Source organism: Epilithonimonas hispanica (genome assembly GCF_003385395.1).
GTDB lineage: Bacteria > Bacteroidota > Bacteroidia > Flavobacteriales > Weeksellaceae > Epilithonimonas > Epilithonimonas hispanica.
This window is the reverse complement of the sequence record NZ_QNUG01000006.1, coordinates 1-57,671: the sequence shown is the minus strand read 5'-3', so window position 1 is coordinate 57,671 and position 57,671 is coordinate 1. Positions and strand designations below refer to the sequence as shown.

Here is a 57,671-nt window from a genome sequence, read left to right as displayed (position 1 = left end):
CAGCTGTACGTGCATCCTCCTGAAAGTTAGATGGATTACCTAAAACAAATAAAAAGATTGCAATACCAATAGCAAATAAAATTGGTATAATTACCGCAGGATTAAGACCTCCCTTTTTTCTAGCAACTACTTGCTCGTCTGTGTTTGAAACATTCATTTCCATATTAAAACTAAATTATAATTGTTAAATTTTATCGTGTAAAATAAAGTCAATTTTTTGAAAAATGCAAAATTATTTCGGGTTTGACTTCTAATTTTTTTATCTACTAAATTAACTCACTTTAAATATTAATTAAATAAAAGCAGGGTTTTTATGAATTCTTTATCTCTTTTCAAAACATTAAGGAAATATAATTAAAATTACACTTCATTATTTATGATTCTCATTTCAGTATTTTCCAATGCGAAGAATAATAAATTTTCTTAATATCTCTTAAGATTCTCTAAAATCAGATAACAATATTAATGATTTTCCTTGGAACGAAGATGAAATTTTTAACTGATTTATCTCCTAAAAACTTCTTCACGTCATCATTTTCCATCATTAGTTTTTCAACTTCTTCTTTTCCTAGGTCAGACGCCAACTTTATCTTAAATTTCATCTTCCCATTGAAGCTCACTGGATAATCAATCTCATCTTCAATTAGATAGCTTTCATCAAGCATTGGAAATTGTTCAAATTCAATAGATGTGCCGTTTCCTAGCAAATTCCATACCTCTTCGCAAATATGCGGTGCATATGGTGAGATAATAACAACCAAAGGTTGCAAAATATTGCGTTTGTTACATTTTAATTTCTGTAATTCGTTCACTGCAATCATAAAAGACGACACCGAAGTATTGAAAGAAAAATTCTCAATATCGTAAACCACTTTCTTGATTAATGTATGTAGAACTTTATATTCTTCTTTTGTTGGCTCTTCATCAGAAACAGAGAAATTATCTCCGTCAAAGTATAGATTCCAGAATTTTTTCAGGAAACCATAAACTCCACTTAGACCTTGCGTGTTCCAAGGTTTGGATTGCTCTAATGGACCAAGGAACATTTCGTACAATCTTAATCCGTCTGCTCCATATTCATTACAGATGTCATCCGGATTTACTACGTTGTATTTTGATTTGGACATTTTTTCTACTTCACGACCTGTGATGTATTTTCCCTCTTCCAAAATAAATTCTGCATCACCATAATCTGGTCTCCAAGCTTTGAAAGCTTCAGTATCTAATTCATCTGTTGTTCCTTTTAATAAAGAGACATCAACGTGGATTGCTTGAGTTTTATAATCTTTCGCTAAATTTTTAGAAACATATTGATTAGTTCCGTCAATTCTATAAACAAAAGCACTCATTCCCAAAATCATCCCCTGATTAATCAACTTTTGGAAAGGCTCATTTTGTTCAATATATCCTCTGTCATTTAAGAACATATTCCAAAAACGAGAATACAACAAGTGTCCTGTTGCGTGTTCGCTTCCACCGATATACAAATCAACTTGTCCCCAATAATCTGACAATTCTTTTTTACAGAAAACCTCATCATCATTCGGATCCATATATCTTAAGAAGTACCAAGAACTTCCTGCCCAACCTGGCATCGTGGATAATTCTAATGGGAAAACCGTTTTATCATCAATCAAATCCGTATCAACCACTTTTTGATTCGCTTCATCCCAAGCAAATGTTTTGGCATTTCCTAATGGCGGGTCGCCATCTTCGGTTGGCAAATATTTTTCAACCTCGGGAAGTTCCAAAGGCAAAGCAGAATTTGGCAACGTGTAAGGCATTCCTTCCTTATAATATATAGGAACCGGTTCGCCCCAATATCTTTGTCTTGAGAAAATTGCATCACGCTGTCTGTAATTCGTAGTTCCGTGACCAATTCCTTTATTTTCAATTTCAGCAATTATTTTTGCTTTGGCATCATTATAATTAAGACCATTCAAGAAATCAGAATTCACACAAACCGAATCTTTAGAATCATAAGCTTCTTCCTGAACATCCACATCAGATTCTACAACCTTTATAATTTCAAGATTAAATTTCTTCGCAAATCTGTGGTCACGCTCATCGTGTGCAGGAACAGCCATCACAGCTCCAGTTCCGTAACCCATCAACACATAATCCGAAATATAAACCGGAATTTTGTTCCCATTAAAAGGATTAATTGCATAACTTCCCGTAAAAGCACCACTCACATTTTTCACGTCGGCCATTCTATCACGTTCTGTTTTTTTCGAAGTTTCTTCTATATAATTAGCAATTTCCGTTGCTTGTTCTTCGGTTGTTAAATTTTGAACCAAAGGATTTTCTGGCGCCAAAACCATAAAAGTCGCACCGAAAATTGTATCAGGTCTTGTTGTGAAAACTTCGATTATTTCTCCATTTTCAGTAGCAAATCTAACTTGCGCTCCTTGAGATTTTCCAATCCAATATTCCTGAGAATCTTTCAACGGTTGTGGCCAGTCCAAAGTTTTCAACCCTTGCAACAATCTTTCCGAATATGCAGATATTCTCATACTCCACTGCATCATTTTCTTTTGGAAAACAGGGAAACCGCCTCTTTCGGATTTTCCGTCTTTTATTTCGTCATTCGCTAAAACAGTTCCCAATGCAGGACACCAGTTTACAGTTGTTTCCGCACGGAAAGCCAAACGGTAATTTAATAATATCTCTTCTTTTTCAATTTCAGAATAATTTTTCCATTCTTCTGAAGTGAAATTCAATTCGTCATTTTGATTCGCTTCAAGGCCTTCAGTTCCTTTTTCTTCAAGATGTTTTATTAAAGTTTCAATAGATTCTGCCTTGTCTGTATTTTTATTATACCAAGAATGAAACAATTGGATAAAAATCCATTGTGTCCATTTATAATAAGAAGCGTCCGAAGTTCTCACTTCCCTACTCCAGTCGAAAGAGAAACCAATTTTTCTTAATTGTTCCTCATATCTTGTGATATTTTGTTCTGTTGTAATTGCAGGATGCGTTCCTGTCTGGATGGCATATTGTTCTGCCGGAAGACCGAAGCTATCGTAACCAACCGGATGCAAAACATTAAAACCCTGATGTCTTTTGTATCGCGCATAGATATCAGAAGCAATATAACCGAGCGGATGCCCCACGTGAAGTCCAGCTCCAGAAGGATACGGAAACATATCGAGGACGTAAAATTTCGGTTTATCGGTTGAGTTGGAAGTCTTGTAAGTCTGGTTGTCTTCCCAGTATTTCTGCCACTTTTTTTCTATCTGCTGATGGTCGTAAAACATTCTATAAAGTAAGAATTAATAATGAATAATTTTTTTTTAAGATTCACAAAGTTAAGATTTTGAGAGGAAATGACAATTTTAAATTTTTAACGCTATTAAAACTCAAAAATGAAGTCTCTTCTCTTTATTCTTTTATCTTCTTGTCTTTATCTATCTTTGCAAAAAATCGCAAATGCCCGAAATATCAATCATCACGCCGAGTTACAATTCCTCAAAATATCTTCAGGAGACGATTGATTCGGTTTTGAAGCAAACTTTTCAAGATTGGGAATGGTTGATCACGGATGATTGTTCGACAGATAATTCGGTGGAAATTCTGGAAAAACAAACTGATTCAAGAATCAAAGTTTTTAAAACTGAGAAAAATGGCGGTGCCGGACACGCAAGGAATATTTCGCTAGAAAATTCAACAGGAAGATTCATAACATTTCTGGACGCCGATGATTTTTGGGAACCGAATTTCCTAGAGGAAATGATCAATTTTATGAAATCTGAAAATGCTGAATTGGCTTATTCCACTTATTCGCGTTGTGATGAAAATTTGAACCCTACCGAAATTGGAGATTTCGAAGCGGATAAAGTTGTAACATTCAACAATCTTTTGAAAACCTGCAGACTGTCACTTTTAGCATCCATGTACGATTCCAAAAGAGTGGGAAAATTCTATTTTCCAGAAGGCACAAAACGCGAAGACCACGTGATGTGGCTGGAACTTTTGAAGAAAATTCCACAAGGAAAACCTTTGAAAAAAACCTTATCAAAATACAGAATGTTGCCAAACAGCGTTTCCCGAAACAAATCAAACATTATGAAAGACCAATATCTGGTTTACAAAGATTATATGAAATTCTCGACTGTAAAATCGTTGTATTACACAGCGAATTGGGCGTTTAACGGTTTTATCAAATATTCAAAAATCTTCAATTAATGGAATATTCAAAAGAATTCAAGCAGGCTTTGAGCGAATTTTCGCCGGCCGAAAAAGACAAATTGATTTTCCGATTGTTGAAGAAAGACAAATTGCTTTCCAAGAAACTCTATTTCGAATTGATTGACCTAGAAACCGTTGACGACAAACGAGATGCAATGGAAGAAATCATTCATGAAAAAGTTTCGTTGGCTTCAAAATATATTGCAAATCAAAAATATTTTCTCGTTCTCATCAGAAAAATAAGTGCTGAAATCACTGAACACGTGAAAATCACGACGGATAAATTTGGCGACGTTTCCTTGAATTTATTTTTAATCAATGAAATATTAGAACACAACGAAAAACTTGGAACACAAAGATTTGATAATGTTTACAAACTTTACATTTATCTCATTAATAAAATCTTCAAAGCGTTGACTTTAGTCAAAAAATTGAACGAAGATTATTGGATGGAATTTGATGACTTGTTAGAAAATCTCAATGAGAAAATTGATAATAACATTTATTTAAGCAAACTTTGTGTCAATAATGGTTTAGATTTCAATTGGCTGAAATGCGAGAATATTCCTGATCATTTTGAACTGATTGTAAAAAATATCAAAAGTGAAGGTTTTTTGAGATGATGTTTAACCACAAAGACACTACGTTTTCACAAAGAACACAATTAAGTATTCGGAAAAGCAAATAGTGAACCTTGCGCAAAAACCTTGTGAACCTTGTGTTTAAGCCATAATTTTCTTCACAATAATCTCCGTAGAATTCGGTTGAGAGTTGACAAATTCAAAGGCTTTCTCTGACATTTCTTTCAAATAAGATTTTTCTTCGCCTTCGGTTTGGGAATCTTTTTTAATCACTTCTGTAATAAAAGCCGAAGCTACTACAAAATCATCAAAACTTTTTCCGCCTTTCGCTTCAATCAATGCATCAGCTTCAGGATTTTTCTTGTATTGATTCCCAAAAATCACAGGAACGCCATAAACCGCAGCTTCCAAAATATTATGCAATCCTGCAGAATGAAATCCTCCGCCAACAACCGCCAAATCTGCATAAGAATACAATTTGGATAATTTTCCAATTGAATCAATAATTAGAATTTGTGAATTTGCAAAATCGTTAAATTGTGAATTTGTTTCATTTTCAGTTTTACGATTTTGCGTTTTCACGATTCCACTATAAAGAATAGCGTTCGGAAAAAGACTTTTCAAATGCGGAACTCTGTGCAAATCGTGTGGCGCAATTACGATTTTGGTTTCAGGAAGTTTTTTCACCAAAACCTGCGCAATATCTTCTTCTGCCTGCCAACTGCTCCCTAATACAATCAGTTTTTGATTCGCTTTGAATTCTTCTATAAACTCGAGATGGTTGTCTCTATCAAGAAACTGTTTCACTCTATCAAATCTTGTATCTCCGGAAACTGTAGAATTATTTAAACCGAGTTTTTTCGCCAAAGCCTGAGATTTAATCGTCTGATGAAAAAACCAATCGATATTTTTCTGAAGCTGTTTTGCAAACCATTTCCCATAACTTTCAAAGAAAACCTGATGCTCATAAAACAGAGCCGAAATCACATAATTTTTTGTACCTCGATTTTTCAGTTCTTCTAAAAGATTGTACCAGTAATCATATTTCACAGTGAAGAAAATCTCCGTATCAAAAGTGGAAACAAATTCTTTGACATCTTTTTTTCTATCAAAAGGTAAATAACAAACCGCATCGGCAATCTGTTTTCTTTTTTTCACGTTTTCATAACCTGAAGGCGAAAAAAAAGTCACCAGAGTTTTGTGTTCCGGGAATTGTTCTTTTAATTTTTCGAGAACTGGCAGGCCTTGTTCGTACTCGCCCAAACTCGCAGCGTGCATCCAAAGTACTTTTCGTCCTTGGATTTTTTCACGAACGATTTTCAAAGATTCTTTTCTTCCTCGGACCCCTTTTTTTGTTTTGGAATCGAAGAGCGAAAAGACTTTCATCCCGAAAATCATTAGATGGATAGAAAGATTGTATAGCGATTTCATCTTTTATTTTTCTACTGCAAATATAGACTTTCAGAAAAATAGAGAAAGGATGGAAGACTTATAATTGAATATAAACTTTTTATGACAAATCTTGTTTTATGATGAATCTGCAGCCCGACTTGAGCGGAAATCCTTTTTACGCAACAAAGTGGAGTGAAAAGATTGGGAGCGGAAGGCGGATTAAGCTGCCCAAATAACTACCATCTTTGAAAAGTAAAAATTAACATAAAAAAGTTTTTAAATATTTGTCATTCGAAATAATATTTCTATATTTGCAATCTGAAAATTTAATAAAATTACGAACTAAATATATTAGTGATGAGTAAAAGAACATTCCAACCATCTGAAAGAAAAAGAAGAAACAAACACGGTTTCCGTGAAAGAATGTCTACACCAAACGGAAGAAGAGTGTTGGCAGCTAGAAGAGCGAAAGGCAGAAAGAGCTTAACTGTTAGTGCATCTCGCGCTAAGAGATAATTTCTTAAAATTATCATATACAAAAATGTCTGGACAATGTTCAGACATTTTTGTTGTTAAAATTTCCCAAAAGTAAAAGCTTAAAAATAAGTTTTTGCTATTTTTGACTTTCACAAACTTTCAATTTCCGAAATTATGCCACACAGAAATGACCCGGGTATCGATATTATAGATTTGAGCAGCGCAAAAATTGTTCAGAAAAACTTTACCGTCCTGAATAATGTTGACCTTCATATCAAGAAAGGAAAATTCTGTTATTTGATTGGAAAAACAGGTTCTGGAAAAAGTTCTCTTCTGAAAGTTCTTTACGGGCAACTTCCTTTACAAGGCGGAAGCGGACAAGTCGCAGGCTTTGATTTGAAAAAATTAAAACAATCTGATGTTCCTAACTTAAGAAGAAAATTAGGAATTGTTTTCCAAGATTTCCAATTGTTATCTGACAGAAACATTGAGAAAAATCTTCTTTTTGTCCTACAAGCAACCGGCTGGAAAGACAAACACAAAATGGAAACAAGAATTGATGAAGTTTTGTCAAGCGTTGGAATGAAAACCAAAAAGCACAAAATGCCACACCAACTTTCTGGAGGTGAACAACAACGTGCGGCGATTGCAAGAGCACTTCTGAATCATCCAGAATTAATCCTTGCAGATGAGCCAACAGGAAACTTAGACCCAGAAACGTCTAACGACATTATGACGCTTTTGAAAAATCTTGCAGAAGAAAATCATTGCGCGGTTGTAATGGCGACACACGATTATCATATGATTCAGAATTATCCGGGCGAAGCTATCAGATGTGAAAATGGCGAAGTTTCTGTTTTGGATACTGCAGAATTATTCGAATAAAATACAGAAGTTAGAGATTAGAATTTAGATGTTAGATTCAAATTCTAAAACTTTATAAAATACAAATCTCTTTGAAAATTCAGAGAGGTTTTTTGTTGAATAAATGGAAATCTTTTGTCAGCTCAAGATATTCATCGGAATACACTCTTGGCGATTTTTCTATGACAAAATTCTCTATTGTTGTTTCTGATTCTTTTAAAGAATATTCTAAAACTACTCTTTTCGGTTCAGCGTTTTGGATTCCTTTGATGATGATTTTCCTTTGGAGAAATAAATTATCACTAAGACAAATCCGAGTAAATTCCTTCTCGGAATCAATTGGAATAATAACAGAAAACAAACCTGCATCAGAAAGTAATTGTGAAGCTTTTTGAATCAAATCAGAGAAATCTAATTCCAATCTTTGTCTCGCTAGAATATCTTTCTCAGAGCTATTAATTTCAAAATAAGGTGGATTTGAAATAATTAAATCAAACTTCTCATCAGTTTCAAGATTTTTAAAATCTTGGAGTTGACTTTTGATTCTATCAGAAAAAGGAGAATTATAAAAATTATCTTGAGAAATTTGCACTGCTTCAGGATTAATATCAATTCCTAAAATATTAGCCTCAGAATTGCGTTGAGCCAGCATCAAAGCGATAATTCCGGTTCCTGTTCCAACTTCCAGAATTTGTTTTGCATTAATGACATTCGATAAAGCGCCTAGCAAAACCGCATCTGTCCCTACTCGGAAAACATCGGAACTTTGATTAATATCAAATTGTTGAAATCGGAAAGGTTTCATCTACAGATTAGAAGGCATTGAGATTGTGAAAGTCGCACCCTTATCAATTTCGGAAACAACAGTGATTGTTCCGTTATAATCTTCCACCATCCGTTTTACCATTGTTAATCCAATTCCCATTCCACTATTTTTTGAAGTGAAATTCGGGTCAAAGATTTTATTGATTTTATCATCAGAGATTCCTACTCCATTATCCTGAACAGTAATTCTGATTCGCTTTTCAATTTTTTCTAAATCAACATTAATGACAGATTTTCTATCATCCGCTTTCGCTTGACTTGCATTGGTTACAAGATTTGTAATGATTCTTGCCAGATAATCTTTGTCAATCTTCATCTTGATGTTATCGTGATTGGCGTGGATAAAGATATTTTCATCACTGAAAATCGTCAGCACATTTTTCACTTCTTTGTTCAGAGAAATTTCTTCGTCATTCTTTTGAGGTAATTGCGCAAATTCAGAGAAAGCACTTGCAACTCTACTGATGACATCAATCTGACCAATCACAACTTCACTTAGATTTTTAACTTTAGTAGTGATATTCGGGTCATTAGGGTCAAATTTCCTTTCAAAATTCTGCATCATCAGCTTCATTGGCGTGAGCGGATTTTTCACTTCGTGCGCTACTTGTTTTGCCATTTCTTGCCAGGCAGACTGTTTTTCTGTATAACTTAGCCTTTCCCGCTGGTCTGCAATTTCCGAGATCATTTTATTATAAGCTTTCACTAATGCATTCAGCTCATCATTCTTGTAATATTTAATTGGTTGAAGATTTTTATCAAACAAATTGATTCTGCTAATCATTGATGTAAAACGTGTAATCGCATCCGTCAAATTATTCGAAATAATCCAACTTAACCAAATACTGAACAAAACAATCAAAAGATTAATCCCGATGATGTAAGCAAAATAATGCTTGAAAACAGACATATAAGCGCTCTCGTTGTGATAATACGGAAAATAAACATAAGCGATATTTTCCAGCATATTGTTTTTCAGAACCATATAAGAAGAAACAATCGTCGCCTCAAGCTTCTCATCATAAGACTTGTCGTCGTATTGTTTTCCGTTTTTCTTGATTGCCTTTATGACATCGGCAGGCATTTTTTTTTGAGCAACAAGATTCGGTTCTTTGTTAGAAAGGAGATAATTTCCGTTCAGGTCATAGATGATGATGTCGTGTTTGTTGATATCTGCAATCTCGTAAATTTCGTTTTCCAGAACCGCAGGAATATCTTTGGTCTCAACCATAGAATGACTGAGTGCATAATCCAAAGAAGACATCAGCGCTTCGGATTTGTTCTGCATATCGGTTCTGCTTACCATCTTGGCATTATCACGCAAAATCACAAACGATAAAGCCGCCGAAGTCAAAATACTAAGGAAGCAAATCGCCAAAAACCCAACAAAAACCCTGTTTCTTAACCGGTAACCTTTATAATCACTAAATGACATTTTGTTTTTTCAAAAGTTTCGCAACATACTTGCCGATGATATCGAATTCCAGATTCACGACATCACCTTTTTTCAGATGCTTCATATTCGTAAACTCCCAAGTGTAGGGAATTATTGCCACAGAAAACCGATTTTTTCCACTTTCTGCAACCGTTAAACTTGTTCCATTCAAAGTAATCGAACCTTGTGGAACCGTCGTATATTCTGCAGACTCTTCGTAATTAATTGTAATAAAATAACTTCCGTTTTGGTCTTCGATACTTTCCACAGTTCCGGTTTTATCTACGTGCCCTTGAACAACGTGTCCATCCAATCTACCTTCGAATTTCAAACAACGTTCCAAGTTTACTTCCGTTCCAACATTCCAGAACCCAAGATTGGTTTTTTCCAGCGTTTCATTGATGGCAGTTACCTTATAAGTATCATTATTTATTTCCACAACCGTCAGGCAACATCCGTTGTGGGCAAGGCTTTGGTCGATTTTCAATTCGTGTGTGAAAGTACAACTTAAGACAAAATCAATATTACTTTCATTTCTTGTAATTTTCTCAACTTTTCCGGTCGCTTCTATTATTCCTGTAAACATTTTTTTTGATTTAATATTTTTTCAGGAGCTTAATCCCGCTTTCCGTTGCAATCTTTTCCTTTTCAAAGAAAAGAAAAAGGATTTCCACCACAATCGGGGCTAGGGTTTTTGTCATCAATACAACTTTAGTTATAAAATTGAAGCGCTTTCCTACAAAAACCTATCCTAAAAAAACGTAATTTTGTAAAATTCATTTTAAACGTCAAAGATAAGCAAATGAGCTCCAAACACCATAAAATCAGAGTAGGAATTTCCATCGGCGATTTCAACGGAATCGGCCCAGAAATCATCCTAAAGTCTCTGAAAGACAAAAGCATCACAGATTTTTTCACGCCGGTTATATTTGGTTCAGGAAAACTGTTTACTTATCAGAAAAACGTTTTCAAACTGCAAACGAACTTCAATTACATCAATTCGGCAAAAGAAGCTCAAGGTGGAAAAATCAATATGGTAAATCTTACCAAAGAGAACAGTAATGTAGAATTCGGTGTTCCAACAGAAGAATCCACAAAAATGGCGATTGATTCTTTGGAATCTGCAACACAAGCGCTTCTCAACAACGAGATTGATGTTATCGTAACCGCTCCTATTAATAAGGACGAAATGATGAAATACGGTTTCGCTCACGCAGGACACACAGGATATTTCGAAGAAAAAGCGGGCAAAAAAGCGGTAATGTTTATGGTAACTGAAGATTTGAAAGTCGCTGTTTCCACACACCATATTCCGGTTTCTGAGATTGCCAACAACATCAATAAAGAAAAATTAAAAAAACAAATCAAGCAATTAGTCTCAACACTAAAAGAAGATTTCTGCGTAGAAAAACCAAAAATTGCGGTTCTTGGACTTAACCCTCACGCTGGCGATGGTGGTGTAATCGGCAAAGAAGAAATCGAGATTATAGAACCTGCGATAAAAGAACTTTTCAATAATGGAACTTTAGCATTTGGGCCTTATCCTGCTGATAGCTTTTTCCAACCGGGGAAATACAAAGCTTTTGATGCGGTTTTGGCAATGTATCACGACCAAGGATTAGCGCCTTTCAAAACAATCGCTTATGAAGAAGGCGTGAATTATTCAGCCGGACTTCCTTTTGTAAGAACTTCTCCTGACCACGGTGTTGCTTATGACATTGCAGGAAAAAATTTAGCAGATGAAACTTCTTTTTCGGAAGCCATTTTCACAGCAATTAAAATTTTCAAAAACAGAGAAGAATATCACGACCTGATGAGCAATCGCCTCCGTCCGAAGCCAGCACACGCAAATAACGGGATAGACGAAGACCTCCCGAAAGAAAAATAACTAGACAAAAAATTAGTTTTTGGGAAGTAATTTTTTGTAGTTCAAGTATTTCCAAAAAATATTTTGTTATTTAAAAAAAATAAATTATTTTTGCAAACCGTTTTTATGGACAGAATTAGAAACTATGACGTTGCCTTTATAGGCTTAAAACCGGGAAAACACGATTTCGAATTTGAAATCGAACAAGAGTTCTTTGATTTATTTGAGACTGAGCAGGAATTTTTCAATCCAAAAATAGTTGCAGATGTTCTTTTGGACAAGCATACAACGTTTTTGGAATTTCATATTAATGTTTCAGGAACGGTTCAATTGATTTGCGATATCAGCAACGGTGAATTTTCTGAAAACATTGAGAATGATTTAAAAATTCTTGTAAAATTTGGTGAAGAATATGACGATAGTAATGAAGATGTCATTACCATCGACAAAAAAGACAGTGACTTCAACCTTGCTAACCTTATATATGAAACTGTAGTTTTATCGATTCCGATGAAAAAATTAGCACCATCTGTAAGAGACAATGATGAATATCAAAAAATCCTTGACCAATACAGTCCGAAAGAAATTGAAGAGGAAGAAGAAAGCATAGACCCAAGATGGGAAGCTTTGAAGAAATTAAAAGACAACAATTAAGAAATAACAACAATATAATTCGCAAGAATTTTTAAAAAGTACTAACAATGGCACATCCTAAAAGAAGACAGTCGTCTACAAGAAGAGATAAAAGAAGAACTCACTACAAAGCAGTAGTTCCTCAATTGGCAAAAGACGCAACGTCTGGTGAAATGCACTTATACCACAGAGCGCACTGGCACGAAGGAAAACTATACTACAGAGGAAAAGTTGTAGTAGAGAAAACTGTAGAAACAACAGAAGAAAACTAAGAATTATCTTTGATAATCTTATACTTAGCATAAAAAACCACTCGGATTTTATCAATTTGAGTGGTTTTTTATTATATTTGGCGTTCAAAACAATTTAAAAATTTTATGGATATAAAAGACATTCAGAATCTTGTAAGATTTGTAGCAAAAGCAGGAGTTTCCGAGGTAAAATATAAAAATAAAGACTTCGAAATCTATATCAAAACTCCACTAGGAGGCGAGCCTGTAAGCTATGTAACTCCTCAGGTTGCATATCAAGCACCAGTTTCTGCTCCTGTTGCAAATACTGCTAGCCCAGTTGCAAATACAGAAGCAACAAGTTCTGCTGACGATAGTAAATATATCACAATCAAATCTCCAATGATTGGGACATTCTACAGAAAACCATCTCCAGACAAAGAGGCTTTCGCCAACGTAGGCGATTCTGTAACAGAAGGAAAAGTAGTTTGTGTAATCGAAGCAATGAAACTTTTCAACCAGATTGAATCTGAAGTAAGTGGAAAAATCGTGAAAATCTTGGTAGAAGATTCTTCTCCTGTAGAATACGATCAACCACTATTTTTAGTAGATCCTTCTTAATTATAATTGATTAATAATGATTGATAATTGATAATAAAATCAATTTCAAATTTCAAATTTCAAATTTCAAATTATAATAAGATGTTCAAAAAAATATTGATCGCAAACCGTGGCGAGATCGCAATGCGAATCTTGCGAACGGCAAAAGAAATGGGCATAAAAACCGTTGCAGTTTATTCCACAGCGGATAAGGACAGTCTTCACGTTCGTTTTGCGGACGAAGCGGTTTGTATTGGCCCTGCAATGAGCAAAGACTCTTATCTTAAAATCCCTAATATTATTGCGGCAGCGGAAATTACCAACGCAGACGCAATCCACCCAGGTTACGGATTTCTTTCAGAGAATGCAAATTTCTCTAGAATCTGTGCGAAAAATGGAATCAAATTCATTGGTGCAACTCCTGAGCAAATCGAAAAAATGGGAGACAAAGCTACCGCTAAAGCTACTATGAAAGAAGCAGGAATCCCTTGCGTTCCCGGTTCAGACGGCTTGATTGATTCTTACGAAGATGCAAAAGCTATTGCAAAATTGGTTGGTTATCCTGTTATGATCAAGGCTACTGCTGGTGGTGGTGGAAAAGGAATGAGAGCAGTTTGGAAAGAAGAAGATCTAAAAGAACATTGGGATTCTGCAATTCAAGAAGCTGTTGCAGCTTTTGGAAACGGTGGGATGTATATGGAAAAACTAATTGAAGAGCCAAGACATATTGAGATTCAGGTTGCTGGAGATCAATTTGGAAAAGCTTGTCACCTTTCTGAAAGAGATTGTTCTATCCAAAGAAGAAATCAAAAGTTGATTGAAGAAACGCCATCCCCTTTTATGACAGATGAACTGCGTGAAAAGATGGGAGCTGCTGCTGTAAAAGCCGCTGAATTTATTGGATACGAAGGTGTTGGAACGATAGAATTCTTGGTAGATAAACACAGAAATTTCTACTTTATGGAAATGAATACCAGAATCCAAGTAGAGCATCCAATCACCGAGCAAGTTGTAGATTATGACTTGATTCGTGAGCAGATTCTATTAGCTTCTGGAACGCCAATCAGTGGAAAAAATTATTATCCAAAAATGCACGCTATTGAGTGTAGAATCAATGCTGAGGATCCTTATGCTGATTTCCGTCCATCTCCTGGAAAAATTAAAGAACTTAATATTCCTGGTGGACATGGTGTAAGAGTTGATACTCACGTTTATTCTGGATATACAATTCCTTCCAATTATGATTCTATGATTGCAAAATTAATCGTGACGGCTCAGACAAGAGATGAAGCGATTGCAAAAATGAAACGTGCTTTGGAAGAATTTTATATTGAAGGTGTAAAAACTACGATCCCTTTCCACAGACAGCTTTTGGAAAACGAAGATTTCCTTGCCGGAAATTATACCACCAAGTTTATGGAGGATTTTGTAATGGATAAGAATTTTGATAATCATATCTAAATATTATTCTACTTATAGATAAAAATGCCTAACTGAAAAAGTTAGGCATTTTTTGTAGTTATTATTGAATTCAAATTCATTATTTTTACCAAAAATAAAAGATATGTCAACAGCAGTTCAGGAAAAAAACTCTCAATATTTTATTGATCTAGAAAACCAATATGGCGCGCACAATTACCATCCGCTTCCCGTAGTTTTGGAAAAAGGTGAAGGTGTCTTTGTTTGGGACGTAGAAGGTAAAAAGTATTACGACTTCCTTTCCGCTTATTCGGCTGTCAACCAAGGTCATTCGCACCCCAAAATTGTAGACGCATTGGTGAATCAAGCTAAGAAATTAGCTTTAACTTCAAGAGCATTTTACAATTCTAATTTGGGTGAATACGAGAAAAAGATTACAACTCTTTTTGGCTTTGACAAAGTTCTTCCAATGAATTCTGGTGCCGAAGCTGTGGAAACGGCTGTAAAATTAGCCAGAAAATGGAGTTATGAAGTGAAAGGAATTTATGAAAATGCAGCAAAAATAGTTGTCTGCGAAAATAATTTCCACGGAAGAACAACCACAATCGTGTCTTTTTCAAATGATCCTGACGCTAACAAAAATTATGGACCTTTCACTCCTGGATTTATTAAAATTCCTTATAATGACTTGAATGCTTTAGAAGAAGTTTTTAAACAAGACTCTAAAAATATTGCTGCATTTTTGGCAGAACCAATCCAAGGAGAAGCCGGAGTTTATGTTCCGGACGAAGGATTTTTGAAAGGCGCTTCAGACTTATGTAAAAGGTACAACGTTCTTTTCATTGCTGATGAAGTTCAAACCGGAATTGCAAGAACCGGAAAACTGATTGCCTGCCATCATGAGAATGTTCAGCCAGATATTTTGATTCTTGGAAAAGCCCTTTCTGGTGGGATGTATCCTGTTTCTGCAGTTTTAGCGAATGATGAAATAATGAATGTTATCAAACCTGGACAACACGGTTCTACTTTTGGAGGTAACCCAATTGCTTGCGCTGTTGCGGTTGCAGCACTTGATGTTGTTGAGCAAGAAAAACTTTCCGAAAGAGCTGAAGAATTGGGACAACTTTTCCGTTCTGAAATTGAAAAATTAATCGAAAAAACAAATTTGATTACAAAAGTTAGAGGAAAGGGTTTGCTAAATGCAATCATAATTAATGATACACCAGACAGCAAAACCGCATGGAATCTTTGTCTAAAACTGAAAGAAAATGGGCTTCTTGCAAAACCAACTCATGGTAACATTATTAGATTAGCACCGCCTTTGGTCATTACTGAAGAACAACTTCTGGATTGTGTAAAAATTATCGAAAAAACCGTTTTGGAATTCGGTGATCAATAATTGATATGAAAATCCTCGTTATTCAAAGGAAACATATGGGTGATGTTTTGGTATCTTCAACAATTCTTCATCAACTGAAAAAAAAATATCCTGATTCCGAAATTGATTTTCTTGTGGACAACAAACATCAACAGATTCTTTTTGGAAATCCGTTGGTAAAAAACATCATTTTATGGAATGAAGAAAACATTCGTAAAATGATATTGATGACTTGGAAGATCCGCAGAAACAAGTACGATATTATATTAGATTCTTCTTCAAAAGTAAATTCGGGTATTATCACATTTTTTTCTAACGCGAAAAAAAGAATTGGTTTTTTTAAAAAATATACTCAGGTTTTTTATAATGCTCCGGTTAAAAGAAAAAAAGAAACCACATCTAAAAATACAACTTTGAGTATTGAGCATCGTCTACAATTATTGGAACCATTGGACATATCCTTCCAAGAGGTTTTCCCAAAGACTTATATTTTAGACGAAGAATTATCATCAGCTAAACATATTTTATCCAAAAATGGGCTTTCTACAAATGATAATCTTATAATGATTAGCACTTTTGGAAGCAAAGAAGAGAAAACTTACCCAATAGAATACATTGCAAAAATATTGGATTATATTGTTAACTTTCAGAAGGAAGCAAAGCTTCTATGCAATTATTTACCTCATCAGCAAGCACTTTTTTCTCGAGTTTACGATTTGGTGTTGCCAGAAACTCGCAACGCCATTGTAGTAGATTTTGACACTAGAAACTTAAGAGAATTTGCAGCTGTTACAAGTCTTTGCAAATGTTTGATAGGGAACGAAGGAGGCGCAACAAACCTTAGTAAATCTTTAGGTATTCCTACATTTTCAATTTTTGCACCGCATGTTAGTATTTCCGATTGGGGTTGGACCTCTCAACCTGATCGTGATATGTTTTTACATTTATCTGATTTTGTACCTAACTCGTCTAATTATGAAGACTTCAAACCAGAGTTTTTAGAAAAGCATATTAATACTTTTTTAGAAAAAAATATCTGTGCTAATAATGGTTGAAATGAAAGAAACAACAAAATTATCTTTAAAAATAAGTGGTCTTATCATCACTTATAATGAAGAAAAAAATATTGGAGAAGTTCTTAAAAGTTTTGATTTTTGTGATGAAATCATTATTATAGACTCTTTCAGTACAGATAAAACTTTAGAAATAGCCAAAACTTTCCCCAACGTAAAAATCATTCAAAATCAATTTGAAGACTTTACAAAACAAAGAAATTTTGCTTTGGATGCAGCAAATAACGATTGGGTATTATTTTTGGATGGTGATGAGAGAATTACTCCAGAACTGAGAGAAGAAATAATCGTAGAGCTGAACAAAGCAGATAAAAAGGATGCCTATTATTTTTATAGAAAATTCTATTTTGCGGGAAAGCCTATTAATTACTCTGGAACTCAAACAGATAAAAATTTCAGACTTTTCAAAAAGTCAAAAGCTAGATATATTGCAGAAAAAAAGGTGCATGAAACCTTAAATGTTGATGGAAATATTGGTGAATTGAGGAACAAACTTCTTCATTATTCGGTTACTGATTATGAATCTTACAGAAAAAAAATGATTCATTACGGAATTTTGAAAGGTCAAGAACTGGCTCAAAAAGGTAAAAAGTACAATGTTCTAACACAATATGCGAAAACAGGTTTTAGATTTTTTAAAAGTTATGTCCTAAGATTAGGGTTTTTGGATGGTAAAGATGGTTTTATTTTAAATAAATTGCAGGCTCTAAGTGTTTGGGAAACTTACGAAAGTCTAAAGAGAGAGAATAAATAAAGGATGAAGATTTGTTTAATTAGTTTCGATCATTGGCAGTATGATGCTCATATTGTAGATACCTTATTAAAAAAGGGTATAGACGCTTACCATATCAACATTGGTAAATATCAGCATCCCACCAAATTATCTCGTCTAAAAAACACTTTATCAAAAATATTTTTAGGAATCAATCCCAAGTTAGAACTCCGTCAGAAATTCATTATCAGCGAGTTGAAAAAGAGAGGCTTTCAAGATCAGATTCTGGTTATCAACCCAGAACTAATTGATAGAGAATACCATTTAAAAATCAAAAGCTATACAAAAAGATATATTGCTTATTTATATGACAGCTTAGCCAGACATCCAATTGATAATCTGATGGAAGGTGTTTTTGACGACATCTATTCTTTTGACAAAGATGACATCAAGTCATGTCATTTTAAAGAAGCCAATAATTACATCTATCTTGATTATGTAAGACATGAAGATCAACATCCTAATTTTGATGTCTGCTATCTAGCTTCTTTTGATAAACGCATCTCTACAATGAATAGAATTGCAAAAAAACTGGAGCAACTGAAAAAATCTTATCAATTCATCATTGTTGGAAAAAAAACTTGGATTAAGCAGCTTACGAAGATTGGTGATAACAAATCCTCTGTCAAGTACCAGATAAAAAGAGTTGAACATGCTGAGATACTTAATTACTATCTCAATGCAAAAGTCATTTTGGATCTTGTAAGAGACAATCAGTCGGGATTAAGTTTCAGGATTTTTGAAGCAATGGCTTTGGAAAAAAAGATCATTACAGATAACGAAAAAATAAAGTATTATGATTTTTATAACCCAAATAATATTTTGGTGTTAAATTCTGAATATATTGCTATTCCAAAAGATTTTTTTGAAACCAAGTATCAAAAAGTTCCTAAAGATATTTATGATAAATATACTTTGGATAAATGGGTGGAGAGTGTTTTTGAAATATAACTTAATATGGGGATAAAAAGGAAATTAAAAGATTATTTCAACAAAAGAGAAAAGCTTAAAATTTTAAAAACCAATGACATCGTTAATATTGAGGAATACTATGTAAATAATAAAACGATTGTTTTTATATCAAAAGTCTTTCCAACCCATGATAAAGATTCCGGATCTAATAGGATTAAGGAAATAATTCTTCAATATAGAAAGCTGGGATTTAATTGTATAATCTGCGTAGAAAAAATTTTTGAAGATAATCTTTATGTACAATTTTATAAAAAAAATAATTGCATCGTATATGTAGAATCTCCCAAATACAAAAGTGTATTTCAATTTTTGCAGAATCTCCCAAAAGTAGATTTTTATTGGTATAATGGTGCCGAAACTTTTGATGAATATTTTTCAAAAACAAAAAAAATAAATCCGACTTCTACCACTATCTATGATATGGTTGATATTCATTTTCTTCGGATAAAACGTGCTATAGAACTCCAACCAACATCTGTTCAACTTCAAAAAGAATACAAAAAATTTTACGAAATAGAAACTCAAAAATCCAAACAAGCGGATAAAATAATTGCAATTTCTGAAAATGAAAAATTGATGATGAGTGAATTTTTAGACGATTCTAAAATTGTTGTTATTTCTAACATTCATTATCCTAAAATTAAAATAGAAGAAAGACAAAGTTTTGAAAATAGTAAGGATATAATTTTTATTGGTTCAGTTCATGAACCTAATATAGATGCAGTTGATTTTTTATATAAAGAAGTAATGCCGAAAGTGTGGAATTATCTACCGGAAATAAAAGTCAATATAATTGGTAATGTGATAGAAAAACTTGACATTTCTATGTACCCAAAATTTAATTTCCTCGGATTTGTAGAAAATATTGACAGTTATTTTAAAGAAAATAAAATTATGGTTGCGCCCCTTCGTTATGGTGCGGGTGTAAAGGGCAAAATAGGACAAGCATTCGAATTTCACCTTCCTGTTGTTACGACAGAAATAGGTGCGGAAGGAATGAATTTGGTCAATAATCAAAATGCTTTAATTGAGAATAATGCGAATGATTTCGCAGATGCTATTATAAAACTGAATAATGATAAAAGACTCTGGGAAACTCTAAGCCAAAATGCAGAAGGAAGTTTAAAACCATTTCTTTTGGCAAATGTTTCTGAGAAGATAAAAACCCTATAATTCTGCACGAAAATGACTTCCAGAATAAATTATCATGGCTACTTTGACGGCAACTTTGGAATTGCCGAAGCAACCAGACTTAATGTGTTAGCGTTAGAAAAAAGTGGTTTATTTATTAATAAGATTAATTATTCCATAGAACAGAACCATCAACGTTTAACAGAAAATGTTCCTGATTGTGATATAAATATTTTTCATGTTAACATTAATGTGATCACACTTTTTTTTGCCAGCAACAAAGATTTGAATCTTGTGGGGAAATATAACATTGTTTATTGGGCTTGGGAATTCCCTGAAGTTGATAGAGAGAAAATTGAAGCGCTAAATGCTTTTAATGAACTTTGGGTTCCAAGTGATTTTTGTGTGAATATTTTTACAAAATACACCCAAAATCCGGTTATAAAAATTCCGCACGCAATCGAGATTCAAAACCATTCCAAAGAATTCAGCCGCGAAGAATATCATATTCCAAAGAATTCCAAAATCTATCTAACCATTTTTGATTCATTAAGCTCAACAGCAAGGAAAAATCCACAAGCAACTATTGAATCCTTTTTGAATACACACTCAGAAGACCTTGGAACCTGCTTAGTAGTTAAGACTTTTAATGCAGAGAAAAGCCCAAATACTCAGCAATTAATCAATACCTTTAAAAATTATTCTAATGTGGTTTTTATTTCTGAGCATTTTTCTAAACAAAAATTATTTTCATTAATTCAGCAATGTGATGTGTTAATCTCTTTGCACGGATCAGAAGGATTCGGGCTGACAATGGCAGAAGCAATGGCTTATGGTAAGATTGTGATTGGAACCGGCTATTCCGGGAATTTGGAGTTTATGAATGTCAACAATAGTTTTTTAGTAAAATATGATCTAATAACTATTCCCGATTTTGTTTATGGGTCTGATGAAACTCTCACTCTTGCAAAACCAAATACAAAAGATGCTTCAGAAAAGCTTTCATACATCAAAAACAATTTTGACGATTTAAAAAAAATTCAACAAAATGCGAATATAGAAATCACTCAAAATTTCTCTTTAGAAAACATTGGAAACCTTATGAAGCGTCGGTTAGAATTTGTAATGACTATGAAATCAGAATATAAAGCTTCTTCACAAAAAGCTCAAAATATATTTTACATTAACGAAATCAAAGTATTAAAGGCAAGGATAAATTATTTGGAAAAGACTATTTATAACAAAATCAGAAAGCAGATTAATAGTTTTTTTAAAACACTAAGAAATAAAAAATAATGGATAATCAATTTGCTGGAAAAACAATACTTATAGGAATCGCAAATTATGTTGGTCTTCCAGAAAGATTCCAAGAAAATCTTGAGTTCTTGGGATTCAAAGTCATTGTATTGAAACATGATACAAGCAGAGTTCCTATTCCCTTAAAAGACTCTATCATTCATATCTATAAAAAATTCATATTAAATGATAAAACACACAAGCAGTCAACAAGAAACAAAATAAAAGAGACTATACAATTAGATTTTTTAGAGAGAATTAATGAAAAAATAGACTATGCTTTATTTACTCGACCTGATTTATTTAGCATCGAAGTTATAAAAAAAGTTAATCAATTATCTGGCAAATCGATTGCCTATCAATGGGATGGAATTGACCGTTACCCAACTGTTAAAAAATATTTCAATCTGTTTGATAAATTCTTTGTTTTTGATATCAATGACACAAACAAAAATCCAAATTTAATTTTTACTACCAATTTTTATTTTGACGATTTAATCTCAACAAAACATAGCATAGAAAAAAAATCTGTCTTTTTTGTTGGATCTGCCATGAAAGACCGCTTTAAAACACTGAACGATATTGCTTTAAAATTAAAGCAACTACATCTAATTCCTAATTTTTTTATTTATAATTATGGAAAGAAAAAAATTGATAAAAATAAAAATTACAATTTTTCATTATTAATAGAACCTCTTTCTTTTAAAAGCAGTATTATCGAGATACAAAAATCAGATTTTTTACTCGATTTACATAATCCTGCTCACAATGGGCTCTCATTTCGAACATTTGAAAGTTTAGGATATAAAAAAAAATTGATTACTAATAATTCCTTAGTCAAAGATTATGATTTCTACAACCCTAATAATATTTTTATTTTTCAAGGAAATGATTTCTCTGGAATAGAAGATTTTATGAAATCTCCATATGAATTATATAACGACAACATTTACAAAAAATATAGTTTTACTAATTGGATAGACAATATTTTAAAATGAAAATGAGCTGAAGTTACAGCTCATTTTTTTTTTACTCTCTATCATACTCATCCTCCAACCTCACAATATCATCTTCACCAAAGTAAGTTCCAGTCTGAACTTCTATGAAAACAACAGGCTTATCCGTAAGATTCATGATTCTGTGTTTAGCACCTAGTGGAATAAAGATGCTTTGTCCATAAGCCAAAGGAATTTCCTCACCATCCAAAACTATTGTCGCATTACCTTCGATGATTGTCCATTGTTCTTGTCTTTTGTAATGAAACTGATAGGATAATTTCTGTCCAGGATTCACTTCAATTCTTTTTAATTTATAGTTTGGTTCATCTGCCAAAACATAATATTTTCCCCAAGGTCTTTCTCCTATTTCTAACATAGCTTATATTTTTAATCGTCAAAAATACTATTTCGTAAAAGATTAACCAAATTCAAAATGCAAAACGTTCAAAATTTATTAATTTTGCACCACATTTTTTTAGACATAAGATTATTTATAAATAATCTTAAAAAAATAATTATCTGAATATGAAAAAAGTAAGAGTGCGTTTTGCACCAAGTCCAACAGGAGCTTTACACTTAGGAGGCGTTCGAACTGCTTTATATGATTACCTTTTTGCCAAAAATCAAGGCGGAGAATTTGTTCTTAGAATAGAGGATACAGACACTGCAAGATATGTAGAGGGAGCTGAAGATTATATCATGAACTCTTTGGAATGGTGCGGAATTATTCCTGACGAAAGCCCAAGAGTTGGCGGACCTTATGCGCCTTACAGACAATCTGAGAGAAGAGACATCTACGACAGATATAAAGAGCAGATTCTAAAGACAGATTACGCTTATCTTGCTTTTGACACGCCTGAAGAATTGGATGCAATCCGTAAAGACTTTGAAGCTAGGGGCGATGTTTTCGCATACAACCATCAGACAAGACAGCAATTGAGAAACAGCATTTCTCTTTCATCAGAAGAAGTTCAGAAATTATTGGATTCAAATGTTCCTTATGTGGTTCGTTTCAAAATGCCAATTGACAGAGTTCTCAACCTTCAAGATATCATCCGAGGAAATTTTTCAGTAAATACCAATACGCTAGATGATAAAGTTCTAATCAAAAACGATGGAATGCCAACTTATCATTTCGCCAATGTTGTGGATGATTTTGAAATGAAAATTTCTCACGTTATCCGTGGTGAAGAGTGGTTACCATCTATGCCTTTACACGTTTTACTATACGAGGCAATGGGATGGGAAGCGCCAGAATTTGCGCATCTTTCTTTAATTCTAAAACCAGAAGGCAAAGGAAAACTCAGCAAAAGAGACGGCGCAAAATTTGGTTTCCCAGTTTTCCCAATGGATTTTAAAGATCCGGAAAGCGACGAAATCTGGAAAGGCTACAAAGAATCCGGTTATTTCCCAGAAGCTTTTATCAATATGACTGCGCTTTTAGGCTGGACACCAGCAAACGACAAAGAAATTGTTTCTATAGACGAAATGATTGCAGAATTTGACCTTCATAAAGTTCATAAAGCTGGCGCACGATTCGATCCTCAAAAAGCAAAATGGTTTAATCAAGAATATCTTAAACTAAAGTCTAACGAAGAAGTTTTAGTTTTATTAAAAGAAGTTGAAGAAGTAAAAGCTTTGAATCTTTCTGATGAAAAATTATTGAACGTAGTTTCATTAATGAAAGAAAGAGCAACTTTCGTTATTGACATTTATAACGATGGAAAATTCTTTTTTGAATCACCAACTTCCTACGATGAAAAAGCATTGAAAAAAGCATGGAACGACACAACTTCTGCTATTTTGAAAGATTTTTCTTCTAAACTAGAAACTTCAGAATTCGATTCTGAAACATTGAAAGAAGCCATTCATCATTTTGCAGAAGAACATTCTTTGGGAATGGGAAAAGTGATGATGCCTCTACGTCTGGCTCTTGTAGGAGAATTGAAAGGTCCTGATGTTCCAGATATTATGAACATTATCGGAAAAGAAGAAACGTTGTTGAGAATAGAAAGAGCTATTAGTTTAAACTAATTAATTTGTCAGTCTGAGGCTCTCGAAGACTTTTATTAATATTAGAAATCCATTTAAAAAAAATAGATTAATTTTGAACGGTTTAATCCAAACAAAATATGGAGTATTTAGAATTTGAACAACCTGTAAAAGAACTGATCGAGCAGTACGAAAAATGTGTACAACTAGGTACAGAAAGCGGAATTGACGTAGATGAATCCTGCAAAAAGATCAAGACTAAAATAGAGGAAACTAAGAAAAAAATATACGGAAATCTTACACCTTGGCAAAAAGTTCAGCTTTCCAGACATCCGGACAGACCTTACACACTTGATTATATCAATGGTTTGGCGGATGCAGGAAGTTTTGTAGAACTTCACGGTGATAGAAACTTTGGTGACGATCCTGCAATGGTTGGCGGAATTGCCAGTATCAGTGGAAATACCGTAATGATTATTGGAACTCAGAAAGGTAGAACTACCAAAGAACGTCAACACAGACGTTTTGGAATGTCTAATCCGGAAGGCTATAGAAAAGCGCTTAGATTGATGAAATTGGCTGAGAAATTCGGGATTCCTGTGGTCACATTGGTTGACACACCTGGAGCTTATCCTGGTCTTGAAGCTGAGGAACGTGGACAAGGTGAAGCGATTGCCAGAAATATCTTTGAAATGTGTTCTCTTAAAACACCAATTATCACAATTATTATTGGAGAAGGTGCAAGTGGTGGTGCATTAGGAATTGGCGTTGGAAATAAGGTTTATATGATGGAGAATACTTGGTATTCTGTTATCTCACCAGAAAACTGTTCCGCAATCCTTTGGAGAAGCTGGGAATACAAAGAAACTGCAGCAACCACAATGAAACTAACAGCAGAAGATATGCTGAAACAAAAATTGATTGACGCTATCATACCAGAACCGCTTGGAGGTGCTCATTATGATCTTAAAGCAACTTTTGAAAATGTGAAAAAGGTTTTATTAAAAGACATCAAAACACTTTCAAAAGAACCTGCTGAGAAATTGGTAAATGACCGTCAAGAGAAATTCATTGCGATGGGAGAATTCAAAGGGTAATTATTTTTCTTTGATTATATAAAATAAAACCTTTCAGAGTTTGAAACTTTGAAAGGTTTTTTATTTCTATTGATTGACAGATGTTGATTGGAAGCCGAATCTGCGCCCCGACTTGAGCAGAAATCCTTTTTTGCTTGTACTGCGAGTTCTATTTAATCTGAAATCTTCCTGCAAAAAAGATTGGGAGCGGAAGGCGGATAAAGGCGCCCAAATAATTCATAAAAAAAGCGATTCAAATAATTGAACCGCTTTTATTTTATAGAAAATCTATTGATTATTCAGCATCGAAATCAGCATCTGCTTCTGCAGAAACTTTTTCGCCTTCTTCTTTAGATTTTTCTTTATCTGCTTTTCTTTGAGACAAACCTTCTTTGATAGAAGCTGAAACTACGCTCAACAACATATCAATAGATTTAGAAGCATCATCATTTCCTGGGATTACGAAATCCACTTTTCTTGGATCTGAGTTAGTATCTACGATACCGAAAACTGGTATACCCAATTTTTTTGCTTCGGTTACTGCGATGTGCTCTCTCATGATGTCAACTACGAAAATAGCTGAAGGAAGACGAACCATGTCAGAGATAGAACCTAAGTTTTTCTCAAGATTAGCTCTTTGACGATCAACTTGAAGTCTTTCTTTTTTAGATAAAGTTTCGAAAGTACCATCTTTCTTCATTTTATCGATAGAGTTCATTTTCTTAACTGCTTTTCTGATAGTTACAAAGTTTGTAAGCATACCACCTGGCCATCTTTCTGTGATGTAAGGCATGTTAAGTTCAGCAGCGTGTTTTGCTACTACTTCTTTCGCTTGCTTCTTAGTAGCTACGAAAAGAACTTTTTTACCAGCAGAAGTTAATTTTTCCAAAGCCGTACAAGCTTCGTCCAATTTAACAGCTGTTTTATGTAAATCTACGATGTGAATACCGTTTTTCTCCATGAAAATGTATGGAGCCATATTTGGATTCCACTTACGAGTCATGTGACCGAAGTGTACGCCAGCCTCTAAAAGGTCTTTTACATTTGCTTTTGCCATGTTTTCTTGTTTTTGTTAGTTTACTTTCCGCTTTTCCGCAATCAACTTTACTTTAGATGGGAGTAAAGTTTGGATGCTAAACGTAACGGGCAATATTTTAATTTAGATTAATAGATTTTAGATAAAAGATAATTGACCAAAAAAAGTCTGAAATCCAATATCTGCAATCCGATGTCTGAAAAAAATTAACGTTTTGAGAATTGGAATCTCTTTCTCGCTTTTTTCTGACCTGGTTTCTTTCTCTCTACCATTCTTGCATCTCTAGTCAACAATCCATGAGGCTTAAGAGCCAATCTGAATTCTTCGTTGATTTCGCATAGTGCTCTAGAAACACCTAGTCTGATAGCTTCTGCCTGACCAGTAATCCCTCCTCCAAAAACATTAACAGTTAAGTCATATTGACCTAGAGTTTCTGTTAATAAAAATGGTTGATTCACTTTATAAACCAAAACATCCGTACAGAAATAAGTTTTAGCATCTTTACCGTTTATAGTGATATTACCAGTTCCTGGCTTCACATAAACTCTTGCAACAGAAGTTTTTCTTCTTCCGATTTTGTGTACTATAGACATATCAATTATTTGAATTCGTTAACATTGATTACTTTTGGCTGCTGCGCTTCGTGTTTGTGCTCAGTTCCTTCATATAGATAAAGGTTTTTGAATAAAGCAGAACCTAATCTTGTTTTAGGAAGCATTCCTTTAACAGATTTTTCCAATACTTTAAGAGCATCTTTTTTCTTAAGCTCCTCAGCAGTCATAAACTTCTGTCCACCTGGATATCCAGTGTGCCAGATGTAAGTTTTGTCTGCCCACTTGTTTCCGGAAAGTGTAACTTTCCCAGCGTTCAAAACGATTACGTTGTCTCCACAATCTACGTGTGGCGTGTAATTCGTTTTGTGCTTACCTCTCAAAATCTTTGCAACGGTAGAAGCTAGTCTTCCCAACGGTTGCTCAGCAGCATCTACAACAACCCATTCTTTATTTGCTGTAGCCTTGTTTGCCGATACTGTTTTGTAACTTAATGTATTCACAATTTATCGTTTACGATTAAACATAATTTTCCCTCAAAGGGTGTGCAAAGGTATGAATTTTTTCTCGGATGAAAAATTTTCCTCAGAAAAATATTTTAATTTTCTAAAAATTAATACGTTAACCAATCATTAATGGACTAAAAACTTTCTGAAATTTGTCAAAATAGACTTTATTTATAATTCGGGATTTTTATATTTTTGAGGAAAATTCTATAAAATGAGCCACGGAAAACTGAGAGAAGAAAAAGATTGCCTTAATTGCGGACACATTGTTGAGGAACATTATTGCCCACATTGCGGCCAACAAAACATTGAAACCAGACAACCTTTCCATTATTTGTTCACTCATTTTGTAGAAGACTTCACCCATTATGACGGGCAATTTTGGGGAACTCTCAAAAATCTTCTTTTCAAACCCGGTAAATTAACCAATACTTATCTGGAAGGTAAAAGACAAAAATTTGTTCCACCGGTTAAGCTTTACATTTTCATCAGTTTTATTACATTTTTCCTGTTTGCTGTATTTCCACCTTTCAATATTAATTTCGAAGGTGAAAAAGAATCGCAGACTGAAAAGCAATACAAAGCCAATCAAGTTGAAGATGCCCGTAAAATGCTGGACAGCATCAAGGCTGAAGGTTCTTTTCGTGGTAAAGATTCTGTGGCCATCAATAAAGTGAATGCCATATTAAAAGATTCCGCGCAAATTGATGACTTAAAAAATAGCTTTGATATGAGTAAAAAACTGGATGATGATTTCGAATTTAATGGTTACACAAATAGAAAATCATATGATTCTGGAAAAGTGAAAAATCCTTCGTTTTACGATTTCATCAATGTTCCTGTTGCTCATAAATTTTTTGAACTAAAAGAAAAAGGCGTGACAAAAGGAGAAATTGTGAAAAAACTAACAGAAACATCATTTCATAATCTCCCGAAAGCACTTTTCATCTACTTACCGATTTTTGCATTTTTCCTGTGGATTTTCCATAACAAGAAAAAATGGTGGTATTTTGACCACGGGATTTTCACACTGCATTATTTCAGTTTCTTATTGCTGACCATTTTATTATTTTCTTTTTTATATAAATTATCAAATGTCACACCTACTTCAATCAGTGTAATTATTTACTTACTGATGAATGTTGTATTTTTCTATAGTATAATTTATTTCTTCATAGCTCACTACAAAGTTTATCACACGCACGGCGTCATCAGTTTCATTATTGGTAGCATTCTGTTTATGTTCAACTTCTTTGCATTTATGTTTTTGGTTATTGGACTTGGAACTGTAAGCTTCCTGATGATTCATTAAAAAATAAAAAGCCGGACTTCTTTCGAAATCTGGCTTTTAAATTATATCTCTAAATCATTTTCTTTACCCCAACCCTAAAGAGTGAAAAATAATTTTAATACCTCAACGATTTGCTTTCTCGGAAGCTTGCAATCATATAATAAGCTACGAAAACTGTAGAGAACTTAATAATAGACGGAACTGCAGTTTCGAAATCAAAGAAGATTAACCCAACAGCAACCAAGAAAACAATTCCAATCAAGGAAATTCCCATTTTCTTTGGCAAAGACCATTCCGGATGGTCAACGAAATAAGCCAATCCCCAGCCAATCCCAAACGCAGCAGCCACATAAAGCTCTACCCAAAAATCTGCCTGCTCTCCTGTAAAACGTCTCAGGAAAAAACTAATTAAAGTTCCTACTACAAAATACATCAGCGCTTTTACCATTTCAAAAAATTTTGACAAAAGTAAGAATTGTAATTTATACAAATCTAGAGTTTGCTCCAAAACCACAAAAGTCACAAAAGCCATTTGTTCTTTTTTGGTTGATCAAAAGTTCAAAAAAGATGATGTTTAATGCATTTTCCTTTTTTGAACTTTTGCTGTTAAAGTTTTTAATGATTAAAATCAATCAGAATCAAAACTCTCCTCAACAAAATTCCTTAGATTTGTGTAAATGATATTTTTATGCGCGAGGTAAGGCTCAATTCTATTCTGGATAATGACTTCTACAAAATCACAATGCAAAATGCAGTCGTGAAATTATTCACGAACGAAATTGTAAGATACGAATTCATCAACCGTGGGAAACATCAATTTCCGGAAGGTTTTGCAGAAGAACTCAGAAAGTCTGTCAACGCAATGGCAGAACTAAAACTTACCAAAGACGAAAAAAAATATCTGAAAGTCACTTGTCCTTATCTTGCTCTACCCTATCTCGATTTTTTAGAAGGTTTTCATTATGACCCTTCTGAAGTAAAAATCGAACAAAACGGAAACGAACTAAAAGTTTCGGTTGAAGGTCTTTGGTACAGAACCATTCTTTGGGAAGTTCCTCTCCTATCTCTTATCAGCGAACTTCATTACGAGATGAATCATATGGAGCGTCAAACCAACGAGGAAGTCATTAATAAAACCGTTGAAAAAGCGGTTCATCTTACAGAACTCGGAGTTCCGTTTGCTGAGTTTGGAACTAGGAGAAGACATTCTTACAAAGTTCATAGATTGGTAATGGACGCTTTAATTCAAGATAAAAAATCGACTTTTACGGGAACTTCCAATGTTCATTTGGCTATGCTTTACAATGTAAAACCAATTGGAACACACGCTCACGAATGGTTTATGTTTCACGCTGCGGAATTTGGTTTCAAAATGGCGAATTCTATTGCATTGGAAAATTGGGTGGATGTTTACCGTGGCGATTTAGGCGTTGCTCTTTCTGACACTTATACGACCGAAGTTTTTTTTCAGCAGTTTGATAAGAAATTTGCAAAGTTGTTTGACGGCGTTCGTCACGACAGCGGTGACCCTTTAGAATTTGCTGATAAAACGATTGCACATTATCAAAAGCAAGGTATCAATCCGTTATTCAAATATATTATTTTCTCCGACGGTTTGAATCTTGAAAAAGTGGAAGAAATCACCAATTATTGCAGAGGAAGAATCGGAATTTCTTTTGGAATTGGAACTAATTTGACGAATGATGTTGGTCTTAAACCAATGAATATCGTAATGAAACTTATCAGTGTAAAAGGCATCAATAATGAATGGATTCCGACTGTGAAATTATCTGACGAAAAAGGGAAATACACTGGTGACCCGAAAATGATTGAGTTGGCGAAAGAGTTTTTGAGGATAAAGTAATTATGAATAAAGAGAAGTCTAAATTATTTAGAAAAGTTAATACTACCACTTTTAATGTTCATCACAATTTTTGTGGAGATTTTAAAGATGCAAGGCATAAAAAAGAAACCTTAGAATTAACTAAAGGAAAAATGTCTGGTAAAAAAGAACGTGGTTTGGATTACACTCCTCTTTATAGATTTCTATTATCAAAAGTTGGCTATGATTGGAATGAAGTTTTTAGTGAAGCAAAATCAAGATTAGATAAAAGTGAGCCGATATTTTGGCAAGTTGCGTTAACCGAACAAGACAAAAAAGATTTTATTCGAGTTGGTGAATCTTATTATTTTTCTGGCTTATATGTTGATAATATTGGTATTCTACAATTAACAAATCCAAAACTTCAAGCAAAAGATATGAAACCATACTGTGATTGTTGCACTCACACCTTTAATGGAAAATTATTTGGAACTGAATAAATAATCTTTTCTAAAATAACTTATCATTATCTAATTATTACATCAATATTCTTATTGATTTTTCAAAAACCGACACATTTTTAACATTCTCCGCATTTATTTTCATTCGGGAAAGTGAGAATACACCTTTCTATATATAAATCTCTGTTAATTTTATGTAATTCTCATTGTCGCATCAAAAAAGTTTTTAATTTTACTTAAATCGAAAGTTTAAAATTTAAACAGAACCAAAGTCAATTCATTTTGCTTTGGCATAAGATTTAATAATAAATAAAACACAATTAAAAATAATTTTATACTATGAGAAAAACAATCAAAATTGCTGCTCTTGCCTTGATGGTTTCAATGACAGCTGTTTCTTGTAAGAAAAAAGTTTCTGATGCGGAACTGACTTCACAAGCAACTACAGTAATCACAGCTTATCCTGGAACTACTGTGGAAGTGAAAGAAGGACAAGCTCACCTAAGCGGAGTTTTCGCAACGGAAGCTGATAAACAAGCAGCTATTGCAGCTCTTAAAAAAGTAGAAGGCGTGAAAGACGTTCACGATATGGCAACTGTTGCTCCTGTGGCAGCGCCTGTCGAAGTAAACACTGTGGACGCGGCAGTTTTACAAAAAGTAAATGATGCTCTTAAAGATATCCCAGGTGTAAAAGCTGAAGATGTTGCAGGCACATTGACATTGACTGGTTCTACAACTTCTGCTAATGCAAGAAAAGTGAAAGAGTCTGTAGATGCGCTTAAGATTGGTAAATACGATAACAAAATCACTGTAAAATAATCACAAATGAGTTTACAAGACAAATATGCAAGTGTAGTTTCTGCAGCTCAGTCAGCAGGGCTTTCAGAACTTTCTGTTCAAGAACAAGACGGTGTTCTTTACATCACGGGAAAAGCAACCAATAGCGCTTCTAAAGATTCTGTTTGGAATGCTTTAGGAGCAATTGATTCTTCATATACGGCAACCGACATTAATATTGATGTTCAGGTTTCTGGATTGGCAGCTGGTGCATCTTTAACGGTTGCAACAGATCAATCTAACCTCAACATCAGACAAGAACCTTCTACAGAAGCTGCTGTTGTTGGAAAAGCAGCCAAAGGCGAAACCGTAACTTTGTTAGAACAATCCTCTGACGATTGGTGGAAAATTAAAACCAAAGATGGTGAAGAAGGTTATGCTTATGCAAGATATTTGAAAGCTTAATTTTGAACTTTTAATAACATTGAAAACCTCTGATTTTTCAGGGGTTTTTTCTATTTTTGAGGTTTACTAATCATTCGAAATGAAAATCAAATTCCTTATTATTTTTGTTCTAATGTTCATCGTCAGAATTAATGCAACGTCGCAGGAGCTAGACAGAATAATATTAGAAAACAAAGAATATAGTCTTTTGAATAATCCTTTAGAAAAATATTTCGAGCTTCATCCTGAAGATCATCCTATTCACGGTGAAAAAATCTTTAAAACAAATAAAAAAGGAGTTGTTCCAAGCGGTATATTTCTGGATTCTGCTAATTTTGGATATTCCTATTTATACACGCAATATATTTTACTCACAATTCAAAAAGATTCCGTTATAAAAGAAAAATTTGTTAATGGTTGATTATTAATACAAAACCTCTTTTGTCAGAATACTTTCAATATTATCCGGATAATCCACTTCTAATCTTTTTTCGGAATTAATCCATTCTCGGATTTTGATTGGGTCCAGTTTGTCCGAATTGGCGATCCCCATTTTGTGAAGTGCAAACGCATTACACTCTTGCTCGTATTGATTTTCTATTGGGATAACGAATAATTTCTTGTACATAAAAAGCGCTTCTGCAGGTGTTTCGAAGCCTGCATTACAAAGGATTCCTTCGCAAGATTCGAACAATTCCAGATATTTTGTTTCGTCAATCGGGAAAACCTCTACGTTATTGAATTTCTGATGTTGCTTGGCATATTTTGAGAAAACCTTCCATTCAACATCAATTCTTGTAAGGAAATTAGTAATTACCTCATCCGAAAAACTTGGAAGATAAACCAAATAATGACCTTTGTTTTCAGGATTCAGTTTTCTGATTTTTTGTCTGATAACAGGCTTCTTGATATGCGAATTATAGTTCTCAAAATGAAACCCAATTTTCTTGTCACAAGGCACATAATACTTCAAAATCATATCGCCGAGCCAGTCTTTTTTCTCAGGTTTTGGCGTTTCTTTAAAGGTCAAAGACGCTTGATGACTCAGTTCTACAATTGCTAGATCTTTTAATTTTGCCGCCCAACCTGTCAATGGTTCAAAATCGTTGATAATCAAATCATAAGCACTCAAATCTAAATCTTTAATGACTTTCGCAGCTTTAAAAAAATTATTCTCAAAAAACGTTTTCTTGTAAGACAATCCACCTGTTTTGTTATAAAGCAGAGAAATACCTTTGAACCGGAAGTCGATGTCAAAATCTGACTTCAATTGGGTCTGATGCCCACTGATTAAAGTATCCACAAGCGCGTGCTTTTTCAAAATCGGGATGATCTCCTGAGCTCTCGCAAGATGTCCGTTTCCTGTACCTTGGAAGGCGTATAATATTTTCATATCGCTTTAAAAAATTAAATATTTGTGTTTCTTTATTTTAGCATTATCCGTTTGAGGCTCTCAAAGAATTTATACAATCTGAGTCACGATTTTCATTAGTTCCGCGCTGTTGATTTCCTTCATTTCATCGATTTCCTCATCCAGCAAATTGTGTTTTTCATCTTCATAAACAAACAATTTCCACTCACCATTATGATATTCCAGAGCGGAAAGGTTTTCCACCCAATCTCCTGAATTCAGATAGATACATTTGCCTTTTTTGTTTGTTACTTCTCGGATTTGAGGCTGATGAATGTGTCCGCAAATCACATAATCAAATTCATTTTCAATGGCCAACTCGGAAGCGGTTAATTCAAAATCACCGATATATTTTACTGCTTTTTTGACATTGTTCTTGATTTTTTTTGAGAAGGAATATTTTTCTCTTCCCATTTTTTCCAATCCCCAGTTCACAAGATTGTTAATCGCAATCAATAAATCGTAACCTTTTCCACCCAACTTTGCAATCCATTTGGAATGCTGAACTGATGCATCAAAAACATCACCGTGAAAAATCCAAGCTTTTTTCTCACCAAGTTTCAAAACGTGTTTGTTACACAACTTCAATTTCCCTAATTCGAAATCTGTAAAATTTCTGAATGCCTCGTCGTGATTGCCTGTGATGTAAAAAACCTCCGATTCTTTGGTCGCAAATGAGATTAATTTTTTGATAACCTTGAGATGAGACTTCGGAAAATAAGATTTTTTGAACTGCCAGATGTCGATGATATCACCATTCAAAATCAAAGTTTTTGGACGGATAGAATTCAGATATCTCAGTAATTCTTTGGCTTTACAACCATAAGTTCCAAGATGTACATCAGAAATAATGACAATTTCAACATCTCTTTTCATATACAGATATGATTTGTACAAAGAACGAAATCTAATTTAAACTGAGCGTGAATGCTATTTTATTTTTGTTGATGAGAAATCTTGATTTTTCACTGATTGACTTAATATTAATTTAAAATATTGGTGGTTATTCTCTCAAAAATATTAGTTTTGTTCAGTTACAATTTATATTAAAGAAGTTTTAAAATTTTATTGGAACACAGAGCACACAAAGAATTTATAAAATAATGCTCAATAGTTCACAAAGTCGCTTCGCTTATAAGAGAATTTATTCTTTGTTAAGTTTTACGCCTTTGTGAGCCTTAAAACATTTCAATAAATGATATCTCAGTGGACTTTGTGTTCAAAATATTTAAATATATAGAAAGTTATGAAAGGTCAAAACAAACTGTTTTTCGCAATTATTTTTGCATTGATTTTGGGAGTTATTTTAGGAGGCGTTGTGCACACCAATTATCCCGATTCGGCAGATGACTTTTCAAAAAACATCAAACTTCTTGGAACCGTCTTCATCCGACTGATTCAGATGATTATTGCGCCTTTGGTTTTCTCCACTTTAGTTGTTGGGATTGCAAAAATGGGCGATATCAAGATGGTTGGTCGTGTTGGTACAAAAGCGATGCTTTGGTTTATTACAGCATCTTTGGTTTCATTAATGATTGGATTGGTTTTAGTGAATTGGCTGGAACCTGGTCACGTGACAAAACTCCCACTCACAGATGCTTCTTCTGCTTCCGAAATCGTGAGTAACAGCAAAGGATTTTCTATGGAAGACTTTGTAAAACACATCATCCCAAAAAGTTTATTCGAAGCTTTTGCGACCAATGAAGTTTTACAAATTGTTGTCTTTTCTGTAATGTTTGGGATTGCATTGTCAGCAATGGGCGAAGAATATACAAAACCAGTTATCAAAGGTTTGGACGTGATTGCTCACGCTATTTTGAAAATGGTGGGTTACATAATGTGGGTTGCTCCGCTTGGCGTCTTCGGAGCGATTTCTGCAGTTGTTGCAACCAATGGTTTTGAGATTTTCAAAGTCTATGCAATCTATCTTCGAGACTTCTTCTTTGCCTTAGCTGTTCTTTGGCTGGTTTTACTTTTGGTTGGCTATATGATTCTTGGTAATCGACTTTTTGATTTGTTGAGAAGAATTAAAGAACCATTATTGATTGCATTTTCCACAACAAGTTCCGAAGCTGTTTTCCCAAAATTAGTAGAAGAATTAGAGAGATTCGGATGTAATAGCAGAATTGTTTCTTTCATTTTGCCTTTGGGATATTCTTTCAATTTGGACGGAAGTATGATGTATATGACGTTTGCATCTATTTTCATTGCACAGATTTATGGAATTGATATGCCTCTTGGACAACAAATCATAATGCTTTTGGTTCTAATGTTGACGAGTAAAGGAATTGCGGGTGTTCCGAGAGCAAGTTTGGTAATCATCGTCGCAGCGTGTGGGATGTTTGATATTCCTGTGGAAGGAATTGCTTTGATTCTTCCAATTGATCATTTCTGCGATATGGGAAGAAGTATGACAAATGTTCTTGGGAATGCGTTAGCGACTTCTGCTGTGAGTAAGTGGGAAGGACAATTGGAAAGTTAATAGAGGATTATGAAGAATTTAAAAAAAATTTTATTAGCAATTATATTTATATTTTCAGCATTAAACTTGAAAGCTGAAACCTGGAATGAACCTTGGCAAAAAGAAATTATAGAAAAATCTGATTATTTTGTTTTTGGCAAAGTGATTGAAAATAAAGGTAAAAATGCAAAAATTAAAATCGAGAAAAGATTTGGAAATGAAATAACTCCTGATGAGATAATAATTGATAATTATTGCCTTCTTGAATTAACGAGTAGTTCTGGGGAAACTATAAATATTGATTTAAAAAGAAATTCTTCTTATTATTTATTTTTAAAAAAGAATAAGAACAATAATTATTCATTACCTACACCAACTTCAGGATTTGCAGAACTTGATAATAAAAATGTTATTGCAACATATAGACACAGCTATCACCAAGCATCAATTCCTCAAATTATTTATGAACTAACGTTTGAAAATATTTGGAGTTATTACAAGACAGGAAAATTTGATAAAACAAAAATTTTAAATTTTATTAATGATTACTTAAGCAAACATCCAGCGGGTTTTGCCGAAAATGAAATTTCATTATTCTATCTTCAACATTCCGCTTTAGAAACAGCTTATCTTCTTGATTTAATGCCAAATATTAATGACGTTTTAAAATTTGCAAAGTCTGAGAATTTTCATTCAAGAGTTTCTGCTTTACAACTTTTAGGTAATTATAAAACTAAAGAAAGTGACAACTATCTAATTTCTGTAATTTTAGATAAAACATCTGCTAACTTTGAAAAAGTAATTGCAATCTGGTCTATAAAAAAATCGAATAATAAAGAATATTTCGAACTTTTAAAGAAAAATATTTCTCAGTTGTCCGACAAAAGTGAAGGATTTGGAGGAAACATTATGGATCCTAGAGTTGGCACATATTTTCCAAGCCCAAAACAAGCTGTCGAAAGTCTATAATAATACTAACTGCGGATTTAGGTTTCTACAGAATGACAAAATTGGATTTTCATTGTCAAAACTGGATTCGAAGGAAAAATCCCATAGCCCTGATGGGAACGGCATCCTTTTTTGTGATTGCGGGAAAAGTTTCTAAAGATTGCTTCACTTCGTTCGCAATGACAAAAAAGATATAGTGAACAGCAGGTTCCCGGCTCCTAAAATGAGTTGGAGCGTTTGAGAGTATGGGAGTTTTTACCTTATCATTAATTTTTTGAACACTAAAATGCTCAAACCCTACTACTCAAAAACCCTGCCAAAAATCATCTAGATAGACAAAATCATAAATTCAATTAATTCTAAATTAATTTTAAAATCCGTAATTTTGTAGCCACTTAAAGAATAATAAATTTTATGCTGACGAAATCAAAAGTTCAGGATTTTCTGAAAGAGATAGAAGTGGATGACCTTGTGAGTAATTTCCAAGTGATGGGCGATGATGTGTATATCGATATGACGTCTCACTCGCCTGCAATGCACGAGAAAAAGAAATTGGAAGTTGCTATGAAACAAGCTTTTGCTTCGGAATTCGGGGAACATATCAACTTGAAATTGAAAATAACTTCTCCTGAATTGCCGGCTACGCCCGCGACGAACGAAATCAAAGGGAAACAAATCCCGGGAATTCAGAATATTATCGCCATCGCTTCCGGAAAAGGTGGTGTTGGAAAATCTACAGTTTCTGCTAATCTTGCGGTGACGTTGGCAAAAATGGGTTTCAAAGTTGGATTGCTGGATGCGGATATCTACGGACCGTCTGTTCCTACAATGCTTGATACAGAAGGACAAAAACCAATTTCTGTAGAAGTAAATGGTAGAAATCTGATGAAACCGATTGAAAATTATGGTGTGAAAATGCTGTCAATTGGATATTTCTCAGGCGCCAATCAAGCAGTAGTTTGGAGAGGACCAATGGCTTCTAAAGCTTTGAATCAGATGATTCGTGATGCGGATTGGGGCGAATTAGATTTCCTTTTGATTGACCTTCCTCCAGGAACCGGCGATATTCACTTATCTATTATTCAGGAAGTTCCGGTTACAGGAGCTGTGATTGTAAGTACACCTCAACACGTTGCGCTAGCCGATGTGAGAAAAGGAATCGCAATGTTCAATATGGAAAGCATCAACATTCCTGTTTTGGGATTGATAGAAAATATGGCTTATTTTACGCCAGAGGAATTACCTGAGAATAAATATTATATCTTTGGAAAACAAGGCGCTCAGTTTATGGCAGAAGATTTGGGAATTCCGGTTTTGGGAGAGATTCCATTGATTCAAAGTATCAGAGAAGCCGGAGATGTTGGAAGACCAGCGGCGCTGCAGGAAAATTCCAAAATATCTGAAATTTATACAAAAACTGCCCAAAATATGGTAGAAAGTCTTGTAGAAAGAAACAAAAATCTACCTGCAACCGAAGCCGTGAAAATCACAACAATGGCTGGTTGCTCGCCTAAGAAAAAATAATAAAATGGATAATACAAATCAAATTCAGGAAGAACTGGTAACGAAAGTAATGGACGCTTTGGACAGCATCCGCCCGTTTTTGCAAAAAGATGGTGGCGATATTGAGCTAGTAGATGTACAGGAAGACAAAGTTTTTGTCAAACTACTCGGAAACTGCTCTAGCTGTGGTATCAGCAGTTCTACAATGAAACTGGGTGTGGAAAACACCATCAAGCAATTTGCGCCAGAGATACAAGAAGTTATCAGCGTTTAAAAAGTAAAAATCCCGATTCAGTTTTTGAATCGGGATTTTTTTATTCTAAGTATTTTGTTACTCTACGATTTCTGCATCGATGATTTTGGAATTTGGATTATTCCTTTGACTTTCCCAAAGCAGAAATTTGTCCACTTCTTTCATTAATAAAGGAATTGCTAAAGCTAAGATTGCTAAATCATCCAAAGCCCCAATCACAGGTACAAAATCTGGAATGATATCAATAGGCGAAACCACATAAATCAAAGCCAAAGCTGGCAACAGAATATCTGTGAATTTCATTTTATATTCTCCTTTGTAATACAATTTTATCATTCGGAAAACAGAAGGAATCTTCTGCAAAAATCCTTTGTGTTTGATGGCTTCCTGAGCTAATTTAAATTTTGAATATTTCATTTTTGTTTTTGTGTTTATTTTTCAACGAATCAAAGTTCGCAAATTCTATTCCATTGTATTTTTAATAATTGTTAATTAACTTTCTTTAAGATTTACATTATTTTTTGAAATCTTTAACCACATAGGCACATAGAAAAAATGCTATAATAAGAGTTCACTAAAGTTAAAATAGCTATTTAATCTTTAGTAAGTATTTTAAAATTCAAAATCATATGTGTCTATGTGGTTTTAAAAATTTACGTCAATTTGTCCGTCAGTTTTGCAAATTGTTTTTCTGCACTTTTTCCTTCATACAAAATATCATACACAGCATTAATGATAGGAAGTTTCAGTTTTTTTTCTTTACAAATAGCATAGATTCCATTCGTTGCATAATAACCTTCGGCAACCATACTCATTGACTGAATGGCAGATTTCACGGTATAACCTTTTCCAATCAAATTCCCCAAGTTTCTGTTTCTGGAAAATAACGAATAAGCCGTTACAATCAAATCTCCCAGATAAGCACTATCATTCACATCTCTTGGTTCCGGATAAATTGCTTCCAGGAAAGTTTCCATTTCACGAATGGCATTGGAAACATAAACCGCAATGAAGTTATCACCGTAACCTAAACCGCTTGCAATTCCTGCTCCGATGGCATAGATATTTTTCAGAATCGCAGAATATTCGTTTCCGAGAATATCGCAACTTGTATTAACTTTAATATAAAAAGATGACAAAATCTCTTGCAAAGTATCCGCATCATCTTGTTCAGCAACAGCAACAGTCAAATAAGACAAACGTTCCATCGCCACCTCTTCTGCGTGACAAGGACCGGCAATAACCGCCTGATTTTTGAATCCGATTTTGAATTCATCACGAAGATAATGTGCCACGATGTCATTATGTTTCGGAACAATCCCTTTGATAGCAGAACAGAATAATTTGCCTTGATAATCGCAAGTCAGTTTCTCCATAAATTCTGCCAGATAGATGGACGGAACCGCCAGAATAATCACATCACAATTGGAAACCAACTCGTTGATATCTGTTGTAATCTGAAGTTTTTTAAGATTAAAACTTACCGTTGTCAAATAGCTCGGGTTGTGCCCTCTCTGTTCGATAGCACCTTTTACAAACTCATTTCTCACGCACCAATGCACAGACTTGCAATTTTCCAAAAGCATCTTTACAATAGCCGTTGCAAAACTTCCGCTTCCTAAAACTCCAACGCGTGTACTTTTAGTTGCTTTAGTCAATTTCTTTGTCATTTTTGTTTGGCTTTAATAGCAACTACAAATCTAAGGTTATTTATGAATCTACATAAATCTAAGTTTGCTTTAACAATAATTTAAGAATAATTAACTTTTGTTATAGATAAAGACATTCGTAACATCGATTAACATTGATAAAAATAAAAATTCCTTACTTTTGCAGTCCATTTTAAAAATCAATTAATGGTCCAATTTCTGAAATCGAAGAAGAAAAAAAATATTGTCCTTATATTATTACTAATTATCTGTTTTATTGAAGGTCTAGTCATCGGGAAACTTTATAATGGAAAAGATGACAAAGTCTATCAGGTCAATATTGTAAAAATCAATAATGAAAAAGACAGTATCGACCATCTTCAACTGAAAACCGACCTCGCTCTTGTTGACCAAAGCATCAGAAGCATCGATGGATTTCTAAAATCAAAAAACGTTTCTGACCTTAGAATTGAAAAACTGGCAAAAGATAGTTTAGAAAATGAAGTTTACTTGGCAAAAGTCAGTAATCGATACAGCCAATATTTGGTTGACCTTGAGCAAAGATTACAGCAGATTCCTTTGGGAATTCCGACTGACGGTTATATCTCTTCCAATTTTGGAATCAGAAAAAACCCTATTCCTCCCAAATCTGCGGACATTGCTAACAATTCTAATGTTGCTGAGGAAAAAGACAGCCTTGGTAATGTCGTGAAAAGACAAGCCATAGTAAAAGAAGACAAAAACGCATCCAGCAACGCTCCTGCTGAGAAAGACCAAATGCAGTTCCACAAAGGATTAGACGTCGCTGTAGCTTACGGAAGTCCTGTGAAAGCAGCAGCGGCTGGAAAAGTGATTTTCTCCGGTGTGAGAGGTGGTTACGGAAATTGTGTGATGATAGAACACGGTAATGGTTTGGTAACTTTATACGGACATCTTTCCGAGCTTTTGGTTGAAACGAATGACAGAGTAAAAGTCAATCAAATCATTGCAAAATCTGGCAATACTGGACGTTCTACAGGACCTCATCTTCATTATGAAGTTCATAAAAATAATCATCCGGTTAATCCTAGATTGTTTTTGAATTTTTAATTCAATAGGTCTTCGAGAACCTCAGACTGACAATTGAATTGTCTTCGAGAGCCTCAGACTGACATTACAAATTGAAGTAAATTTCTTTCAATTAACTTTTACGCAAAGATTTTATTAAGATTAAAGTTTCCAAAGATTCAATTAATTGCTTAATTTCATTCGAAATATTATCCAATAAAAAACGCCCGACTCAAAAGAATCGGGCGTTTGTATTTATTTTAAGAATTATTTCTTCAATACTTCAAGAAACTCATCGTGAGAGATTGCAGTTTCGTTTTTCTTAGATTTTTCCAAGATAACGTCTTTCAATTTCGCCATAGCAACTTCAGAAGAAATTTGTCTTACTTGGTTCTCGTCTTTCAACATTTCTGCTGCATATTTTTGAACCTCATCATCTCCTAAATGGTGGATTCCGTAGATTGCTAACTGGTTTCTTACCAATTGCTCAGCTTGTCCAAGAACTTCAGCATAATCCAAATTGATTTCGTTATCGTTCATCAATTTTCCTTCAAGGATTTGACCTTTGATAATGTTTTTTTCGTTTTCAAGGATTTCTTTTGCTTGCTCCTCAGAAGTGATATTCTGATTAGAGAACAACAACCATTTGATTAAGAATTCTTCTGGTAATTTAATTTCTTCTTTCTCGTTTACTTGCTCAAGAATTTTGTTTACGAAATGAACATCAGCATTTTGTTGGAAATACTCATCCAATTCAGTTTTCACTCTAGCTTTCAATTCTTCTTCAGTCGTGATAACATCTTTACCATAAACTTTGTCGAACAACTCTTGGTTAAGTTCTGCCAAGTTCAATCCGTAGATATCTTTTACAGTTACTTCAACCTCGTTGTGGTGAAGGTGTTCTGCTTCTTCCTTGCTGAAACCTAATTGTTTTGCCAATTCTTCTTTAGCTACTAAATCTTCTTTAGAAACTTTTACAGAACCGTCTTTTTTCAATTTTTTAACCAAATCGTAAGCTTCTTTTTGCTCTTTAGAAACAGTGATGTTTTTTGGAGCGTGATTGTGCTCACCTTCTGCATCAGCTTCTACAACTTGAGAAACTTCCAAAGCAACGTAAGAATCTTTACCAATTTTCTCTTCAGCTACTCTTTCTGCAAAACGCTTTTGCATATTTTCTACACTTGTAGATATTTCTTTGTCAGAAGCTTCTACTTTGTAATGAGGCGCTTCATATTTAGTCAAATCCACAGTGAATTCTGGCTCGTATCCAACTTCGAAAGCTACAGACAAAGACTCAGCATTGTGGTTGAAATCATTAACTGGCTGAGGAACTGGTTGTCCAACTAGTCTTAGTTTGTTTTCGTTTACATAACCGTTCAACGCTTCAGAAACCTGCTTGTTGATTTCTTCGAAAGCAATTCCTGCTTCATATTGTTTTCTAACCATACTCAATGGCACTTTTCCTTTTCTGAATCCAGGAACCTGTGCATTTTTTGCATAGTTGATCAATTGCTTTTCTACTTTGTCCTTATAATCTGCTTTCTCCAATGTCACCGTAAGTAATGCACTTACCTCATCGTGGTTTTTAGCTGTAACGTTCATTAATTGAAATTTTTAGGTTGCAAAAGTAGTCAAATTCTGAGGAACTTCAAAATTAAATACAATCTTGAATTTTATAAAAAATCATAAAATTTCATTAAAAAAACAAAGATGCCTTACAAAAGACATCTTTATTTAGATATAATTGAATGATCTTGGGATTAATGAGCATCCACAGTAATATCAACATCCGTCTCACCTCCAGTTGTCTGACCTAATTGATTGGTTGCTGACGGATAGTTTTGATTAACTGTTGAAGGACCGTGGATTAATTTGATATTCATTTTTCCAGTTTCTTGAGTAGAATTAACAGTCCATTCTGTTTTCAAACCTAATTTTTGACCGTCTGTTCTTACAATATCGTCCGCTGCTCTCAACACAACAATATCCGCATTAGCTGGACCAAATGTAATAAAGTGCTGATCTTTTTCTTCCTCAATCTCATCAGAAGAATGGTAATGATCGTCGTGCTTGATTTGGAAATCTAATACTGCCGTATAAGTATCACCAGCGTGCAAATGCAAATGTCCGTCTGCTTCTCCACTGATTACATTAACTGTTTGGACATCAGAAGCATTAGCTTTATTAGTCAATGTTAAAACAACTTTTCCGATTTCGTCGTGCTCGTGTACATCTTCAGGAACTGCATCATCATTTCTACAAGACAAGATAAAAAAGGCTGCTAAAATTGCTAGTGTTATATTTAATAATTTTTTCATTTTGTTTAAATTTTAAGTTGTAATAATTAAAAATTGTATTTCAGAGTAACCACAAAATTTCTCCCTGGCTCGTACATATAATATCTTAGCCTGTTCAGATATTCGCGGTACTCTGTGTTAAATAGGTTGTTGATTCTGAAATTAAAATTCAGATTTTTAAATAAGTTAGCTCCAATTGAAGCATTAAATAAAGTATAAGCCGCAGGTGTAGAACTGAAATCAACTGTTTCATTATACTCCACACCGTCTTTAATAAAAGTAACCGGAAGATTTCTTATTGGAAAACGATTTTGTTTAAATGTATTTTCGTTCTCCAAAGCGATATAAAAATTCTTTGGTTTATTAAGCGTCAACTCGATTGAATTTCTAAGTTTTGCCGGCATCATTAGAATCAATGGCTCATTATTAGAAAGGTCGGCACCTCTCAAAATACTGAAACCTGATTTCCATTTCAGATTATTCAAAATCGACAACTCTGCATCAGCATCAACTCCAATCATTCTGGCTTTGATTTGCTGATAAGTCCAAACTGGAAAAACACCTCTATTGGTATTAAGAACACTGCTTGGAACTTGATTCACAAAACTGTCAGAATACATCAAGTAAGGATTGATTTCCAAATGTAATCCTCTCATTACATCAAAATGACCTGCTAATGAAAGATTAATATTATAAATCGTTTCTTTCTTGACATTCAGATTTCCTTCTTCCATAATGGCTGCAGAATGATGCAATCCATCCGAGAAAAGTTCTGCAGGATTGGGTGTTCTTTCAGCTCTTGATAAATTAAGTCTAAATTCATAATCCTGAGTCGGTTTATAATCCAAACCAAGATTAGCTGACAAATTATGATAATCCAAAATTGGTCTTGTCAAAGTTCTGCTGCCAGATTCCTGCACAAAAAATTGTGGGAAAATTGCGGCATAATTGGCTTCCCATTTATCAGAATCATAATATTTATAAGAATCATATCTGCTGAAGTCATATCTTACAGCAGCTTCCGCATTCAGTTTAGAATTGAATTTATATTTAAAAACAGAAAAAGCACCTGCATCATATCTATAATAATCCGGAATTAGACGTCTGGCTTTGGTCGCAGGATTTGGATAATTGTCCTGATATCCTACTGAGATTCCACTTTCCAAACTCCAATTGGAACGTTCCAGCAGATGAACCAAACTCGCCGAATGGGTGATGAGTCTCAAATCCATAGAAGGTAACTCATTCAGTTCGCCTCTTCGGATATCATATTCTTTTCTTCTGTTAAGCTGAAAGCTATATTGAAAAGTCAGTTTTCCGAAATCTGCAAAACGTCTGTAAGCTGTCAGTTTTGCAATATGATGTTCCACTTCTTGCTTCGGATGGTCTATATCATAACTGAAGTTGTCCAAAAAGTAAGGCTGTCCAAAATTAACGGCATTATAAAAATCCTCGGGACTTGACAAATGTGCACCCTTGTAAATCCCGAATTCCTGATTGGTTCCACTATACGACACATCAAAACCTTGCAGAAAACTACGCTTCCCGAACGAGAAATTAAATGAATTAAATTCCATTCCGGTATTTTGCAACGTATGATGTGGCACATACTCGTCACCCGTTTTTCTATAGCTTCCGCCTGCTTTTACAAACCATTGGTTTTCCCAGGCTTTGAGAACATTAGCCCCAATTTCTCCGCCTCTTCCATTAGAAATCCCTGAAAGCCTCACATTTCCCATCACGGTATCTTTCTTTGGCAGATTCGCAGGCTCTAGAATGACAACACCGCCAACACCTTCATTCCCGTACTTCAAAGCGGATGCACCTTTCACAACATCAATATGTTCAAAATCATTGACATCGATATTTGGGGCGTGCTCTACACCCCATTCCTGTTCCGCCATTTTCACACCGTTGTTTACGATAGAAATTCGGCTTCCATACAAGCCTCGGATGACAGGTTTTGTGATATTATTTCCTGTTTTCAAAGCTGATACTCCAGAAATTTTTGATAAAAGATTCCCAAGATTTTCCGTGGAATTCCTCTCTATTTCTGCTTTGTCCAGCGTTCTCAAAATCACAGAACCTTTGTTTTTATGATTGCCGTGAATTGTTACACCTTGGATTTCGTTGCTGTGATGTTCCAAGGTAATTGCCAAATGAACATCCTTTGTAACTCCTACATTTTCAGTATAATCATTACAATCAGGATGTTTTGCAATGAGTTTGTACTGACCTGCAGGAATTTGCTTAAAAGAAAACTTTCCCGTTTTATCTGTTTTGGTGGAGAATTCTCCGATTTTTACCACAGCATTTTCCAACATCGTTTTGTCGTGAAAATCCTGAACAGTCCCTTGAACAGTATATGTTTTCTGTGCGTTTGTAATTGCCAATCCACAAAAGATGAACAATAAACTATATATCAATTTCATTGTAAAATAAAAGATTGCATACTTTTCTTTTTAAAAAAGTATCTATAAAAAAATCTTGAAATTTGTTTTAATTATCGACGGATTCGCACAAATAAAAATGTACAAATTATAATTAAGTACTTAACAGAAAATAAATAACTGAATGTAATCCTTTTCTATTTTCTTTCATCTACTTAACACCATTTTATCTTTTAATATTGGCTCCGATAGGAGCAGTATGTTTGTAGTAGATTATTGAACGTGTAAGAAAGAACTCCGGAGGAGTTCAATATTTACCAATAGATTCTAAGCACAAATTGTATAATATCCAAAACAAACCCAAAGGCTCATTTTTTCATTAATAAAAATAAAATAGTCGATAAAGCGTAATTATGAAATTGATGGAGGACCTCGAAGCTGAAAGGTGTATTTGGTCGCTGACCATATTTTTTCCTGTACAGAAAAAGTTTGTTGTGCTTCGTTGGTATGGTTTTCAAAATGAAAAACGAATTCTTCCGGAACCAATGAGTTTCCAGTAGCTAGAAAATGACAAGCCAAACAGTCTCCGGATTGACTTTTGGAAACTTCTTTGGAAATGCTTTTCTCCGTTTTTTTGAATCCTGAATCTCTGAAGTAAGATTCGCCTTCGTGATTGTGTAATTTTGAAGAAAACAAAGCCACAAAAAGATACATCGCGGCAAAAAATACCGAGATAAAATTCTTAACAGCTTTGTTCTTTCTGATTAACATCAATGCAAATGTAGAATATTTTTTGTGAAAAATACAGATTATGTTAAATCCTATTTCTCTTCTTCAAAATACAAACGGTAATATTTCCCTTTGTCATCTTGTCCGGTTTCCAATTTATCTCTGTCGCCGTGGATATAGATATGGAAATTTTTATCGAGTTTGATGATGGATTTAAAATGTCTCTGCTGCTTCTTAACCGCCTGATTATTAATTGGAAAATCTTCTGAAATCGAGATTTGCATATCGTTTTCATAATCCGATTTGAAGTTAGAGAAACTTTCTATCACATTATCATCCACCAACACTTCTTTTACAAAATCATCGTATTTGAACTCTTCTTTATCTTTGAAGAAATTGATAGACTTGTTCAAGAAATCTGCTTGGTCTGCTTTGGAAACTTCGTATTCTTCCGGTAATTTTTGGGTAATGAAATCTTTGTAAACAGACAAAGTTTCCTGTGTATGGAAGTACTCGTTGTCGCGTTGTTTTACTTTTAGGAAATCCTCGAACCAGTAATACATATCGCCGTTTTTGTTATTATCTACAACTGACAAAACGTAGCCACTTTCTTTTTCGCTGTTATAAATCAAAGCCGCCTTATCAATCTTGGATAAACTGATTCCGAAATCTCTTTCGATTTCAAAAGATTCGTCCTGAGGATTGATTTTCAAAAAACCTTCTCTTTTTTCAGTTTTGAAAATCCCGATAGAATCCGTCTTTTCACTTTTACCATCCGCAGACTCAAAAATTTCGCCTTCAAAATAAACCAGAAACATCTCACCCGCCTGAACTCTCGGATTCTCCGCCGCTTCAAATAGATGCTTAGCAATATTCTCAGATTCCCATTGGAACTTGGCTTTATCTTCAAAAATCTCCGACACAGCACTGTAAACAGGATTGTTTACCAAATAAGAATCACTGTAAAACTGAAATTGTTCTTCAGATTTAAAAGCACTGATGAAGTAATTCCCCAGCAATTCTTTCATCTCCTCATCCAGCTGTAGCTCCTCCTGAGAAAGCGTTAGAGATTCTCCATTGATTTTATTCCCGACTCTGTGAACTGTAATTTTTGAAAACATTATTTTTTGAAAATTTTTAATATTTTAGTTTTTTTTGCATTTTCTAACAAAACATTGGGTCTTATAGCTGAATTAAAATTATGAATTTCCAAAAATTCATTTTCCATTAATTCAACAATTTCAACATATTTTGTTAAAACTTTTTCGTTAAATTCCTCTTCTCTTAAATTATCATCCTCTACAAACTCTAATATATTCATCATTAGTAAAGCAGAATGTTCATCAGAATCTATTAATGTATAATTAACCGTACTTTCAAATAATTTAAATAAAATTCTTTTATATGCTATATATCTTTGAGTATTTTCGACCTGTTCCTGTCTTCCATCCGGAGTAATCCCTCTTGCTCCAACAGCAACGAAAGAACAACCTGGATATTCTCCCTCTAATATTGGAATAACCTGAATACAAGTATGTAAAACAGACCAAACCTCATTACTTTTCGTCAGAAATGAAAATCTATTTTTTGAATCCTTATGATTTTTATCGTAAAATTTTAATGCTAAAATATTCTTATCAAAAACTTCACATTCTAGAAAATACGTAATTTTTGATTTATCAGATTTAAAAACAAAAAGATGAGCTATCAATTGCCCATCTCTATAAATTTTTCGATGATTTCTAATAGGATATATCTTCATTATTTTAATGAAAGATTAGTCCAAAGTCTTTTGTAAGGATTATAAAATCTTAATTCTTTTGCATCACTTAATCTAGTAACCTTATCAGTCCCTACTGGTTTCCATTTTAATCTGTCTGCTTTTTTTTGTGAAGCAAGACTACCTGAATTGGAGATTTTGCTTGTTTTCATTTTATTTAAATCTTGTCCGCAAATATATGCAATTTTTTTACCATTATATATTAGTTTGCGTTTTTAATCAAAAAAGATAAAATTTACATTACTTTATCCTCTAAATTAATTATAAAATATAATTAAAATTACTAAACATAGAATTTTAAATCTTTTTCTTAGAAATCAGATTGAAATACCCCATACTTATCCAGTTCTCACACTCGGGGATTACTTTTAATTTTTCATGACGTAAACCTGTTCTATATTTTGGATTTCGTTTTTATTCAGATGAGAGGTTTTCTCAAGTTTTACAAGGAACGAAGCCACTTCCTCTTTAAAAGCAGGCGAGCCAATATTCTCACCTTTATCATCAAAAGAATCTGCCAACACTTCTCCTTTTGGACTTAGCATCAACCAAAATGGCAGTCCGGCAGTTTCTCCTTTATACTTGTTCATCAATTCCTGTCCGCCAGGATTTTCCAATTTTTTCTTTTCACCACGTTCCTGAACATCTACATAAGCTGTCAAATAATTGTTATCGAAAAGAGGTTTTGTAGTGGGGAGATTCATATTGTTTTCCATCAGTTTGCACCAGCCACACCAAGAAGCGTGGAATATCAAAAGAACATTTTTATTTTCTGTCTTAGCTTGAGTAAGTGCATTGCCTAGAACTATATCTGCTTTCTCCTGAGCCAATCCAAACTGCATGGCGAACAAAGCGATGACGATAATCAATTTTGAAATCTTCATTAATAATATTTTTAGTATAAACGAATTTAGGAAGTATTTCTCTTCAAAAAAAAAACCCAGCCGAAGCTGGGTAAAAACTAATAACCATGAAAACTCAAATTAAACATGAGAATCGCTTCAATTGGAAGCAACAACCAAGCCACACGGTCTTAATTTTATCACAACAAATGTTATAATTATGTTAAAATTAAAATTATACTTTTTTTCCCAATGAAAAAAAATCCCCAAGCTTTCATCTTGATAATTCAACTTTTGTCAGTAAAAACATTAAGGATAAAAAAATTAAAAAATAAGTCCTAATTCCTTGAAATAGCCCTCAATTTCTTTGTCTAATTCAGAGCGTCTGGCTTCCAAAGACTTAATTTCCTGCATTACAGTTTGTATATCAATCGGCTCTTCGTCTATATGAGTACTTACATAACGGGAAATATTAAGGTTATAGCCATTTTCTTCAATCTCACTCATAGGAACTCTTCTGGAATACCTTTCTTCCTCATTACGGAACTGATAAGTTTCAACGATTTTGTCGATATCATTAGGTTCCCCGTTTTCGCCCTCACGCAGACGGTTTTGTCGTTTGTCCTTTTTATAGCATTCGCTTGCATTGATGAACAAAACATCATCAAATCTTTTGCATTTTTTCAAAACCAGAATACAAACCGGGATATCTGTGGAAAAGAATAAGTTTGAAGGGAGTCCAATTACGGTACCTATGTGGTTGTCTTTCAATAATTTGGTTCGGATACATTCTTCAGCACCACTTCGGAACAATACACCGTGCGGAAGGATTATTGCCATAGTCCCCTCATTGGAAAGATAATGAAATCCGTGAATCAAAAATGCAAAATCGGCCGCTGATTTGGGCGCCAAACCATAACTTTTGAAACGAAAATCATCTGCCAGACTATCATTAGGTTCCCATTTTAAACTAAACGGAGGATTAGCCACAATCCCGTCACATTCGATTTTTTTGGTAGGATTCATTTCATTCAGCATATCCCAATCATTGGTAAGCGTATCACCGTGGTGAATCTCAAATTCGGTATCTTTTACCCCGTGTAGCAGCATATTCATACGGGCAAGGTTATAGGTAGTGATATTTTTTTCCTGTCCGTATATTTTTCCGATGTGCCCGCCGCTTTCTTCTAATTGCCTACGTACATTTAATAGCAAAGAACCTGAACCACAAGCGAAATCAAATACTTTATCTAATTTTTTCTTTTCTCCCAATGCAGGATTCTGGCTATCTAAAATTACAATTTTAGATAAAATGGTAGACATCTGTTGCGGGGTATAGAATTCACCTGCTTTTTTTCCTGAACCAGCAGCAAACTGTCCGATAAGATATTCGTAAGCATCTCCTAAGATGTCCGTATCTGTAGAAAAAACCGCAATTCCTTCAGCAATTTTCTGGATAATGGTACAAAGCTTTTTGTTTCTTTCAGGAGCTGTTTTGCCCAATTTTTCGGAATTGAGGTTGATTTCCGAAAATAATCCCTGGAACGCACTTTCGAAAGATTCATTTTCGATATAGCGGAAGCCTGCTTCCTGTGTTACGAGTAAATCATCATTTTGGGTTCTGGCAAGCTCAGAAATATTACTCCATAAATGTTGCGGTTTTATGACATAGTGGATTTTCCGACGCATCTGTTTTTCGAAATCAGGCACATCTGCTTCGTTGGCTTTATACCAAATCCCTAAAGCAGTTGATTTATCACCTTCTTTTAATTGAGTATAATCTTTCCCTAATTCTTTCTTTGCCGCTTCTTCATAATTATCCGACAGATAACGGAGGAATAAAAATGAAAGCATATAATCGCGGAAATCATCTGCGTTCATTGCTCAACGCAGTTGGTCGGCTATTTCCCAAAGGGTCTTACCCAATTGTTGTTGTTGTTGCTTTAATGTCATGATTATTTTATTTCTTCATCGAGTACTTCGGGTAAATAAAATTCATATTTCCTGTATGCCGCACATGTATGGGGAGCTATTTTTGGAGAAGTCAAGTAGGGAAAGTAACAAACGATAATTATTAATTACTAAATCGCTGTAAACTATTTGTTTACAGCGATTTTTTATTTTAGGTAATTTTTAATAATGCTTCATTTTAATCGTTTTTTATTATATTTTTGTATCATATTTGTACCGCGAACTAATTGGATATAATGTGCGCCTTATGCGTTTTAACAAAAAGCTATTTAAAATAAAATTAATTCTAAACTATAATAAATATTCAAAAAAAATATAAACATTTATATAATTAAAATCACAAGCGTATCAACTATGCACAACCAACAAAAAAATAAACTTTTTTAGCAAGGTATACTATATTTGAAAAATACACATTGTAGAAAATTCGACCGCAATCTATTAGTAGTGAAACTGATATTTTATCAAAACCCACCTTTAAACAAGTAATTATCTTCTGATATGACGATATTATTTTTTTCCATTAACATCTTATTGTCGGGGGTTTACTAGTTATTTTATAACTATAAACATAATCTTAATATAAATCTCATAAATCTATCAAAACAATTAGTTTTCCTGAATGGCAATGCATTCTATTTCGATGCTTGCATTTCTTGGTAATGACTTTATCTCAACTGTACTGCGTGCCGGAAAGCGGTTTTTGAAATAATGATTATATATCTTATTTACTGTTTCAAACTGTTTCATATCTGTAATGAATATGGTGGTTTTGACAATATGATCAAAATCGGAATGATTGTCCTTGAGAATAGTTTTTAAGTTTTCAAAAATCTGTACTATTTGTTCTTCAAAACCTTCTTTTAAGCGGTTTGTTTTTGGATCTATTCCTATCTGGCCCGATACAAACACTAAATTTTCATAGCTGGTTGAATGGCTGTAGGGACCTATGGCTTTTGGTAAATCCGTATGTTTTACTGCTACAATCTGTTTATTTGTACTGCATGACAACAATGTCAGGGCTAAGAAAAGTAATATAAATCTGTGCATTTTAATTCATTTAATATTAAAAAAGAGGTTAGCTTTTTAGACTAACCTCATACTATAATTATCCTATTTTTTGATGAAGTTTAATAATTCGGTATTAAATTTATCCAACTCTTCGATGAACAAGGCATGACCGCTTTTTTCAAAAGGAACTAAAGTTGAGTTTTTAAGCAAAATATTCATTTGTTCGGTAAGATCATAAGAACAGATTTTATCTAACTTACCGTGTAAGATTAAAGTAGGAATTGTTATTTTCTTCAAATCATTACGCAAATCGCTATCTCTCAGAGTTTTTAATCCTTCAGCCATTGCATAAGGTGATGCCTGAGCCTGAATGCCTCCCAACCAAGCGCCATGACCTTGAGAAACGCTGGTCTCATTGGCTGGAAATATCTTACCGAATGTAGCAAATAATTCTGGACGGTTAGTGTTGTTCAGATTGATCAAACCATTAACATCTTCTTTAGTCCACAGGCCATAATTAAAGTCTGCACGTTTTGTCCAGATCGGTGCTGCCGCTCCAAATAATGCCATCTTGGAAACGTGTGCAGCATTGTATTTGGCCACATAGTGAATCACTGTAGCGCCACCCATGGAAAATCCGCCGATAGTCGCATTTTTAATATTCAATTTGTCCAAAACAACCTTGATATCATCTGCAAATACATCATAATTATATTTGCCTCCCGGCTTATCAGATAACCCGAATCCTCTTAAGGTGATACCAATCACACGATATCCTTTTTGAATAAAATCGGCATACTGATATTCGTACATGGCATCACTCAAGGGCCATCCGTGGATCAAGACAATAGGTTCTCCCTCACCAAGGTCGGTCACATGTAGTTTCACATTTTTCTCTACTTCAATATATTCTTCTCTGCCATAAGATGCAGGCGTTCTCTTCGTTTGTGATAAAACTGTATTTGAAATTAATGTTGTAAATAATACGACTGCTAAAATTAAATTTTTCATGTTTCTTTAAATATTTATTATTGTTGTTATTTTTGACACTACAAAGTTGCTCTTATTCCTCAGGCCTTCCAATGGACGGCTTTCGCTTTGAATTGTACTTTTTGCCTCTCTTGATTTCTATTCTTTTATAAATGATAGGATATCCTCGTTGATGACATCGGCATTAATAGTGGGCATTCCGTGGGAGAAGCCCGGATATATGATCAGCTTGCTGTTTTTCAAAAGCTCAGCGGCTTTAACAGCTGTGGTTGCATAAGGCACAATTTGATCATCGTCACCATGCAATACCAACACAGGTATTTCTACACTTTTTAGATCTTCAGTAAAATCGGTCTCCGAAAATACTTTGATACAATCATACTGCGCCTTGATACCACCCATCATTCCCTGTCTCCACCAGTTGTCCTGTATTCCTTTTTTAATAACCGCATCTTCCCTATTGTAACCATAGAACGGAACTGTAAGATCCTGGTAGAACTGTTGTCTGTTATGACGTGTATTATGGCGGATATCGTCAAAAACTGCAAGTGGCACCCCTTCCGGATTATTGGTATCAGCAATCATATAAGGTGTAATTGCGCTGATCAAAACCACTTTGGATACCCGGTCTTTTCCGTTTTGGGCGGCATACCTGATCGCCTCGCCACCACCTGTTGAATGCCCTACATGGATAACATCCCTTAGATCCAGGAACTCTACCAGTTCTGCAACATCAGCTGCATAAGTATCCATGTCATTTCCCTTATAGGTTTGAGTGGATCTTCCGTGACCTCTTCTATCATGGGAGATTACTCTAAATCCTTTTTCAAGGAAAAACATCATCTGAGCATCCCAGTCATCGGATGATAATGGCCATCCATGGTGAAAAAATATCGGCTGTCCTTCACCTAAATCTTTGAAATAAATTTCTGTTCCGTCTTTTACTGTAAACTTGTTCATGTCTTTATTATTTAATGTTGTTTTATTTTAACATTGCAAAGTTGGGGTAAATTCAGGGGCCTATCAATGGATGGTTTTCGCTTTGAATTGCACTTTTTCCCCCGACGAAGGTTATTTGGTGTTAGATAGCATTATCTACAGTTCGAAAGGGTATAATAATGCAAAAAGCACAACCCAACAGGTTGTGCTTTTTGCATTATTTGATAACGCTCTATTTAAACTGTTTTCTAAAGTTCGTTGGTGATATTCCGGTATGTTTTGTGAAAAAACGGACAAAGTACGCATCGTCCTCATAATTCAGGCTGTAGGCAACTTCTTTCACATTCATGGTGGTATGTGCTAAAAGGCGCTTGCTTTCCAGAATTATCCGGTTTTTTATAATATCATTTGGCGTTTCTTTACTGACCATGCTTATTTTTTTGCTGAGGTTCTTTGGTGTAATACAGAGCATGTCAGCATAGTCGGCCACAGTGTGATGCGTTTTAAAATGCTGTTCAACCAATTTGCTGAATTTCCGCAAAAACTGTACGTCAGCCTGTTGCACGCTGTCAGATAATTGGTGCTGTTGCTTCCAGATCCTTGTCGATTTTAATATAATCAGTTTTAACAATGTTCTCAGCATCTCTTCAGTACTAGAATCTTCGTTCCCCAGTTCGGACTGAATATCGCTTATGATCTTTTGGATCTCAACAGACTGCTCTTCGTTTAAACTGATAAAAGGAATCTCAAATACATTATTGTATAAAATACCATCGCAGGCAACTTCATGATCGTGAATTTCTACACAATAAAAATCTTTGTTAAAATGCATCAGTTGTCCACCTATAGTTTCACAGGGCTTTAAAATCACATGTGGATTAATAAACAATAAGGCATCGGTTTTCATGGCTATCTCCTGAAAGTCGACCTGGATGATTGCATTTTTTGGGATAAACAGGACTTTAATATGCTCGTATATTTTATTCAGGGAATCGTTCTGAGCCGAGGCTTTGCTGAATTCCAGCTTACCAAATTTCTTATATGAAAATTCTTTTATCATTTAATGATTTAAAAGATTATTATGTAGATATCTTTAGTCAAAAATTCTGCTGTAAAAATAGATAATAAAATATCAAAAATGCGATAGTATTTCGTGTTTACTCAACAATGCAAGATGTTTTAGTTTACATCCAGCCAATTAATGGACATTAAATAGATTATTTCACTGTAACAGTACTCATTTACCCACCATTGACCAGGTACTATTACTTTTTTGAATACAAGTAATGGTTTATCTTTTTTACAATATAGGTAGCAAGTTCGGAAGCTCTAATCTTGCCAATATTTTTTGCGAAATGATTTTTTCCTGTCGGAACCCAAAGTACTTCACCTGCTGTCAGGATAATAGGTTTTTTGCCTTCCCAATTGCTTTCTTAAGGGTTGGTGACATCGTTCCGGAAATAACTGTTCCTATGATCTAATGGCTCTCATTCCAAATTTCGTAGCCATGACGAGGAATTCCTTTATCAGCCATTTCAAACCCTACCAACTTTTTGGATACTCCTTTTTCTTTTTGGATTTTTAAAAATCCACTATGAACAAAGTCTTTATTAAATTTAGTAATCTAGCCTAGTCCAGCTTCTAAAGGAGAAGTATAATCATCAATATCATTCCCATACAAACAGTAGCCCATTTCCAAACGTAATGTATCTCTGGCTCCTAAACCTATCGGTTCTATTCCTTCTTCTTTTCCTTCTTCAAAAATAACGGATATTGAAAATCAATTAGTTATGTTTTTATGGTACAAATATGATACGAAATTAACGAATATAAACAAACGTATTTATTGAACATTTCCTCATAATATTAGCTTATGATTATTTAATTTACTCATTATCTTTGTTCTTTAGTAAGTTGCTGATGCCACATTTTTATGAAAGGTATCTGTTTTTTATTCTTTTCTGAATCCAAACTGGTGCGTATTTCAATTGAGACATTAATACTTTTTCGTCTATTTTCTTAATATAGACTGTAAGTTTTTCCTCAAAATCTTCTGAAATATTTTTCTCTCTTGTAATTTTATACGCTTGAATGATGAGCTGAAGCAATTCATCCTTAACCGCTAAATTTCTTGGGGCAGTTTTCTTAAATTTAATGATGCTTTTTCTTATTTTAATTTCTCTTTGCGCACCATCTGTAAGATAAACCGCGTGTAGCGGAATTTGGTTAGAAAGCCCCAACAAATACATTGCCATCGCTCCCGTAGGTGCAATTCTGGCTTTATCTCTTTTCGCAATTTCCTTTGCAATTTCTTCGCTGCTTGGATAGACCGTTCCTAAAAGCTCATCTTTCTTAGGAACCAAATAAATTCCGTGAGCCAACCGAACCAAAACTCCCTGCTCTTCCAACCGCCTTAGAACCTACCGAATATTCTCCGCAGAGCCAAACTTCAGAAAGTCTTCTGCGAAAAATATTTTTCCCTTAGATGATTTCTTAATCTTGGTTTCTATATGATTATGAGTAGTTTGCACAGTTTCTATGAATTAATATTGTCACAAATTTAGTAAATATTTGTGACAAAATATGGTTTATAAATCTTTAATCATAATACATTAGCGCAACACCTCGTCTTTTGGCAAATTCCTGCAGTATGATTATTCAAAACAAACCTTATTTATTCAAATGCTTTGCAATAGCGGTGTTTAGCAAATGTTCTTTTTTCCGAAGCTGTTTAGAAAAAATTTTGCTATCGAAAATTTTTTCACACCTTTTAATATAGCTAAAATAGTTTGATTTATTTTTATTTACAGATGGTTTAACGATCATTGAGAACTCATCTCTCGCATTTTTCACAAGAAATGTTCTATTCCGAAACGTCTGTTTAATTTCTCCATTCTCCCCATCTAAATCTCGTAACGGTTTTTTGTATAATTTTTTAATTTGATTTTTAAACACTGCTTTTGGAATATTCGGATTTTTGTTTCTTATTGCTCGATTAGATCTTCGTCGAACAATAGAAATTAGTCTTCTATAAAATTTAGCAATATTTGTTGATTTTATACAAGTATTGTATCCTCGAAATTCAAATCCAAGGTATATTAAAGGCGCGTCTTTCCTTACATTACCTTCAACTTGCTTAAAGGAAGTTAGTCTACTATTTTGTTCTTGATTGTATATTGATTTTCTAAAAACGAAAGATTCGGTTTTTGAAGAACTTATTTTTAGATTGCTTTGTTTAATAAGATTTTCAACATAATTTTTTATGTATATCCGTTTTTACTCATATCGCTGTAATATTAGCAATAATGAGCCTTTCGAAGAGTTTGTCACCAAAATATCTTCGGTTTAGCTTATAGATAA

At 34.1% G+C, this 57,671-nt stretch carries 58 protein-coding genes and 1 pseudogene (1 of these 59 running past the window's edge); 29 read left to right on the top strand and 30 right to left on the bottom strand.

The features are described 5' to 3' along the window. On the bottom strand, window positions 1-163 hold the 5' portion of the coding sequence (locus tag DRF58_RS03810; RefSeq protein ID WP_116033040.1) for a MotA/TolQ/ExbB proton channel family protein. The gene continues 701 nt to the left of window position 1, outside the view; the window shows 163 of its 864 coding nt (coding positions 1-163); it begins with the start codon at window positions 161-163; its stop codon lies off the left edge, out of view. Window positions 164-449: 286 nt separating this feature from the next. After that, window positions 450-3,260: a leucine--tRNA ligase gene (gene leuS / locus DRF58_RS03805; protein WP_116033037.1), complete on the bottom strand. Its 2,811-nt coding sequence runs from the start codon at window positions 3,258-3,260 to the stop codon at window positions 450-452. A gap of 172 nt (window positions 3,261-3,432) precedes the next feature. On the opposite strand from leuS, the gene DRF58_RS03800 reads away from it, so the two are divergent. Next, window positions 3,433-4,188: a glycosyltransferase family 2 protein gene (locus DRF58_RS03800; protein WP_116033035.1), complete on the top strand. Its 756-nt coding sequence runs from the start codon at window positions 3,433-3,435 to the stop codon at window positions 4,186-4,188. Beyond that, complete coding sequence (locus tag DRF58_RS03795; RefSeq protein WP_116033032.1) at window positions 4,188-4,814, top strand: deoxyuridine 5'-triphosphate nucleotidohydrolase; 627 nt, start codon at window positions 4,188-4,190, stop codon at window positions 4,812-4,814. Before DRF58_RS03800 ends, DRF58_RS03795 begins: the two co-directional genes overlap by 1 nt. Window positions 4,815-4,913: 99 nt before the next feature. Here DRF58_RS03795 and DRF58_RS03790 read toward each other — a convergent pair whose 3' ends face one another. Further along, window positions 4,914-6,203 (bottom strand): 3-deoxy-D-manno-octulosonic acid transferase, encoded by a 1,290-nt coding sequence (locus tag DRF58_RS03790; protein ID WP_116033029.1) that lies wholly within the window; start codon window positions 6,201-6,203, stop codon window positions 4,914-4,916. 318 nt (window positions 6,204-6,521) lie between these two features. Between DRF58_RS03790 and rpmH the strand changes: the two genes are divergently transcribed. Together rpmH and DRF58_RS03780 are read left to right on the top strand one after the other, a co-directional pair. Continuing rightward, window positions 6,522-6,680, top strand: a complete 159-nt coding sequence (rpmH, locus tag DRF58_RS03785; protein ID WP_007843334.1) for a 50S ribosomal protein L34 — start codon at window positions 6,522-6,524, stop codon at window positions 6,678-6,680. A 135-nt stretch (window positions 6,681-6,815) separates the two neighbouring features. Then, a complete protein-coding gene (locus DRF58_RS03780) occupies window positions 6,816-7,526 on the top strand; it encodes a cell division ATP-binding protein FtsE (RefSeq protein WP_089874943.1) in 711 nt (236 codons plus the stop codon). 79 nt (window positions 7,527-7,605) lie between these two features. Here DRF58_RS03780 and DRF58_RS03775 read toward each other — a convergent pair whose 3' ends face one another. Genes DRF58_RS03775 through DRF58_RS03765 form a run of 3 tightly spaced genes read right to left on the bottom strand, consistent with a single transcriptional unit; the run spans window position 7,606 to window position 10,351 of the window. After that, window positions 7,606-8,310, bottom strand: coding sequence for a tRNA1(Val) (adenine(37)-N6)-methyltransferase (locus DRF58_RS03775; RefSeq protein ID WP_116033027.1), 705 nt, complete (start codon window positions 8,308-8,310; stop codon window positions 7,606-7,608). Then, complete coding sequence (locus DRF58_RS03770; protein ID WP_116033024.1) at window positions 8,311-9,765, bottom strand: sensor histidine kinase; 1,455 nt, start codon at window positions 9,763-9,765, stop codon at window positions 8,311-8,313. Then, entirely contained in the window at window positions 9,755-10,351 is a 597-nt protein-coding gene (locus DRF58_RS03765) for a riboflavin synthase (protein ID WP_116033022.1), read from the bottom strand. Before DRF58_RS03765 ends, DRF58_RS03770 begins: the two co-directional genes overlap by 11 nt. Before the next feature lie 216 nt (window positions 10,352-10,567). Here DRF58_RS03765 and pdxA point away from each other — a divergent pair, with 216 nt between their 5' ends. The 12 genes from pdxA (at window position 10,568) to DRF58_RS03705 (ending at window position 22,134) form a co-directional block, all read left to right on the top strand. Continuing rightward, window positions 10,568-11,653 carry a 4-hydroxythreonine-4-phosphate dehydrogenase PdxA gene (pdxA, locus tag DRF58_RS03760; RefSeq protein WP_116033019.1) on the top strand — a complete coding sequence of 362 codons (1,086 nt, stop codon included), beginning with the start codon at window positions 10,568-10,570 and terminating at the stop codon, window positions 11,651-11,653. A gap of 105 nt (window positions 11,654-11,758) precedes the next feature. Continuing rightward, window positions 11,759-12,286, top strand: coding sequence for a YceD family protein (locus DRF58_RS03755; protein WP_116033214.1), 528 nt, complete (start codon window positions 11,759-11,761; stop codon window positions 12,284-12,286). A 47-nt stretch (window positions 12,287-12,333) separates the two neighbouring features. Then, the gene (gene rpmF / locus DRF58_RS03750; protein ID WP_116033017.1) at window positions 12,334-12,537 is read left to right on the top strand and encodes a 50S ribosomal protein L32; all 204 of its coding nucleotides are present in this window, start codon (window positions 12,334-12,336) and stop codon (window positions 12,535-12,537) included. A 105-nt stretch (window positions 12,538-12,642) separates the two neighbouring features. Further along, window positions 12,643-13,116 carry an acetyl-CoA carboxylase biotin carboxyl carrier protein gene (accB, locus tag DRF58_RS03745; RefSeq protein WP_116033014.1) on the top strand — a complete coding sequence of 158 codons (474 nt, stop codon included), beginning with the start codon at window positions 12,643-12,645 and terminating at the stop codon, window positions 13,114-13,116. An 81-nt stretch (window positions 13,117-13,197) separates the two neighbouring features. Beyond that, complete coding sequence (gene accC / locus DRF58_RS03740; protein ID WP_116033011.1) at window positions 13,198-14,556, top strand: acetyl-CoA carboxylase biotin carboxylase subunit; 1,359 nt, start codon at window positions 13,198-13,200, stop codon at window positions 14,554-14,556. A gap of 103 nt (window positions 14,557-14,659) precedes the next feature. Further along, entirely contained in the window at window positions 14,660-15,913 is a 1,254-nt protein-coding gene (rocD, locus tag DRF58_RS03735) for an ornithine--oxo-acid transaminase (protein WP_116033009.1), read from the top strand. Between the two features lie 5 nt (window positions 15,914-15,918). After that, window positions 15,919-16,947: a glycosyltransferase family 9 protein gene (locus DRF58_RS03730; RefSeq protein ID WP_116033006.1), complete on the top strand. Its 1,029-nt coding sequence runs from the start codon at window positions 15,919-15,921 to the stop codon at window positions 16,945-16,947. A gap of 1 nt (window position 16,948) precedes the next feature. Continuing rightward, window positions 16,949-17,719: a glycosyltransferase family 2 protein gene (locus tag DRF58_RS03725; RefSeq protein ID WP_116033212.1), complete on the top strand. Its 771-nt coding sequence runs from the start codon at window positions 16,949-16,951 to the stop codon at window positions 17,717-17,719. A gap of 3 nt (window positions 17,720-17,722) precedes the next feature. Beyond that, window positions 17,723-18,688, top strand: coding sequence for a glycosyltransferase family protein (locus DRF58_RS03720; protein ID WP_116033004.1), 966 nt, complete (start codon window positions 17,723-17,725; stop codon window positions 18,686-18,688). Between the two features lie 330 nt (window positions 18,689-19,018). Next, window positions 19,019-19,882, top strand: coding sequence for a glycosyltransferase family 4 protein (locus DRF58_RS03715; protein WP_157966703.1), 864 nt, complete (start codon window positions 19,019-19,021; stop codon window positions 19,880-19,882). 12 nt (window positions 19,883-19,894) lie between these two features. Then, window positions 19,895-21,136: a glycosyltransferase gene (locus DRF58_RS03710; RefSeq protein ID WP_116033000.1), complete on the top strand. Its 1,242-nt coding sequence runs from the start codon at window positions 19,895-19,897 to the stop codon at window positions 21,134-21,136. Then, window positions 21,136-22,134 carry a hypothetical protein gene (locus tag DRF58_RS03705; protein ID WP_116032997.1) on the top strand — a complete coding sequence of 333 codons (999 nt, stop codon included), beginning with the start codon at window positions 21,136-21,138 and terminating at the stop codon, window positions 22,132-22,134. Before DRF58_RS03710 ends, DRF58_RS03705 begins: the two co-directional genes overlap by 1 nt. A 31-nt stretch (window positions 22,135-22,165) precedes the next feature. Here DRF58_RS03705 and DRF58_RS03700 read toward each other — a convergent pair whose 3' ends face one another. Beyond that, window positions 22,166-22,510, bottom strand: coding sequence for a phosphomannose isomerase type II C-terminal cupin domain (locus DRF58_RS03700; protein ID WP_116032995.1), 345 nt, complete (start codon window positions 22,508-22,510; stop codon window positions 22,166-22,168). 149 nt (window positions 22,511-22,659) lie between these two features. Here DRF58_RS03700 and gltX point away from each other — a divergent pair, with 149 nt between their 5' ends. After that, on the top strand, window positions 22,660-24,168 hold the full coding sequence (gene gltX / locus DRF58_RS03695) for a glutamate--tRNA ligase (RefSeq protein ID WP_116032992.1): 1,509 nt from the start codon (window positions 22,660-22,662) through the stop codon (window positions 24,166-24,168). Window positions 24,169-24,266: 98 nt separating this feature from the next. After that, a complete protein-coding gene (locus tag DRF58_RS03690) occupies window positions 24,267-25,223 on the top strand; it encodes an acetyl-CoA carboxylase carboxyltransferase subunit alpha (protein ID WP_116032989.1) in 957 nt (318 codons plus the stop codon). 274 nt (window positions 25,224-25,497) lie between these two features. Here the strand turns inward: DRF58_RS03690 and rpsB are convergent, their stop codons facing one another. From rpsB to rplM, 3 genes are all read right to left on the bottom strand, one after another. Next, complete coding sequence (gene rpsB, locus DRF58_RS03685) at window positions 25,498-26,259, bottom strand: 30S ribosomal protein S2 (RefSeq protein ID WP_116032987.1); 762 nt, start codon at window positions 26,257-26,259, stop codon at window positions 25,498-25,500. Window positions 26,260-26,444: 185 nt separating this feature from the next. Then, window positions 26,445-26,831, bottom strand: a complete 387-nt coding sequence (gene rpsI / locus DRF58_RS03680; RefSeq protein WP_089874983.1) for a 30S ribosomal protein S9 — start codon at window positions 26,829-26,831, stop codon at window positions 26,445-26,447. A gap of 5 nt (window positions 26,832-26,836) precedes the next feature. Beyond that, window positions 26,837-27,292, bottom strand: coding sequence for a 50S ribosomal protein L13 (gene rplM, locus DRF58_RS03675; protein ID WP_116032984.1), 456 nt, complete (start codon window positions 27,290-27,292; stop codon window positions 26,837-26,839). Window positions 27,293-27,509: 217 nt separating this feature from the next. Between rplM and DRF58_RS03670 the strand changes: the two genes are divergently transcribed. After that, window positions 27,510-28,607, top strand: a complete 1,098-nt coding sequence (locus tag DRF58_RS03670; RefSeq protein ID WP_116032981.1) for a DUF3667 domain-containing protein — start codon at window positions 27,510-27,512, stop codon at window positions 28,605-28,607. A 94-nt stretch (window positions 28,608-28,701) separates the two neighbouring features. On the opposite strand, the gene DRF58_RS03665 is transcribed toward DRF58_RS03670, so the two are convergent. Beyond that, entirely contained in the window at window positions 28,702-29,118 is a 417-nt protein-coding gene (locus tag DRF58_RS03665; protein ID WP_317124850.1) for a hypothetical protein, read from the bottom strand. A 156-nt stretch (window positions 29,119-29,274) separates the two neighbouring features. On the opposite strand from DRF58_RS03665, the gene pncB reads away from it, so the two are divergent. The 5 genes from pncB to DRF58_RS03640 all read left to right on the top strand — a co-directional run bounded on the left by pncB (window position 29,275) and on the right by DRF58_RS03640 (window position 32,511). After that, complete coding sequence (pncB, locus tag DRF58_RS03660) at window positions 29,275-30,450, top strand: nicotinate phosphoribosyltransferase (RefSeq protein ID WP_116032979.1); 1,176 nt, start codon at window positions 29,275-29,277, stop codon at window positions 30,448-30,450. A gap of 2 nt (window positions 30,451-30,452) precedes the next feature. After that, the gene (locus tag DRF58_RS03655) at window positions 30,453-30,908 is read left to right on the top strand and encodes a hypothetical protein (protein WP_116032975.1); all 456 of its coding nucleotides are present in this window, start codon (window positions 30,453-30,455) and stop codon (window positions 30,906-30,908) included. Between the two features lie 300 nt (window positions 30,909-31,208). Continuing rightward, the gene (locus tag DRF58_RS03650; protein ID WP_116032972.1) at window positions 31,209-31,688 is read left to right on the top strand and encodes a BON domain-containing protein; all 480 of its coding nucleotides are present in this window, start codon (window positions 31,209-31,211) and stop codon (window positions 31,686-31,688) included. 6 nt (window positions 31,689-31,694) lie between these two features. Next, entirely contained in the window at window positions 31,695-32,111 is a 417-nt protein-coding gene (locus DRF58_RS03645) for an SH3 domain-containing protein (protein ID WP_116032969.1), read from the top strand. 79 nt (window positions 32,112-32,190) lie between these two features. After that, on the top strand, window positions 32,191-32,511 hold the full coding sequence (locus DRF58_RS03640; RefSeq protein ID WP_116032966.1) for a hypothetical protein: 321 nt from the start codon (window positions 32,191-32,193) through the stop codon (window positions 32,509-32,511). A gap of 3 nt (window positions 32,512-32,514) precedes the next feature. Here DRF58_RS03640 and DRF58_RS03635 read toward each other — a convergent pair whose 3' ends face one another. Together DRF58_RS03635 and DRF58_RS03630 are read right to left on the bottom strand one after the other, a co-directional pair. Next, window positions 32,515-33,483, bottom strand: a complete 969-nt coding sequence (locus DRF58_RS03635; RefSeq protein ID WP_116032964.1) for a glycosyltransferase family protein — start codon at window positions 33,481-33,483, stop codon at window positions 32,515-32,517. Window positions 33,484-33,552: 69 nt separating this feature from the next. After that, window positions 33,553-34,377 carry a UDP-2,3-diacylglucosamine diphosphatase gene (locus DRF58_RS03630; RefSeq protein ID WP_116032961.1) on the bottom strand — a complete coding sequence of 275 codons (825 nt, stop codon included), beginning with the start codon at window positions 34,375-34,377 and terminating at the stop codon, window positions 33,553-33,555. A gap of 370 nt (window positions 34,378-34,747) precedes the next feature. On the opposite strand from DRF58_RS03630, the gene DRF58_RS03625 reads away from it, so the two are divergent. From DRF58_RS03625 to DRF58_RS03610, 4 genes are all read left to right on the top strand, one after another. Next, complete coding sequence (locus DRF58_RS03625; RefSeq protein ID WP_116032959.1) at window positions 34,748-35,983, top strand: dicarboxylate/amino acid:cation symporter; 1,236 nt, start codon at window positions 34,748-34,750, stop codon at window positions 35,981-35,983. A gap of 9 nt (window positions 35,984-35,992) precedes the next feature. Then, complete coding sequence (locus tag DRF58_RS03620) at window positions 35,993-36,931, top strand: hypothetical protein (RefSeq protein WP_116032956.1); 939 nt, start codon at window positions 35,993-35,995, stop codon at window positions 36,929-36,931. Window positions 36,932-37,324: 393 nt separating this feature from the next. Continuing rightward, window positions 37,325-38,434 (top strand): Mrp/NBP35 family ATP-binding protein, encoded by a 1,110-nt coding sequence (locus DRF58_RS03615; RefSeq protein ID WP_116032953.1) that lies wholly within the window; start codon window positions 37,325-37,327, stop codon window positions 38,432-38,434. A gap of 4 nt (window positions 38,435-38,438) precedes the next feature. Continuing rightward, a complete protein-coding gene (locus tag DRF58_RS03610; protein ID WP_116032951.1) occupies window positions 38,439-38,687 on the top strand; it encodes a NifU family protein in 249 nt (82 codons plus the stop codon). A gap of 57 nt (window positions 38,688-38,744) precedes the next feature. Here the strand turns inward: DRF58_RS03610 and DRF58_RS03605 are convergent, their stop codons facing one another. Further along, a complete protein-coding gene (locus DRF58_RS03605) occupies window positions 38,745-39,083 on the bottom strand; it encodes a YkvA family protein (RefSeq protein WP_116032948.1) in 339 nt (112 codons plus the stop codon). A 236-nt stretch (window positions 39,084-39,319) separates the two neighbouring features. Then, window positions 39,320-40,336: an NAD(P)H-dependent glycerol-3-phosphate dehydrogenase gene (locus DRF58_RS03600; protein WP_116032946.1), complete on the bottom strand. Its 1,017-nt coding sequence runs from the start codon at window positions 40,334-40,336 to the stop codon at window positions 39,320-39,322. Window positions 40,337-40,522: 186 nt separating this feature from the next. Between DRF58_RS03600 and DRF58_RS03595 the strand changes: the two genes are divergently transcribed. Continuing rightward, window positions 40,523-41,404 carry a M23 family metallopeptidase gene (locus tag DRF58_RS03595; protein ID WP_116032943.1) on the top strand — a complete coding sequence of 294 codons (882 nt, stop codon included), beginning with the start codon at window positions 40,523-40,525 and terminating at the stop codon, window positions 41,402-41,404. Window positions 41,405-41,629: 225 nt separating this feature from the next. Here the strand turns inward: DRF58_RS03595 and DRF58_RS03590 are convergent, their stop codons facing one another. The 15 genes and pseudogenes from DRF58_RS03590 to DRF58_RS03525 all read right to left on the bottom strand — a co-directional run bounded on the left by DRF58_RS03590 (window position 41,630) and on the right by DRF58_RS03525 (window position 56,719). Then, entirely contained in the window at window positions 41,630-42,964 is a 1,335-nt protein-coding gene (locus tag DRF58_RS03590) for a trigger factor (RefSeq protein ID WP_116032941.1), read from the bottom strand. A 158-nt stretch (window positions 42,965-43,122) separates the two neighbouring features. Then, window positions 43,123-43,680 (bottom strand): hypothetical protein, encoded by a 558-nt coding sequence (locus DRF58_RS03585; protein ID WP_116032938.1) that lies wholly within the window; start codon window positions 43,678-43,680, stop codon window positions 43,123-43,125. 26 nt (window positions 43,681-43,706) lie between these two features. Further along, a complete protein-coding gene (locus DRF58_RS03580) occupies window positions 43,707-46,091 on the bottom strand; it encodes a TonB-dependent receptor (protein WP_116032935.1) in 2,385 nt (794 codons plus the stop codon). A 369-nt stretch (window positions 46,092-46,460) separates the two neighbouring features. Then, window positions 46,461-46,820 carry a hypothetical protein gene (locus DRF58_RS03575; protein WP_116032932.1) on the bottom strand — a complete coding sequence of 120 codons (360 nt, stop codon included), beginning with the start codon at window positions 46,818-46,820 and terminating at the stop codon, window positions 46,461-46,463. A 50-nt stretch (window positions 46,821-46,870) separates the two neighbouring features. Further along, complete coding sequence (locus DRF58_RS03570; RefSeq protein WP_116032931.1) at window positions 46,871-47,899, bottom strand: nucleoid-associated protein; 1,029 nt, start codon at window positions 47,897-47,899, stop codon at window positions 46,871-46,873. Further along, window positions 47,899-48,540 carry a hypothetical protein gene (locus DRF58_RS03565; RefSeq protein WP_116032928.1) on the bottom strand — a complete coding sequence of 214 codons (642 nt, stop codon included), beginning with the start codon at window positions 48,538-48,540 and terminating at the stop codon, window positions 47,899-47,901. Before DRF58_RS03565 ends, DRF58_RS03570 begins: the two co-directional genes overlap by 1 nt. After that, a complete protein-coding gene (locus tag DRF58_RS18345; protein ID WP_157966702.1) occupies window positions 48,540-48,710 on the bottom strand; it encodes a hypothetical protein in 171 nt (56 codons plus the stop codon). The genes DRF58_RS03565 and DRF58_RS18345 overlap by 1 nt, the downstream gene beginning before the upstream one ends. 216 nt (window positions 48,711-48,926) lie before the next feature. Next, window positions 48,927-49,442: a thioredoxin family protein gene (locus DRF58_RS03560; RefSeq protein WP_116032926.1), complete on the bottom strand. Its 516-nt coding sequence runs from the start codon at window positions 49,440-49,442 to the stop codon at window positions 48,927-48,929. Window positions 49,443-49,724: 282 nt separating this feature from the next. Next, the gene (locus DRF58_RS03555) at window positions 49,725-51,281 is read right to left on the bottom strand and encodes a type I restriction-modification system subunit M (protein ID WP_245955358.1); all 1,557 of its coding nucleotides are present in this window, start codon (window positions 51,279-51,281) and stop codon (window positions 49,725-49,727) included. A gap of 699 nt (window positions 51,282-51,980) precedes the next feature. Next, a complete protein-coding gene (locus DRF58_RS03550; protein ID WP_116032923.1) occupies window positions 51,981-52,421 on the bottom strand; it encodes a Rid family detoxifying hydrolase in 441 nt (146 codons plus the stop codon). A gap of 63 nt (window positions 52,422-52,484) precedes the next feature. Then, a complete protein-coding gene (locus DRF58_RS03545; protein ID WP_116032920.1) occupies window positions 52,485-53,393 on the bottom strand; it encodes an alpha/beta fold hydrolase in 909 nt (302 codons plus the stop codon). A gap of 117 nt (window positions 53,394-53,510) precedes the next feature. Next, window positions 53,511-54,332, bottom strand: coding sequence for an alpha/beta fold hydrolase (locus DRF58_RS03540; protein WP_116032918.1), 822 nt, complete (start codon window positions 54,330-54,332; stop codon window positions 53,511-53,513). Window positions 54,333-54,543: 211 nt separating this feature from the next. Continuing rightward, window positions 54,544-55,371, bottom strand: coding sequence for a helix-turn-helix domain-containing protein (locus tag DRF58_RS03535; protein WP_116032915.1), 828 nt, complete (start codon window positions 55,369-55,371; stop codon window positions 54,544-54,546). A 420-nt stretch (window positions 55,372-55,791) separates the two neighbouring features. Continuing rightward, window positions 55,792-56,076 (bottom strand): annotated as a pseudogene (locus tag DRF58_RS03530) (glycine cleavage system aminomethyltransferase GcvT); the annotation flags it as partial. Window positions 56,077-56,242: 166 nt separating this feature from the next. Next, window positions 56,243-56,719 (bottom strand): DUF6088 family protein, encoded by a 477-nt coding sequence (locus tag DRF58_RS03525; RefSeq protein WP_116032912.1) that lies wholly within the window; start codon window positions 56,717-56,719, stop codon window positions 56,243-56,245. Between the last annotated feature and the right edge of the window lie 952 nt (window positions 56,720-57,671).

Coding starts and splice junctions, on each gene's coding strand:
- leuS (WP_116033037.1), bottom strand. CDS start 3,260: ATGTTTTACGACCATCAGCAGATAGAAAAAAAGTGGCAGAAATACTGG.
- DRF58_RS03800 (WP_116033035.1), top strand. CDS start 3,433: ATGCCCGAAATATCAATCATCACGCCGAGTTACAATTCCTCAAAATAT.
- DRF58_RS03795 (WP_116033032.1), top strand. CDS start 4,188: ATGGAATATTCAAAAGAATTCAAGCAGGCTTTGAGCGAATTTTCGCCG.
- DRF58_RS03790 (WP_116033029.1), bottom strand. CDS start 6,203: ATGAAATCGCTATACAATCTTTCTATCCATCTAATGATTTTCGGGATG.
- rpmH (WP_007843334.1), top strand. CDS start 6,522: ATGAGTAAAAGAACATTCCAACCATCTGAAAGAAAAAGAAGAAACAAA.
- DRF58_RS03780 (WP_089874943.1), top strand. CDS start 6,816: ATGCCACACAGAAATGACCCGGGTATCGATATTATAGATTTGAGCAGC.
- DRF58_RS03775 (WP_116033027.1), bottom strand. CDS start 8,310: ATGAAACCTTTCCGATTTCAACAATTTGATATTAATCAAAGTTCCGAT.
- DRF58_RS03770 (WP_116033024.1), bottom strand. CDS start 9,765: ATGTCATTTAGTGATTATAAAGGTTACCGGTTAAGAAACAGGGTTTTT.
- DRF58_RS03765 (WP_116033022.1), bottom strand. CDS start 10,351: ATGTTTACAGGAATAATAGAAGCGACCGGAAAAGTTGAGAAAATTACA.
- pdxA (WP_116033019.1), top strand. CDS start 10,568: ATGAGCTCCAAACACCATAAAATCAGAGTAGGAATTTCCATCGGCGAT.
- DRF58_RS03755 (WP_116033214.1), top strand. CDS start 11,759: ATGGACAGAATTAGAAACTATGACGTTGCCTTTATAGGCTTAAAACCG.
- rpmF (WP_116033017.1), top strand. CDS start 12,334: ATGGCACATCCTAAAAGAAGACAGTCGTCTACAAGAAGAGATAAAAGA.
- accB (WP_116033014.1), top strand. CDS start 12,643: ATGGATATAAAAGACATTCAGAATCTTGTAAGATTTGTAGCAAAAGCA.
- accC (WP_116033011.1), top strand. CDS start 13,198: ATGTTCAAAAAAATATTGATCGCAAACCGTGGCGAGATCGCAATGCGA.
- rocD (WP_116033009.1), top strand. CDS start 14,660: ATGTCAACAGCAGTTCAGGAAAAAAACTCTCAATATTTTATTGATCTA.
- DRF58_RS03730 (WP_116033006.1), top strand. CDS start 15,919: ATGAAAATCCTCGTTATTCAAAGGAAACATATGGGTGATGTTTTGGTA.
- DRF58_RS03725 (WP_116033212.1), top strand. CDS start 16,949: ATGAAAGAAACAACAAAATTATCTTTAAAAATAAGTGGTCTTATCATC.
- DRF58_RS03720 (WP_116033004.1), top strand. CDS start 17,723: ATGAAGATTTGTTTAATTAGTTTCGATCATTGGCAGTATGATGCTCAT.
- DRF58_RS03710 (WP_116033000.1), top strand. CDS start 19,895: ATGACTTCCAGAATAAATTATCATGGCTACTTTGACGGCAACTTTGGA.
- DRF58_RS03705 (WP_116032997.1), top strand. CDS start 21,136: ATGGATAATCAATTTGCTGGAAAAACAATACTTATAGGAATCGCAAAT.
- DRF58_RS03700 (WP_116032995.1), bottom strand. CDS start 22,510: ATGTTAGAAATAGGAGAAAGACCTTGGGGAAAATATTATGTTTTGGCA.
- gltX (WP_116032992.1), top strand. CDS start 22,660: ATGAAAAAAGTAAGAGTGCGTTTTGCACCAAGTCCAACAGGAGCTTTA.
- DRF58_RS03690 (WP_116032989.1), top strand. CDS start 24,267: ATGGAGTATTTAGAATTTGAACAACCTGTAAAAGAACTGATCGAGCAG.
- rpsB (WP_116032987.1), bottom strand. CDS start 26,259: ATGGCAAAAGCAAATGTAAAAGACCTTTTAGAGGCTGGCGTACACTTC.
- rpsI (WP_089874983.1), bottom strand. CDS start 26,831: ATGTCTATAGTACACAAAATCGGAAGAAGAAAAACTTCTGTTGCAAGA.
- DRF58_RS03670 (WP_116032981.1), top strand. CDS start 27,510: ATGAGCCACGGAAAACTGAGAGAAGAAAAAGATTGCCTTAATTGCGGA.
- DRF58_RS03665 (WP_317124850.1), bottom strand. CDS start 29,118: ATGGCTTTTGTGACTTTTGTGGTTTTGGAGCAAACTCTAGATTTGTAT.
- pncB (WP_116032979.1), top strand. CDS start 29,275: ATGCGCGAGGTAAGGCTCAATTCTATTCTGGATAATGACTTCTACAAA.
- DRF58_RS03655 (WP_116032975.1), top strand. CDS start 30,453: ATGAATAAAGAGAAGTCTAAATTATTTAGAAAAGTTAATACTACCACT.
- DRF58_RS03650 (WP_116032972.1), top strand. CDS start 31,209: ATGAGAAAAACAATCAAAATTGCTGCTCTTGCCTTGATGGTTTCAATG.
- DRF58_RS03645 (WP_116032969.1), top strand. CDS start 31,695: ATGAGTTTACAAGACAAATATGCAAGTGTAGTTTCTGCAGCTCAGTCA.
- DRF58_RS03640 (WP_116032966.1), top strand. CDS start 32,191: ATGAAAATCAAATTCCTTATTATTTTTGTTCTAATGTTCATCGTCAGA.
- DRF58_RS03635 (WP_116032964.1), bottom strand. CDS start 33,483: ATGAAAATATTATACGCCTTCCAAGGTACAGGAAACGGACATCTTGCG.
- DRF58_RS03630 (WP_116032961.1), bottom strand. CDS start 34,377: ATGAAAAGAGATGTTGAAATTGTCATTATTTCTGATGTACATCTTGGA.
- DRF58_RS03625 (WP_116032959.1), top strand. CDS start 34,748: ATGAAAGGTCAAAACAAACTGTTTTTCGCAATTATTTTTGCATTGATT.
- DRF58_RS03620 (WP_116032956.1), top strand. CDS start 35,993: ATGAAGAATTTAAAAAAAATTTTATTAGCAATTATATTTATATTTTCA.
- DRF58_RS03615 (WP_116032953.1), top strand. CDS start 37,325: ATGCTGACGAAATCAAAAGTTCAGGATTTTCTGAAAGAGATAGAAGTG.
- DRF58_RS03610 (WP_116032951.1), top strand. CDS start 38,439: ATGGATAATACAAATCAAATTCAGGAAGAACTGGTAACGAAAGTAATG.
- DRF58_RS03605 (WP_116032948.1), bottom strand. CDS start 39,083: ATGAAATATTCAAAATTTAAATTAGCTCAGGAAGCCATCAAACACAAA.
- DRF58_RS03600 (WP_116032946.1), bottom strand. CDS start 40,336: ATGACAAAGAAATTGACTAAAGCAACTAAAAGTACACGCGTTGGAGTT.
- DRF58_RS03595 (WP_116032943.1), top strand. CDS start 40,523: ATGGTCCAATTTCTGAAATCGAAGAAGAAAAAAAATATTGTCCTTATA.
- DRF58_RS03590 (WP_116032941.1), bottom strand. CDS start 42,964: ATGAACGTTACAGCTAAAAACCACGATGAGGTAAGTGCATTACTTACG.
- DRF58_RS03585 (WP_116032938.1), bottom strand. CDS start 43,680: ATGAAAAAATTATTAAATATAACACTAGCAATTTTAGCAGCCTTTTTT.
- DRF58_RS03580 (WP_116032935.1), bottom strand. CDS start 46,091: ATGAAATTGATATATAGTTTATTGTTCATCTTTTGTGGATTGGCAATT.
- DRF58_RS03575 (WP_116032932.1), bottom strand. CDS start 46,820: ATGTTAATCAGAAAGAACAAAGCTGTTAAGAATTTTATCTCGGTATTT.
- DRF58_RS03570 (WP_116032931.1), bottom strand. CDS start 47,899: ATGTTTTCAAAAATTACAGTTCACAGAGTCGGGAATAAAATCAATGGA.
- DRF58_RS03565 (WP_116032928.1), bottom strand. CDS start 48,540: ATGAAGATATATCCTATTAGAAATCATCGAAAAATTTATAGAGATGGG.
- DRF58_RS18345 (WP_157966702.1), bottom strand. CDS start 48,710: ATGAAAACAAGCAAAATCTCCAATTCAGGTAGTCTTGCTTCACAAAAA.
- DRF58_RS03560 (WP_116032926.1), bottom strand. CDS start 49,442: ATGAAGATTTCAAAATTGATTATCGTCATCGCTTTGTTCGCCATGCAG.
- DRF58_RS03555 (WP_245955358.1), bottom strand. CDS start 51,281: ATGAACGCAGATGATTTCCGCGATTATATGCTTTCATTTTTATTCCTC.
- DRF58_RS03550 (WP_116032923.1), bottom strand. CDS start 52,421: ATGCACAGATTTATATTACTTTTCTTAGCCCTGACATTGTTGTCATGC.
- DRF58_RS03545 (WP_116032920.1), bottom strand. CDS start 53,393: ATGAAAAATTTAATTTTAGCAGTCGTATTATTTACAACATTAATTTCA.
- DRF58_RS03540 (WP_116032918.1), bottom strand. CDS start 54,332: ATGAACAAGTTTACAGTAAAAGACGGAACAGAAATTTATTTCAAAGAT.
- DRF58_RS03535 (WP_116032915.1), bottom strand. CDS start 55,371: ATGATAAAAGAATTTTCATATAAGAAATTTGGTAAGCTGGAATTCAGC.